At 45.9% G+C, this 57,671-nt stretch carries 51 protein-coding genes and 1 tRNA gene (2 of these 52 cut by a window edge); 40 read left to right on the top strand and 12 right to left on the bottom strand.

From position 1 onward, the window contains the following. Positions 1 to 365: the 3' end of a DUF1848 domain-containing protein gene (locus NXH67_RS14485; protein ID WP_272797837.1), read on the top strand. 568 nt of this gene lie to the left of the window's left edge; 365 of the gene's 933 nt are visible here — the last part of the coding sequence; its start codon lies off the left edge, out of view; its stop codon occupies positions 363 to 365. Positions 366 to 392: 27 nt separating this feature from the next. Continuing rightward, positions 393 to 1,658, top strand: coding sequence for an LppM family (lipo)protein (locus NXH67_RS14480; protein ID WP_272797836.1), 1,266 nt, complete (start codon positions 393 to 395; stop codon positions 1,656 to 1,658). A gap of 62 nt (positions 1,659 to 1,720) precedes the next feature. On the opposite strand, the gene NXH67_RS14475 is transcribed toward NXH67_RS14480, so the two are convergent. The 3 genes from NXH67_RS14475 to NXH67_RS14465 form a co-directional block, all read right to left on the bottom strand. Beyond that, a complete protein-coding gene (locus NXH67_RS14475) occupies positions 1,721 to 1,942 on the bottom strand; it encodes a DUF1858 domain-containing protein (RefSeq protein ID WP_035787974.1) in 222 nt (73 codons plus the stop codon). Positions 1,943 to 2,031: 89 nt separating this feature from the next. After that, positions 2,032 to 3,063, bottom strand: a complete 1,032-nt coding sequence (locus NXH67_RS14470; protein WP_272797835.1) for an aldo/keto reductase — start codon at positions 3,061 to 3,063, stop codon at positions 2,032 to 2,034. Then, the gene (locus NXH67_RS14465) at positions 3,060 to 4,016 is read right to left on the bottom strand and encodes a DMT family transporter (RefSeq protein ID WP_272797834.1); all 957 of its coding nucleotides are present in this window, start codon (positions 4,014 to 4,016) and stop codon (positions 3,060 to 3,062) included. Before NXH67_RS14465 ends, NXH67_RS14470 begins: the two co-directional genes overlap by 4 nt. 218 nt (positions 4,017 to 4,234) lie before the next feature. Between NXH67_RS14465 and NXH67_RS14460 the strand changes: the two genes are divergently transcribed. Together NXH67_RS14460 and NXH67_RS14455 are read left to right on the top strand one after the other, a co-directional pair. Next, positions 4,235 to 4,930: a DUF2975 domain-containing protein gene (locus tag NXH67_RS14460; protein ID WP_272797833.1), complete on the top strand. Its 696-nt coding sequence runs from the start codon at positions 4,235 to 4,237 to the stop codon at positions 4,928 to 4,930. A 13-nt stretch (positions 4,931 to 4,943) separates the two neighbouring features. Next, the gene (locus tag NXH67_RS14455; protein WP_272797832.1) at positions 4,944 to 5,168 is read left to right on the top strand and encodes a helix-turn-helix domain-containing protein; all 225 of its coding nucleotides are present in this window, start codon (positions 4,944 to 4,946) and stop codon (positions 5,166 to 5,168) included. 83 nt (positions 5,169 to 5,251) lie between these two features. On the opposite strand, the gene NXH67_RS14450 is transcribed toward NXH67_RS14455, so the two are convergent. The 4 genes from NXH67_RS14450 to NXH67_RS14435 form a co-directional block, all read right to left on the bottom strand. Next, entirely contained in the window at positions 5,252 to 5,563 is a 312-nt protein-coding gene (locus tag NXH67_RS14450; RefSeq protein WP_022777854.1) for a hypothetical protein, read from the bottom strand. Between the two features lie 118 nt (positions 5,564 to 5,681). After that, the gene (locus NXH67_RS14445) at positions 5,682 to 8,384 is read right to left on the bottom strand and encodes a translation factor GTPase family protein (RefSeq protein WP_272797831.1); all 2,703 of its coding nucleotides are present in this window, start codon (positions 8,382 to 8,384) and stop codon (positions 5,682 to 5,684) included. Between the two features lie 8 nt (positions 8,385 to 8,392). Next, positions 8,393 to 9,316, bottom strand: coding sequence for an ArsR/SmtB family transcription factor (locus NXH67_RS14440; RefSeq protein WP_272797830.1), 924 nt, complete (start codon positions 9,314 to 9,316; stop codon positions 8,393 to 8,395). 157 nt (positions 9,317 to 9,473) lie between these two features. After that, positions 9,474 to 11,189, bottom strand: coding sequence for a methyl-accepting chemotaxis protein (locus NXH67_RS14435; protein ID WP_272797829.1), 1,716 nt, complete (start codon positions 11,187 to 11,189; stop codon positions 9,474 to 9,476). Between the two features lie 245 nt (positions 11,190 to 11,434). On the opposite strand from NXH67_RS14435, the gene NXH67_RS14430 reads away from it, so the two are divergent. From NXH67_RS14430 to NXH67_RS14390, 9 genes are all read left to right on the top strand, one after another. Continuing rightward, entirely contained in the window at positions 11,435 to 12,733 is a 1,299-nt protein-coding gene (locus NXH67_RS14430) for an adenylosuccinate synthase (RefSeq protein ID WP_022777850.1), read from the top strand. Further along, positions 12,726 to 13,625 carry an HAD family hydrolase gene (locus NXH67_RS14425; RefSeq protein WP_022777849.1) on the top strand — a complete coding sequence of 300 codons (900 nt, stop codon included), beginning with the start codon at positions 12,726 to 12,728 and terminating at the stop codon, positions 13,623 to 13,625. Before NXH67_RS14430 ends, NXH67_RS14425 begins: the two co-directional genes overlap by 8 nt. A 50-nt stretch (positions 13,626 to 13,675) precedes the next feature. Then, the gene (locus NXH67_RS14420; RefSeq protein WP_272797828.1) at positions 13,676 to 14,218 is read left to right on the top strand and encodes a zinc ribbon domain-containing protein; all 543 of its coding nucleotides are present in this window, start codon (positions 13,676 to 13,678) and stop codon (positions 14,216 to 14,218) included. 173 nt (positions 14,219 to 14,391) lie between these two features. Beyond that, positions 14,392 to 14,880, top strand: a complete 489-nt coding sequence (locus NXH67_RS14415) for a hypothetical protein (RefSeq protein WP_022777847.1) — start codon at positions 14,392 to 14,394, stop codon at positions 14,878 to 14,880. 36 nt (positions 14,881 to 14,916) lie between these two features. Then, positions 14,917 to 15,513 carry a TetR/AcrR family transcriptional regulator gene (locus NXH67_RS14410; protein ID WP_272797827.1) on the top strand — a complete coding sequence of 199 codons (597 nt, stop codon included), beginning with the start codon at positions 14,917 to 14,919 and terminating at the stop codon, positions 15,511 to 15,513. Positions 15,514 to 15,599: 86 nt separating this feature from the next. Then, positions 15,600 to 19,406, top strand: a complete 3,807-nt coding sequence (locus NXH67_RS14405; RefSeq protein WP_022777845.1) for a phosphoribosylformylglycinamidine synthase — start codon at positions 15,600 to 15,602, stop codon at positions 19,404 to 19,406. 26 nt (positions 19,407 to 19,432) lie between these two features. Then, a complete protein-coding gene (locus NXH67_RS14400; protein WP_022777844.1) occupies positions 19,433 to 20,644 on the top strand; it encodes a carbamoyl phosphate synthase small subunit in 1,212 nt (403 codons plus the stop codon). Beyond that, a complete protein-coding gene (carB, locus tag NXH67_RS14395) occupies positions 20,644 to 23,931 on the top strand; it encodes a carbamoyl-phosphate synthase large subunit (RefSeq protein WP_022777843.1) in 3,288 nt (1,095 codons plus the stop codon). Before NXH67_RS14400 ends, carB begins: the two co-directional genes overlap by 1 nt. A 10-nt stretch (positions 23,932 to 23,941) precedes the next feature. After that, the gene (locus NXH67_RS14390; RefSeq protein WP_272797826.1) at positions 23,942 to 24,370 is read left to right on the top strand and encodes a type II 3-dehydroquinate dehydratase; all 429 of its coding nucleotides are present in this window, start codon (positions 23,942 to 23,944) and stop codon (positions 24,368 to 24,370) included. Here NXH67_RS14390 and NXH67_RS14385 read toward each other — a convergent pair. Then, positions 24,359 to 24,994 (bottom strand): cation transporter, encoded by a 636-nt coding sequence (locus NXH67_RS14385; protein ID WP_272797825.1) that lies wholly within the window; start codon positions 24,992 to 24,994, stop codon positions 24,359 to 24,361. The two genes, NXH67_RS14390 and NXH67_RS14385, sit on opposite strands and share 12 nt — an antisense overlap. Positions 24,995 to 24,999: 5 nt before the next feature. Next, positions 25,000 to 25,626, bottom strand: a complete 627-nt coding sequence (locus NXH67_RS14380) for a diacylglycerol/polyprenol kinase family protein (RefSeq protein WP_272797824.1) — start codon at positions 25,624 to 25,626, stop codon at positions 25,000 to 25,002. Positions 25,627 to 25,878: 252 nt separating this feature from the next. Here NXH67_RS14380 and NXH67_RS14375 point away from each other — a divergent pair, with 252 nt between their 5' ends. From NXH67_RS14375 to NXH67_RS14345, 7 genes are all read left to right on the top strand, one after another. Beyond that, positions 25,879 to 26,295, top strand: coding sequence for a diguanylate cyclase domain-containing protein (locus tag NXH67_RS14375; protein ID WP_272797823.1), 417 nt, complete (start codon positions 25,879 to 25,881; stop codon positions 26,293 to 26,295). 50 nt (positions 26,296 to 26,345) lie between these two features. Next, on the top strand, positions 26,346 to 27,257 hold the full coding sequence (locus NXH67_RS14370; RefSeq protein WP_272797822.1) for an EAL domain-containing protein: 912 nt from the start codon (positions 26,346 to 26,348) through the stop codon (positions 27,255 to 27,257). 369 nt (positions 27,258 to 27,626) lie between these two features. Continuing rightward, positions 27,627 to 29,360 carry an ABC transporter ATP-binding protein gene (locus NXH67_RS14365; RefSeq protein WP_022777838.1) on the top strand — a complete coding sequence of 578 codons (1,734 nt, stop codon included), beginning with the start codon at positions 27,627 to 27,629 and terminating at the stop codon, positions 29,358 to 29,360. Further along, entirely contained in the window at positions 29,360 to 31,141 is a 1,782-nt protein-coding gene (locus NXH67_RS14360; RefSeq protein ID WP_272797821.1) for an ABC transporter ATP-binding protein, read from the top strand. Before NXH67_RS14365 ends, NXH67_RS14360 begins: the two co-directional genes overlap by 1 nt. A 97-nt stretch (positions 31,142 to 31,238) precedes the next feature. Further along, positions 31,239 to 32,162: an AAA family ATPase gene (locus NXH67_RS14355; RefSeq protein ID WP_022777836.1), complete on the top strand. Its 924-nt coding sequence runs from the start codon at positions 31,239 to 31,241 to the stop codon at positions 32,160 to 32,162. After that, positions 32,159 to 33,226, top strand: coding sequence for a DUF58 domain-containing protein (locus NXH67_RS14350; RefSeq protein WP_272797820.1), 1,068 nt, complete (start codon positions 32,159 to 32,161; stop codon positions 33,224 to 33,226). The genes NXH67_RS14355 and NXH67_RS14350 overlap by 4 nt, the downstream gene beginning before the upstream one ends. After that, the gene (locus tag NXH67_RS14345; protein ID WP_272797819.1) at positions 33,156 to 35,471 is read left to right on the top strand and encodes a transglutaminase domain-containing protein; all 2,316 of its coding nucleotides are present in this window, start codon (positions 33,156 to 33,158) and stop codon (positions 35,469 to 35,471) included. The genes NXH67_RS14350 and NXH67_RS14345 overlap by 71 nt, the downstream gene beginning before the upstream one ends. Here the strand turns inward: NXH67_RS14345 and NXH67_RS14340 are convergent. After that, on the bottom strand, positions 35,464 to 37,509 hold the full coding sequence (locus NXH67_RS14340) for a HelD family protein (protein WP_272797818.1): 2,046 nt from the start codon (positions 37,507 to 37,509) through the stop codon (positions 35,464 to 35,466). The genes NXH67_RS14345 and NXH67_RS14340 overlap by 8 nt on opposite strands. A gap of 163 nt (positions 37,510 to 37,672) precedes the next feature. Here NXH67_RS14340 and NXH67_RS14335 point away from each other — a divergent pair, with 163 nt between their 5' ends. The 10 genes from NXH67_RS14335 (at position 37,673) to NXH67_RS14290 (ending at position 46,847) form a co-directional block, all read left to right on the top strand. Then, a complete protein-coding gene (locus NXH67_RS14335; protein WP_272797817.1) occupies positions 37,673 to 38,335 on the top strand; it encodes a DUF1961 family protein in 663 nt (220 codons plus the stop codon). A 41-nt stretch (positions 38,336 to 38,376) separates the two neighbouring features. Next, on the top strand, positions 38,377 to 39,114 hold the full coding sequence (locus NXH67_RS14330; protein ID WP_272797816.1) for a hypothetical protein: 738 nt from the start codon (positions 38,377 to 38,379) through the stop codon (positions 39,112 to 39,114). A 105-nt stretch (positions 39,115 to 39,219) separates the two neighbouring features. Next, positions 39,220 to 39,777, top strand: coding sequence for an elongation factor P (efp, locus tag NXH67_RS14325; RefSeq protein ID WP_022777830.1), 558 nt, complete (start codon positions 39,220 to 39,222; stop codon positions 39,775 to 39,777). A gap of 159 nt (positions 39,778 to 39,936) precedes the next feature. After that, the gene (locus tag NXH67_RS14320) at positions 39,937 to 40,827 is read left to right on the top strand and encodes a DUF5688 family protein (protein ID WP_272797815.1); all 891 of its coding nucleotides are present in this window, start codon (positions 39,937 to 39,939) and stop codon (positions 40,825 to 40,827) included. Positions 40,828 to 40,894: 67 nt separating this feature from the next. Further along, positions 40,895 to 40,966, top strand: a tRNA-Arg gene (locus NXH67_RS14315). A gap of 39 nt (positions 40,967 to 41,005) precedes the next feature. Continuing rightward, complete coding sequence (locus tag NXH67_RS14310) at positions 41,006 to 42,340, top strand: SH3 domain-containing protein (protein ID WP_272797814.1); 1,335 nt, start codon at positions 41,006 to 41,008, stop codon at positions 42,338 to 42,340. Between the two features lie 21 nt (positions 42,341 to 42,361). Next, the gene (locus NXH67_RS14305; protein ID WP_272797813.1) at positions 42,362 to 43,822 is read left to right on the top strand and encodes a cell wall hydrolase; all 1,461 of its coding nucleotides are present in this window, start codon (positions 42,362 to 42,364) and stop codon (positions 43,820 to 43,822) included. Positions 43,823 to 44,015: 193 nt separating this feature from the next. Continuing rightward, a complete protein-coding gene (gdhA, locus tag NXH67_RS14300; RefSeq protein WP_272797812.1) occupies positions 44,016 to 45,350 on the top strand; it encodes an NADP-specific glutamate dehydrogenase in 1,335 nt (444 codons plus the stop codon). 179 nt (positions 45,351 to 45,529) lie between these two features. Further along, positions 45,530 to 46,525 (top strand): hypothetical protein, encoded by a 996-nt coding sequence (locus NXH67_RS14295; RefSeq protein WP_272797811.1) that lies wholly within the window; start codon positions 45,530 to 45,532, stop codon positions 46,523 to 46,525. Positions 46,526 to 46,688: 163 nt separating this feature from the next. Next, entirely contained in the window at positions 46,689 to 46,847 is a 159-nt protein-coding gene (locus NXH67_RS14290) for a hypothetical protein (RefSeq protein ID WP_022777824.1), read from the top strand. Positions 46,848 to 46,932: 85 nt separating this feature from the next. Here the strand turns inward: NXH67_RS14290 and ptsP are convergent, their stop codons facing one another. After that, positions 46,933 to 48,708 (bottom strand): phosphoenolpyruvate--protein phosphotransferase, encoded by a 1,776-nt coding sequence (gene ptsP, locus NXH67_RS14285; RefSeq protein WP_272797810.1) that lies wholly within the window; start codon positions 48,706 to 48,708, stop codon positions 46,933 to 46,935. A gap of 42 nt (positions 48,709 to 48,750) precedes the next feature. Then, complete coding sequence (gene pfkB, locus NXH67_RS14280; protein ID WP_272797809.1) at positions 48,751 to 49,656, bottom strand: 1-phosphofructokinase; 906 nt, start codon at positions 49,654 to 49,656, stop codon at positions 48,751 to 48,753. Positions 49,657 to 49,861: 205 nt separating this feature from the next. Between pfkB and fliY the strand changes: the two genes are divergently transcribed. The 10 genes from fliY to NXH67_RS14230 all read left to right on the top strand — a co-directional run. Beyond that, positions 49,862 to 50,467, top strand: coding sequence for a flagellar motor switch phosphatase FliY (fliY, locus tag NXH67_RS14275; protein WP_022777821.1), 606 nt, complete (start codon positions 49,862 to 49,864; stop codon positions 50,465 to 50,467). Positions 50,468 to 50,476: 9 nt separating this feature from the next. Next, positions 50,477 to 51,613 (top strand): DUF4317 domain-containing protein, encoded by a 1,137-nt coding sequence (locus NXH67_RS14270; protein ID WP_022777820.1) that lies wholly within the window; start codon positions 50,477 to 50,479, stop codon positions 51,611 to 51,613. 765 nt (positions 51,614 to 52,378) lie between these two features. Further along, entirely contained in the window at positions 52,379 to 52,909 is a 531-nt protein-coding gene (locus NXH67_RS14265; RefSeq protein ID WP_272797808.1) for a TetR/AcrR family transcriptional regulator, read from the top strand. A 38-nt stretch (positions 52,910 to 52,947) separates the two neighbouring features. Further along, complete coding sequence (locus NXH67_RS14260) at positions 52,948 to 53,877, top strand: hypothetical protein (protein WP_272797807.1); 930 nt, start codon at positions 52,948 to 52,950, stop codon at positions 53,875 to 53,877. 30 nt (positions 53,878 to 53,907) lie between these two features. Beyond that, positions 53,908 to 54,753 carry an SDR family oxidoreductase gene (locus tag NXH67_RS14255; protein WP_272797806.1) on the top strand — a complete coding sequence of 282 codons (846 nt, stop codon included), beginning with the start codon at positions 53,908 to 53,910 and terminating at the stop codon, positions 54,751 to 54,753. A gap of 37 nt (positions 54,754 to 54,790) precedes the next feature. Beyond that, complete coding sequence (locus NXH67_RS14250) at positions 54,791 to 55,594, top strand: DUF1295 domain-containing protein (RefSeq protein WP_272797805.1); 804 nt, start codon at positions 54,791 to 54,793, stop codon at positions 55,592 to 55,594. Positions 55,595 to 55,614: 20 nt separating this feature from the next. Next, a complete protein-coding gene (locus NXH67_RS14245; protein ID WP_272797804.1) occupies positions 55,615 to 56,238 on the top strand; it encodes a hypothetical protein in 624 nt (207 codons plus the stop codon). A gap of 86 nt (positions 56,239 to 56,324) precedes the next feature. After that, positions 56,325 to 56,960, top strand: a complete 636-nt coding sequence (locus NXH67_RS14240; RefSeq protein ID WP_272797803.1) for an endonuclease III domain-containing protein — start codon at positions 56,325 to 56,327, stop codon at positions 56,958 to 56,960. A gap of 106 nt (positions 56,961 to 57,066) precedes the next feature. Continuing rightward, positions 57,067 to 57,279: a hypothetical protein gene (locus NXH67_RS14235; protein ID WP_022779395.1), complete on the top strand. Its 213-nt coding sequence runs from the start codon at positions 57,067 to 57,069 to the stop codon at positions 57,277 to 57,279. A 194-nt stretch (positions 57,280 to 57,473) separates the two neighbouring features. Further along, positions 57,474 to 57,671, top strand: the 5' portion of a protein-coding gene (locus NXH67_RS14230; RefSeq protein ID WP_022779394.1) for a hypothetical protein. The gene runs 99 nt beyond the window's last position; the window shows 198 of its 297 coding nt (coding positions 1–198); its start codon is at positions 57,474 to 57,476; its stop codon lies off the right edge, out of view.

Raw genomic sequence — 57,671 nt, 5'->3', positions numbered from 1 at the left:
GCATGACGCTAAGACCCTGCGGAGAGGGAAATGAGCTGGAGCAATTCGGAGCTGATTGCAGCGGCTGCATGACTCAGGAGATCTTTGAAAAAGCAGTACATAACACAATGGCTTTTCCGAAGAACAAAAACACCAGGGCTATCTGCGATTGTTTCCTTGGAAACGATATTGGAATGTATAACACCTGTCTTCATATGTGCAGATACTGTTATGCCAATTATGATGAGCAGACTGTGCGCAATAACAGGAAGAATCATGATCCGGAGTCGCCACTTTTGATAGGTAATATAAGGCCGGAGGATGAGATCCATCAGGCTGTGCAGGAGAGCTGGATCGATGGACAGCTTACATTTGATTTTCTATAGACAAAAATGATAACGGGGAGAACCGGGATGAAAAAAGTATTTTCGATGCTTATGATACTTATATGCGCTACATTTATGACCGGATGTATGCGATGCGCCACCACTGTTAAGATAGATAAAAGCGGTAAGGCGGATATTTCCATCGTTATGGCCTTCAGCGACGAATTTACCGGTGACTCGGGGGATCAGTATGATTCAACGCTCAGCGAAGATATGAAGGGGCTTGAAAAGGAAGGCTGGACCATAAGCGAATATTACGACGATGGGTATACCGGATATATTGCGACGCAGGAAGATGTTGACCTGGAGAAGATGGATTCCAGACAGGATGCACTGCAGATGAAGGTCAAAAGAAGCGGCAGTAAATATACAATAGACTGGACTCTTTTTGACGAAGATTATTATGAACAGCTTGTTGTTTACAAGGATTACATGGATGCATATGATGGTTATATTACAGCAGTTATAGAGCTTCCTGTTGCAGTGACTGAGTGCAATGCAACTGATATATCCGATGACGAAAGGACGCTTACCTGGGATCTTATGGAGCTCTCCGGCGGTCAGGCAATCCACGTTGAGTATGACCTTGGTGATGCGGAATCGGGTTCGGGATCTATAGGGGGCTTTGAAGTTAAGGATCTGTATCAGATGGCAGGCTACCTTTTTGCTATTCTTTTGGTGGTTGGCGGCGTTATTTTTTATCTTATAAATAATTCCAAGAAAAATAAAAGTATGCCCTATGGTCAGCCCATGGGAGCTTACGGGCAGCAGATGAATCAGCAGATGAGACAGCCGATGAATCAACCGATGGGACAGCCTATGAGTCAGCAGATGAATCAACCTATGAGTCAGCAGATGAGTCAACCTATGAGTCAGCCTATGAGTCAGCAGATGATGAACCAGCAGATGATGAATCAGCAGATGAATCAGCAGCAGATGAACCAGCAGGTGATGAATCAGCAGATGAATCAGCAGCAGATGAACCAGCAGGTGATGAATCAGCAGATGATGAACCAGCAGGTGATGAACCAACAAATGATGAATCAGCAACAGATGAATCAGCAGATGATGAATCAGCAGCAGATGAACCAACAGATGATGAATCAGCCAGTGATGAACCAGCCAGTGATGAATCAGCAGGTGGAACAGCCTATAAGTCAGCAGGTGGAACCACAGATGAACCAGAGTAATGAACCTACCGCTGCAGCACTGGTTTCTGTATGTCCGAAGTGCGGCGCAACAATTAAGGATGGTAATTCTTTCTGCGGAATCTGCGGTTTCAGGATAAGTTAATAGAATAGGATATGAACAATAAAAAGGAGCTGCCACGCAGCTCCTTTAATCATTAATACTTATTATGCATTGTGCTCGCTCAGATACTCGTTAAGTGCATCTGTGATCTCTTCGCTGTCGATGCCGTGTACCACGCAGGCTTCAGCCAGTGATTCCATCTGGGAAGCGGGGCAGTGGATGCATCCCATTCCGCACTCCATAAGGAACTGTGCTGCAAGAGGATGCTTGGTAATGATATCTCCCATAAGCATATCGGGAGTAATAAGATCTTTAACTTCTGACATTGTATTCTCCTCACTTTCTGTATCATTTCCAAAGAATAAATCTTTTAAATTCATCTTTTACACCTCGAAAAAGATTGTGCTAAATCATTTTAGCGCACACTAACTTCTCCTGCAAGAACTTTTTTGTAATCTTCATAATTCTTCTTAAGAAGCTCCGGAGTGTTTAGCTCGTAAGGGCATTTGGTGGTGCAGGCTCTGCAATTAAGGCAGCCTTCGATCTTTTTCATCTCTGTCTGCCAGGCGTCGGTAAGCCAGTTCTCTGAAGGAGCGCGCCTTAGCATCAAGGACATGCGGGCACAGTTGTTGATCTGGATTCCGGCGGGGCAGGGCATACAATAACCGCAGCCACGGCAGAAGTCGCCGGCAAGCTCTGCCTGCTCCTTTTCAATGAACTCCTTGATCTCACCTGTGAGCTCAGGAGTCTTGTCCATATATGAGAGCCATTCATCCAGCTCGGATTCTCTTTGTATTCCCCAGATAGGCATTACATTGTCATACTGAGTCATATAGGCCATTGCTGCATCGGAGCGGTTGATAAGTCCTCCGGCAAGTCCCTTCATGGCGATGAAACCGACATTTTTTTCTTTGCACAGATTAACAAGCTCAATCTCTTTTTGGGAGGAGAGATAGCTGAAGGGGAACTGCATGGTCTCATACAGACCGCTCTCTACGCACTCCATGGCTACCATGACCTTGTGGGCTGTGGCACCGATATGTCTGATCATGCCTTTTTCCTTGGCTTGTAGCATACATTCGTAGAGACCTGTGGAATCGCCTGGCTTAAAGCACTGCGGTACCATGTGGAACTGGTACAGGTCGATATAGTCGGTCTTAAGAAGCTTAAGTGAGGTCTCAAGATCCTTCCAGAAATCCTTGGGAGTCTTGGCGTGGGTCTTGGTTGCAATATAGATTTTCTCCCTGATGCCGCCGGAAAAAGCGTTGCCAAGCTTTTCCTCGCTGTCTGAATAGGCCCTTGCGGTATCGAAATAAGTGATTCCGCCTTCATAGGCCTTTCGCAGGATTCTGACTGAAGTGTCCATGTCATCCCTTTGGATGGGAAGAGCTCCAAAACCGTTCTGAGGGGCGGTGATACCGGTACTTCCTAGCGTTATATTTTTCATAAGTAATCTCCTTTCAATTTCTTCTTATCATTTTGCGGAAGGGGAACCTGGGCCAGGATTATTGCGGTAAAAATGAGGGCGCAGCCCAAAAGTTCCCTTGCAGTCATGGTCTGTCCCAGAATAAGCCAGCCAAACAACGTGGAAAAAACAGATTCCATACTCATAATAAGCGATGCCAAGGTGGGATTTAAGTCCCTCTGTCCCACAGCCTGAAGTGTGTAACCAACTGCACTTGAGAAGATTCCGGTGTACAGTATCGGTATCCATGCACTTGGAACTGACAAGGAGGCTGCCCAGCCTGAAGGATCCGTAATAACTTCTGTAAAAACAGCCATTAAGCAGGACAGTACGCCGCTTACGAAGAACTGCACGCAGGCCAGGGACACCGGGCTCATGGTGGGAGCGTAATGATCAATACCAAGAATCTGCACCGAAAAGAGAAATGCGCAAAGAAGAAGCATTAAATTGGCTCCCGACATGGATAACAGACCGTTTCTTGGAAAAGACTGAAAACAAAGAAGATATAGCCCTGCCAGAGTGATACCTACTGCGATCCATACGATACCGGAGCATTTTCTTCCAAGGAATATTCCGATAACAGGCACAAGTACTATATAGCAGGCTGTAAGAAACCCTGCTTCTCCGGCTTCTGCACCCATGGCGATTCCTGCCTGCTGGGCTGTTGAAGCCAGGAAAAGGGCAGTGCCGCACAGTACTCCTCCCAGGAGCTTTTCACGGGATATGGAGGTGATCTTTGTTCCCTGTTTGCGTATAAAGGGAAGGAGACATATTCCTCCGATAATGAAACGAATACCGTTGAAGGTAAAGGTACCTATGCTATCTCCGGCAACGGACTGAGCCACGAAGGCTGCGCCCCATACAATTGCCGCCAGAAGCAGCAATAATGAGCTTTTCAGCTGTTTGAGACTTACGTTTGTTTTGGATGTACTCATAATTAAAATTAAAAAATATCTCCTTTAAATAAAATATTAAATGAAAAACATTAAAAAGTAGTTGACAAAAGATAAAAGACATTATAATATTGATTTATCGATAAACATTAAAACTTAAATGTTTTAAGTTAAACGCGCGTGGGGCATATAAAACCCGGTTCAAACAATAATTTAACAGACAACAACTCATTATTCAATTACAACAATAGGAGGTTATCATGAACAAAGAAAACGCTATCAGCAAGATCAATCAGATTGGTAAGACAGGAAGAGTACTCAGCATAATATGCATTGTTTGCACATGGATAGGACTTGTATGTGCTATCCTCGGAATAATAGCACTTCTCATCATCCCCAAGGATCTGTTCGCAATAAAACTTGACGGAACAGCAGTAATAGAAGTCAGAAATGAAGATATTTCCCAGATCTCTGCGAAGGATTTTGAAGAGAATGGATTCACATCCGAAGGCTCCTGGACTATCAATGGTGATAACTATGTACCTTCAGATACTACAGTTTCCGGTGATACCATATCTTTTTCATATGTTAAGGAGCCTGCAAGAGTTACTTCAAGCAGAATTATATTTGTTTTGATCACCGCGATTGTTTACATAGCAGTATGCCTGGTTCTTTTAACCTTTGTTAAGAAGCTGTGCAAGGCATTGGAGACAACTGCATCACCCTTTGAAGAGTCAATTATTTTCGGAATAAAGAGATGTGCATGGGCACTTATTCCCTGGGCAATCGTCGGCGGATTTTTAAGAAGTGCCGTAACCTCAGTTTTTTCTTCAAGAATGAACTCGGGTTTTGACTTTAATCTGGCAACAGTACTTGTAATTGTGCTTTTATTTGGACTTGCACATATATTCCAGTACGGCGCAATGCTTCAGACTGAGTCTGATGAGACATTATAAGGAGGGACGGACTATGGGAAAAATCATACTTAGACTGGACCGTGTTATGGCTGACCGCAAGATGAGTCTCAATGAACTCTCAGAGAAAGTGGGAGTCAGCAACGTGAATCTGTCGAAGATCAAGACCGGCAAGATAAGCGCCGTAAGATTTTCAACACTGGAAGCAATCTGTGAAGCACTTGACTGCCAGCCCGGAGATATTCTGGAATATGACAAGAATGCAGGACACGAAGAATAATATGATCCGAATGAAAAAATCGGAACAAGAAAAGATGGGCCTTCATTATGAAGACCCATCTTCGCTTAGTAAGAAAACCGCAATCAGTTGCCGTAACCGGTTACCTTTGAAGGTTCGTTACTGGCGATTCGGACATACATATAAATTGTTACCGTTACGGTAATAATCATGAGAAATGTCCAAAGGATGATACTGATTCCGCCCCAGACTATGGTGTTGTCAATACTCATAATGATTCCCCTTAAACCACAGTGAAGCGGAGCACTCTGACCTAACATGCTGTTATCTCCGTAGTGGTAAAACCAGGCAAAGTGCTTGAGCATCAGTACCGCTGGGATGATAGTAGCAACTAGCAAAAACATATAAGTAATAAGCACTATTATCCTTTTCTTCATAACGTCTTTCCTTTCTCCCTCACGTCCAAAATAATAACATATTGCGTAACATTTTTGTAAAAAATCTGACGAATGACACTTGAAATCGGACGAATGACACTTTTTTCAGGAAAAAAGGTCAAAATTTGCTCATTTTTTCTTTGATCTGTTCCTCTGTATGTTTTATCTCAAGTAAAAAATCTCTGGCAGAAAGTCTCAGGGCACCGCTGCTCATAACAATAACCTGTTCAATGTTATCGGAGGTGGCTACGGTTACTTTGTATTTTTTGCCAATTTCGTGGGCTGCTTTTTCTATGTACTGGTCAGCGGTCTCGGCCTCCTTGGTGTAGATGACGGTGAGATCGTGGTGCTTTACTATGTGCTCGGTACCTCCCGGAACCTTGTAGGCATCAAAGACAAGGATGACTATTTCCCTGCGAAAACCTGCGAAATTTACCAGCAGGTCAATGAGAGCGTCTCTGGCAGCCTTAAGGTCTGTCTGAGCAAGGCTTGACAGCTCCGGTGACGCATAGATCACATTGTAACCGTCAACCAAAAGATATTCTTTGGGGCGTTCGATGAGAGCGCTCTTGGCCTCGAGGCCCGCAGCTTTTTTCTTACTAAGAGATACCTCGGGAGCGGGGCCCTCGCTTGCAAGGGGAGTGTCCTTGGTGCGGCGTCGCTCCTCATAGTTCTCAACATATCGTGGCTTGATCTGGCCGTAGGTTCTCTCGAATATGGCCATCAGCTCATTGTTGGTGGCTCTTATCTCTCTGTCTATTTCCGCAAAAGAGCGGTTATCTTCAGTATCCTTCCTTTTATGGGCCTGGAGCTTTTTAAGGGCCTCCATGTCGATACTGTCAGTGAGGTCAGTCTTTTTCTCAAAGCCGGTTTCGGGATTCCAGCCGGTATCAAGGTGCATGTAACTACGTACCTCATTCCAGGGAATAAGTGTTCCTGCGCCGTGGGAGCAAAAGACAGAAGAGGAAGGATTGTCCTGATCAGCCTCCGGGTCGTAAGCAAAGGATGCAATGACCTCCTCCGGGTTGTGACAGGGAGCATAGCCGCTTAAGGTGGTGGTTATATAGCCCTCGCCGTGGGTGTAGGAGGTAAGCTCCGATGCGTAGTCCCCAAGGCAGGCTGCAGGAATGGTGCCTGTCAGCACGGATTTGCCGCCTTCCATGTCAGGGAGTCCTACAGTGCCGTTCATTCTCTGTATGTCGTTAAGGGCTCTGCCAACCGATTCCTGAGGCAGAACCATCCTATAATTAAACATGGGTTCCAAAAGGACTGAATCGCTCTCCATAAGTCCCTGGCGCACAGCCCTGTAGGTGGCCTGTCTGAAGTCTCCTCCCTCGGTATGCTTCTCATGGGCTCTGCCGGTCAAAAGAGTGATCTTGATATCCGTTATCTCTGAGCCTGTAAGGACACCCTTGTGGGCCTTCTCCTGCAGATGGGTGAGGATGAGCCTTTGCCAGTTAAGGGCAAGGACGTCGGTGCTGCAGATGTTATCAAGTATGATGCCGCTTCCGGGCTCTGCCGGTTCCAGAAGAAGGTGAACCTCTGCGTAGTGCCTTAGGGGCTCAAAGTGTCCTACGCCTTCCACAGCAGATGCTATTGTCTCCTTGTAAACGATGTGGCCCGGTCCGAAGGAAATATCCGTATCGAAACGCTCTTTGATAAGGTGATGCAGGATCTCTTTTTGGACTTCGCCCATTACCTGAGCTTCAATCTGCTTTTCTGAGGTTCCGGGAAGTTCCTTTAGGGAGATACGAAGCATGGGTTCCTCTTCCTGCAGTATCATGAGCTTTTTGTAAAAAGATAAGGTGTCAGTCTCTTCGGGAAGTATGAGAGAGCAGGAGATGATGGGCTGGATCAGTTCTGCCTCAGAGGCTTTTTTCTCGCAGCCAAGCCCTTCTCCGGCCTTTGTTGAGGACAGACCTGTCACGGCGCAGATTGTGCCGGGGCCTGCTTCCTTGACGGCTTCGAATTTCTCACCGTTGTAGATCCTGATCTGGTCTATCTTTTCTTCACCGATAAGGTCCCTTACCTTAATAACCCCGCCGGTGACCTTGAGGTGAGTCAGTCTGTTGCCCTGGTTGTCGCGGCTTATCTTGTATACTCTTGCGCCAAAAGCGCCTGATCCATCCTCTGCGGAGGGAGACAGGTGAGTTGTGATAAGATTAAGAAGCTCCTCTACGCCCTGCATCTTAAGGGCGCTTCCGAAGATTACAGGGAAGCTCTTTCTGTCGCAGATAAGACCGGTTATATCGGAATCAGAGACCTCTTTTCCCTCAAGAAATGCAGATAAAAGGCTGTCATCACATACCGCCAGTTCTTCCTGAGTATCGGGTGAGGCTGTCCCATCGGAGAAATCGATAACATTGCTTCCCAGCTCCTTTTTCAGGTGCTCCAAAATAGCAGCCTTGTCTGAGCCTGCCTGATCCATTTTGTTGACGAAAATGAAGGTGGGAACCTGATAGTGAGACAGGAGCTTCCAGAGAAGACGCACCTGACTTGTGACACCGTCTGCGGCGCTGATGATCAGAACCGCACCGTCCAGAACCTGAAGAGTTCTCTCCATTTCGGGAGAAAAGTCCGAGTGGCCGGGGGTGTCAAGAAGAGTAAAGCTATTGTTTTTCCAGTCGAAAAGAGCCTGCTTGGAGAAGATAGTAATCCCGCGGGCTCTTTCTAGTTCATAGGTGTCAAGGAAGGCGTCCTTGTGATCGACCCTTCCGAGTTTTCTTATGGTGCCGGAGAGATAGAGCATCCCTTCGGACAATGTGGTTTTGCCGGCATCCACGTGTGCCAGGATGCCAAGTGTTATCTTTTTAGTATTCATAAAAGCTATTATATGTTCTCAAGGGGGCTGTAGGCAATCTTAACATTAATATCCTGATTGTAATTGCCAAAGCCGTGCCCGAAAATAGTAAGTCCGCCTACGTGTTCGGCATTCTCGGGAACCTCAAGACGAAACTTGAGAGCGCTTCTGGAGTTCAATGTGAAGCTGTCTATCGTAACATCGGAGATCTTGATTCCATCGATGAAGGAACCCTTGTGGTTAACCACCAGTGTTTTGAGCATGCCGTACTGATTCCAGCCTGAGAACCACCAGTCGGGGGTGAAGATTCCCTTGACATCTCCGAAATCGCCGGGGGACACCCAGGTGCCAAGAAGAGTGTCGTTAAGGTAAAAATAGATATCGGAGGGCCAGACGTTGTTGACGCCCGGGGCCTCAGAGCTCAGTTCCGCGCAGATGCAGATCTCATCAATTTTCTGCCCCGCAGGAATGAAATTGGGAATCGCATAGTCCACATATCCCTTGGTAAACCAGAGAATATCAGCCTCATAGCGGTCAGGATGGGCAAAATATCTGGTGTCGTCAACCTCACCGATAAGTCTCTTGGAGGAAGCCAGGCCGCAGGTGGGATACACTTCATAATTGGTAAAATGTCCAACCTTGATATCGGAGGTATATACGTTGGTGTTACGAGGAGCGTTCTGAAGTTCGATCAGGATCTTGTCCAGACGAACCGAGCATACCTTCTCATTGCCGTGGCCGGTGCCTTCCGAGGAAACCGTAACAATGCCGCATTCCTCGAGCTTTCTAATATGGCTGGTGAGTGCACCGTTGGTTATCTTGAGGCGACTTGCCAGCTCGTTCATATTCATGCCCGTTTCGTTTAAAAGGATCTTGATGATCTCAACTCTGATATCTGAGCCGAGAGCCTTAAAGAGGTCAAGGCCTTCATCGAGGGATTTGATGTGTAACATAGCGTGTTACCTCTCTGTATATTTTGAATTTATCTCATAGTTTAAAAGAATATAAAATATTTCACTGAAAATTATAGTAAAGAACAGCCTGTTTTGCAACAAAATAAAAGCCCCCCACGCAGGAACAAGCCATACGCAAAAGGCTTTATTAACAATGTTACTCGTTGATCGTGAATTGTCCGATGAGTCTGTTAAGGCTTTCCGACTGCTCCGACAGCTCCTGGGAAACCGCGCTGGATTCTTCTGCAGTGGCGGAGTTGTTCTGAACGACGTTGGAGATCATCTCAATTCCCTTGTCTATTTCGTCCATGCTCTGGGCCTGTTGCTCTGCCAGATCTCCGGTTTGGACGATCATCTCTGTGATCTCTTCCACACTGTGCTGCATTGCGTCCAGAGCCTCGGTGGTTTCTGTAACTACGGCATTACCGTTACTGATCTCATCCATTGTATCGGCGATGAGCTGATGGGTATTCTTGGCGGCTTCACTGGACTGGTCTGCCAGCTTGCCGATCTGATCTGCTACTACTGCGAAGCCTTTTCCTGTCTCGCCTGCTCTTGCGGCCTCGATGGAAGCGTTAAGGGCAAGGAGTGAAGTCTGCTTGGCGATTGCTTCGATTGAATTGGTAACCTGCTCGATCTCCGCGGAAGCTTCGGTGATTCTCGTCATGGCATCTGTAACAAGATGCATCTTGCGGGCACTGGTCTCGGCGTTATCTCTTACAGAGGCTGCCATGTTTTTACTTCTTTCGGCAACTTCTGCGAGCTGCTTGGTCTGCTCTGTTACTGAATTTACAGAAGCGGTAAGTTCTTCAACAGCAGCGGCCTGGTCTGTGGCACCTTCAGCAAGATCGCTGGCACCCTGTGACATATTTGTGGCACCCTGTGATACCTGTGAGGAAGAATTCATAACCTCTGAGAGTGTGCTGGACAGGTTGTCTGAAATGTCTGTAAGTGCAGCTCTGATGGCCTGATAATCTCCTATGTAGAGCTTTTCGTTCCTGGAACCGGAGGAGAAATCACCTGCTGACATTCTCTTAAGGGTTTCATTAATATCTTTTACAATGTTTTCTATAACATTGGTGGATGCTGTAATATCATCGGCAAGTTTGCCAAGTTCGTCCTGCGAATCTGTATTGACCTTGACCTCCAGTTTACCTTTGGCCATGTCATCCGCTGCATTGGAGATTGCTTCGATGGGACCAAGGATACTGTTTGTGATGGCAATTCTTGCCTTGTTCGAAGAAATGATCGCATATATTACAACCAAAAGAGATATCGCAGTCATAATAATGACAGAGGTAATAGCAATTGTGTAAGCAGACTTGGCCTGCTCCTTGGCGGAGATTCCTATTTCTTTAAAATCCTTAACGACAACTTTGATGGCTTCGTTTACAGTACCTACATAATAATTGTAGATTTCCTCCTTGGAAGAGCCGGAGGCGGTCATATTTGTCAGTTCATCATCACAGTTATCGATATCCTTTACATGCTGGTAGGCTGCAGTAAGATCACCCTTATAATACTTGGAAAGACTGTCCAGACCATCATTAAGCTCCTGGAGCTTCTCCTGAACTCCTGCCAGTTGTTCCTCGCGGTCGTCAGCCTCTATGGCGCTCATGGACCACAGATAGTATTTGGCCAGAGCCTGAATGGTTATTCTGATCTCACCCTGCTGACTGTTCTGCTCATAATAAACCGCATAGATGCTATGCAGATTGAAAAGAGAAAGTACGTCAATAAGAATGACCACAATAAAAATAATGATAAGATTATTTGTTAAACGGTTAAAGACTTTTTTGAATTTATCGGAAATTTTTAAGTTTTTAAAAATGTCCTGTTTGGAATCATTACCACGTTTGTCGTTTTCAGCCATGATAGAGCCTCCTTATCATCATTTTAATCATCGGAATATGGTTGCAATTGCGACATCTTATATCTAATATTCTATGCGTTTTGACGGATTATTGTAATAAAAATGTATAAAATAATATAAAAAATTGGAAAATTAAAATTTTGCTTTTACTTATTAGGATAATGAGTGTACTATAGTGTAGGCGATTAATGGACAAAAAAAGGGTTTTGGACCGTTTGTCTTAGAACCGATAGGAGGATATGTAGATGGTAAAAGCAGTAGTTGGTGCCAATTGGGGTGATGAAGGAAAAGGTAAGATCACAGATACTCTCGCAGACCAGGCGGATGTGGTAATCCGTTTCCAGGGCGGAGCAAATGCAGGGCATACCATTGTCAATCAGTATGGTAAGTTCGCACTGCACACAATGCCTTCGGGAGTATTTCATCAGAATATAATGAATATCATAGGTAACGGCGTTGCCTTTGATATCACCAAGTTCATGAATGAGCTTAAAGAGGTAACCTCCAAGGGGGTTCCGGCACCTCAGATCATGATCTCTGACAGGGTACAGGTAATGATGCCCTATCATGTACTTTTCGATACATTGGAGGAGGCAAGACTTGCAGGTAAGAGCTTTGGTTCAACCAAGTCAGGTATTGCACCTTTTTATTCAGATAAATATGCCAAGATCGGCTGGCAGATCAATGAGTTTTTCCAGGATGATGATGTAATTAAGGAAAAGATCGCAAGAATCGCTGAGATCAAGGACGTTCTTCTTGTTAACCTCTATCATTCAGATCCTATTGATCAGGAAGCACTCTTTAACCAGATCGTTGATTGGAGAGAGCAGGTAAGAGATTATGTTGGAAACGTATCCCTTTACCTTGACAAGGCTATCAAGGAAGGTAAGACAATCCTCCTTGAAGGACAGCTCGGAACCATGAAGGATCCCGACCATGGAATCTATCCCATGGTTACATCTTCCTCACCTCTTGCAGCTTATGGCGCAATCGGCGCAGGAATCCCTCCTTATGAGATCAAGCAGATCGTTACAGTATCCAAGGCATATTCTTCAGCTGTAGGAGCAGGTGCATTTGTGTCCGAGCTCTTTGGTGATGAGGCAGAGGAACTCAGAAGACGCGGAGGCGACGGCGGTGAGTACGGCGCTACCACAGGAAGACCCAGAAGAGTTGGCTGGTATGACTGCGTTGCAAGTAAGTACGGCTGCAGACTTCAGGGCACAACCGATGTAGCCTTCACTGTACTTGATGTTCTGGGATATCTTGATGAGATCCCTGTATGTGTAGGCTATGACATTGACGGAGAGGTTACTACAGAGTTCCCTGTAACACACCTTCTTGACAAGGCTAAGCCCGTATTCAAGACTCTTCCCGGTTGGAAGTGCGACATCAGAGGCATCAAGAACTATGAGGAGCTTCCGGAGAACTGCCGTAATTACATCGAGTTCATCGAGAAGGAGATCGGCTATCCCATCACTATGGTTAGTAACGGACCTGCCAGAACAGATATTATTTACAGAAAGAGCAATTTAAAAAATGACTGATAACAATAAGGAAAAGACTCCTACCTATAAAAGAGTACTGGCACTTGCCGGAATAGTACTTCTTGTGGGAATGTATGTGGCACTGTTCGTGCTGGCCCTTGTAGGGTCTCCCGCCACCTTCAATCTGTTTGTCGGATGCGTGGCCGCTACTGTGGCAATTCCCATTATGCTGTGGTTACTCATCTGGGTAATAGGAGCTATGACCGGAAGACATACCATTGCATCCCTGGATGCCATGACCAGCAACAAGCAGCATGACAAGTACGGCAATGTTATCCCGGAGGGCAAGATTGATACTGTTGTCTTTGATATAGGCAATGTACTTGGCACCTTTGTATGGCGAGAATTTATCAAAAACAAGGGCTATGATGAGCAGATGACAGATCGCATCGCCAAGGCTTCCGTACTTAGTGAAGACTGGGTGGAGTTCGATAAGGGCAATCTTACTACAAGACAGATTGCAGAGAAGTTTGCGGAGAATGACCCTGAGATAGCCGGTGATCTTCTTGGTATCTTCACGGATCTTAATGACATTATTGAGAAAAGAGAAGAGACCGTGCCTTGGATCAGATCCCTTAAGGCAGCAGGTTATCGCGTGTACTACCTTTCCAATTTTTCCAAGGAAGCTCTTGAAGGGAATGAGGAGCCCATGGCATTTATTTCCGAGTGCGACGGCGGAATCTTAAGCTACAGAGAGCACGTGGTTAAGCCTGATCCGGCAATCTACAATCTCCTTGCAAGCCGCTACGATCTTGTACCGGAGAAGACAGTATTTATTGACGATACCAAGGTCAATATCGATGCAGCCAGGTCTCTTGGCTGGAACGGTATCGTATACGAATCATACGAGCAGGTTGTAAAAGACTTGCACAATCTGGGAGTCAGATATTAAGATAGTTAAGTAGTTTTTAGTGTAGATTTTTATTTACGGAGGAAGAAAAAATGTTTTGTCCAAATTGCGGGGCTGAGATACCTGATAACAGTGTGTTCTGTTCAAATTGCGGTGCATCCATTTCATCACAGAATGCTCAGCCACAGATGAACGGTCAGTTTTCCAATACACAGAGCGCTCCCTACCAGGAGCCTCAGATTAAGGGCTTTGACCCTGACAGTGCTTTTTCACAGCAGCCCTCGCCGACTCCTGCGGCACCTCAGCCATATCAGGGACAGCAGGGTTATCAGAACGGCACCTACAGCCAGTACAACCAGTATACACAGTACAATCAGTATGGCCAGTCCTATCACAAGGATGATACTCTTGATACAGTCATCAAGGTGTTCATGATCCTTTCCTGCGTGGTTGGTGCCTGTGCCTGCTTTATTCCTTTGGCATGGATGATTCCCATGACGGTTATTACTTTCAAGAAGATCGACAAGGGTGAGCTGTTTGATACCGGCTTAAAGGTATGCACACTTCTCTTTGTTGGTATTATCCCCGGAATTCTGATGTTTGTATCCGATTCCGAGAAACAGAAACTCATGTAATTCAGATTAAAAACCTGCACACTTTTGTGGCAGGTTTTTTCTTTATAATAGTGACATTTTTATCTGTACAATTAGGCGACCCCTTGTTATAATGTTTTCGGACTATGACTTGTGTTTTTTGTTGCCCTGATTGTTCGTGAATTGGCTGTAAGCCAGATAAGGAGCGGTTTCTAATGAGCATGGAAAATGACAACAATGTCAATGAAAACAGTGTCGAGGATATCGTTTCAAGATATCGCCCTCAGCTTGAGAAGATTCTTCCATACCTCAGATGGCTGAAGGACAACGCTTCCAATGTTGATGTATCTCACAGTTACAGCAGCAACGATCTTAAGTCTATACCTTTTCCGGTATATGACGCGAATCTGCTTGCTTTTGTCAAGGCGTGCCAGACCACTGAACTTTTGGATCGCAATTATGTCTACGTCTACAGCAGAAATCATTTAAACAGTCCTAAGGACGAGCTTATGTTCATTCAGGATGCCCAGATTACGGACATCGATGATCTGGCTGGCATTCTTTCCAAGTATATTTTATCCGGAATGACCAAGGGCAGCGTATGGAGCGAAGGGGTTCGCAACGGCGTTCTGTACAAGGTTGTTGAGAAGATGGATGAGCTTGTAAGGTTTTGGGGACATGAGGATTCCAAGCCTCTTGCGTAATATTCACCAAGCATAAAACTTTGTTGTGGAGGAGAGATGGGAGAGAAATCCGCACAGAAGAGGAAATACATCCTTGATAAGGCAAGGGTTGTTTTCTCCGAAAAAGGTTATAAGAATGTTACAATGAAGGACATTGTTGACGCCTGCGACATCAGCCGCGGGGGTCTTTATCTCTATTTTTCCAGTACACAGGAATTATTCCTGGCAGTTCTTGCAGATGAAGTTGATGAGGATGACGAAGAGGCAGTTGTGGCAGCTCTTTCCGGAGATGCCTCCGCAGGCGATATGCTTGCTATCTTCCTTAAGGAACAGAAGAAAGCAATCCTCAGAAAAAAGAACAATCTCACTGTCGCGACTTATGAATATTTTTCCGTTCATAAAGTGTCGGCAAAAGATAATCCATTGAAGAATCAGTTTGATACAGCTGTACGCATCGTTGAGAAACTTATCGAAAACGGCGTGGAGACCGGCGAATTCTATTGCGAGAACCCTGTTGGCTGTGCTCGCAATCTTATGTACGTGGTGGAAGGTCTCAAGATCTCATCCAAGACCATCGGCGTTTCCGAGGAAGCAATCGACAGAGAATTAATGTACGTATTGGAAGGCTTAGTGCCCGATGATATAAATAGTTAGTTATTAATTAAAGTGCTTATTATTCTGGATAAGCACTTTTTCTTTAATAAAATGTACCAAGAAATATAAAGGAATGAGGAGATTTTATGAGCACTGTAAGAAGAATCTATGTTGAAAAAAAGGCCCCATTTGCAGGAAAGGCAAGGGAACTGCGCCACGAGATTTCCGGTTATCTGGGGATTAAGAGCGTCAAGGAAGTAAGACAGTTCATCCGCTATGACGTGGAGAATGTTTCCGATGAGGTTTTTGAGAAGGCTTGCAGAACAGTATTCTCAGAGCCCCCTGTAGATGTGCTTTACAGAGAGAATATTGAGATTCCGGAGGGAGCTAAGGTATTCAGCATCGAGGCGCTTCCCGGACAGTTTGACCAGAGAGCGGATTCCGCAGAGCAGTGCGTGCGCTTTATTAAGGGCGATGAGGAGCCTGTCATCAGAACAGCCGTTACCTATATGCTGATCGGCGATGTATCTGATGAAGAGCTTAAGAAGATTCAGGAATACACCATGAACCCGGTTGACAGCAGAATTGCGTCAGACAGTAAGCCCGAAACTCTTGTTGAACACTACGATGAGCCCGAGGATGTCAAGGTCTTCGACGGCTTCAAGGATATGGATGAGAAGAGCCTTAAGGACCTCTATGAGTCCCTGGGCCTTGCCATGACCTTCAATGATTTCAAGTGGATTCAGCAGTACTTTGCAGGTGAGGAGCACAGAGATCCCACTATGACAGAGATCAGGGTTCTTGATACTTACTGGTCAGATCATTGCCGCCACACCACCTTCGGAACAGAGCTTAAGAATATTGAATTTGAAGACGGCTTCTACAAAACTCCCATTGAGAAGTCCTATGAGGATTATCTTGCTGCAAGAGATGATCTCTACAAGACTGAGGAGAAGAAGCAGGAGAAATTCATCTCCCTTATGGATATCGCCCTCATGGGCATGAAGAAACTCAAGGCCGATGGCAAGCTCACGGATATGGAAGTATCTGAGGAGAACAATGCCTGCACAGTTGTTGTACCTGTTGAAGTTGACTACGGCAAGGGACCTGAGACTGAGAACTGGCTTGTGTTCTTCAAGAATGAGACCCACAACCATCCCACAGAGATTGAGCCTTTCGGTGGCGCTGCCACCTGCCTTGGCGGAGCTATCAGAGATCCGCTGTCAGGAAGAGGCTATGTATATCAGGCTATGCGTGTAACTGGCGCAGCCGATCCTACAGTTCCCGTATCTGAGACCATGAAGGGCAAGCTCTCACAGAAAAAGCTGGTTAGAGGCGCTGCTGCAGGTTATTCCTCCTACGGTAACCAGATCGGTCTTGCTACAGGTTATGTCAAGGAAGTATACCATCCCGGCTACGTTGCCAAGAGAATGGAGATCGGTGCTGTCATGGGCGCAGCTCCTCAGGAACACGTTATCAGAGAGAGTGCAGATCCCGGTGATATCATTATCCTTCTGGGCGGAAGAACAGGACGCGATGGCTGCGGCGGAGCAACAGGTTCCTCCAAGGCTCATGATTCCAAGTCTCTTACAAGCTGCGGAGCTGAGGTTCAGAAGGGTAACGCACCCACAGAGAGAAAGCTTCAGAGGCTCTTCAGAAGACCTGAGGTTTCAGAACTTATCAAGAAATGTAACGACTTTGGTGCCGGCGGTGTATCCGTAGCAATCGGTGAGCTGGCTCCCGGTCTTGATATTAACCTTGACCTTGTACCCAAGAAGTATGCCGGTCTTGACGGAACAGAGCTTGCAATCTCCGAGTCACAGGAGAGAATGGCAGTAGTAGTTGCACCCAAGGATGCTGAGCAGTTCCTTGCATATGCTGCAGAGGAGAACCTGGAGGCTGTTAAGGTAGCGGTTGTTACTGAGGAGCCAAGACTTGTCCTTAACTGGAGAGGCAAGAAAATCGTAGATATTAAGAGAGCTTTCCTTGATACCAACGGAGCTCATCAGGAGACTCAGGTCAAGGTTGAGATCCCTGATAGGAAAGACAACTATTTTGACAAGATCGCATCAGAGAGCGCTGCCAAGGCACTGGCTGACGGTGATGCCAAGGCTGCATGGCTGGGTGAACTTGAGGACCTTAACGTATGCTCACAGAAGGGCCTTGTTGAGATGTTCGACTCCTCTATCGGTGCAGGCACAGTTGTTATGCCTTACGGTGGTAAGTACCAGCTTACAGAGACCCAGACAATGATCGCCAAGCTCCCTGTTTTATCAGGTAAGACAGATACAGTTACAATGATGAGCTACGGCTTTGATCCTTATCTTTCAAGCTGGAGCCCATACCATGGTGCAGCCTTCGCAGTAACAGAGTCTGTAGCAAGAATCGTTGCGGCAGGCGGAGATTACAGGAAGCTTCACTTCACCTTCCAGGAGTACTTTAAGAGAATGACTGAGGATCCCACACGTTGGAGTCAGCCTTTCACCGCACTTCTCGGTGCTTTCGATGCTCAGATGAAGTTCGGTATCGCATCCATCGGCGGTAAGGATTCAATGTCCGGGTCCTTCAATGAGATAAATGTTCCTCCTACACTTGTATCTTTTGCTGTAGATGTGGCAAGCCTCAAGGATGTTGTTACACCTGAGCTTAAGAAGGCAGGTAACAAGCTGGTTCAGTTCAAGATTGCCAAGGACGAGTTCGACCTTCCCGATTATGAGAAGATCATGAAGCTCTACGGAGAGATCCACGAGCTTATGGCAAAGGGAGTTATCGTATCAGCTTATGCTGAGGATGCCTACGGAATCGCTGCTGCAGTCAGCAAGATGGCCTTCGGTAACGGCCTTGGAGTTAAGATCGCTGATTCTATCAAGGCTGAGGAACTCTTTACCAACGATATGGCAGACATCATCGCTGAGGTTCCTGCAGATAAGCTGGCAGAGGTTCTTAAGACCACCGGCAGCAGAGAAATCGGTGAGGTTACAGATAAGGCTGCATTCGAGGCAGCAGGCATGACACTTACCATGGAAGAAGCTCTTGCAAGCTGGAAGGGCAAGCTTGAGAAGGTATTCCATTCAACGGTTAATGCAGAGAAGACTCCTGTCGAGAGCGGTCTCTACAAGGCAGACAGCATCTATGTATGTAAGAACAAGGTTGCCAAGCCTACAGTATTTATCCCGGTATTCCCGGGATCTAACTGTGAGTACGACAGTGCACAGGCCTTCCAGAGGGCAGGAGCCAACGTAAATATCAAGATCTTCAGAAACAGAAATGCTCAGGATATTACAGAGTCTGTAGCTGAGTTTAAGAAGGCTATAAATGATGCCCAGATCATCATGTTCCCCGGCGGATTCTCCGCAGGTGATGAGCCTGACGGAAGTGCCAAGTTCTTCGCAACCGCCTTCCAGAACGAGGAGATCAAAGGTGCCGTCGAAGACCTTCTTCATAACAGAGATGGTCTTGCCCTGGGTATCTGCAACGGCTTCCAGGCTATGATCAAGCTGGGCCTTGTACCTAACGGACAGATTACGGGTCAGGATGAGAATTCACCTACCCTTACCTATAACACCATCGGAAGACATATCTCTAAGATGGCATACATCAAGGTTGTATCCAACAATTCACCCTGGCTTGCAGGTGCACAGCTTGGCGGAGTATACACCAATCCCGCATCCCACGGTGAGGGAAGATTCGTTGCCCCGGAAGATGTTCTTAAGAAGCTCTTTGCAAATGGCCAGATCGCAACCCAGTACTGCGACCTTGAGGGCAATGTAACAATGGATGATGAGTGGAATATCAACGGCTCCTACATGGCAGTTGAGGGTATCCTTTCTCCTGACGGAAGATGCCTTGGTAAAATGGCACACTCAGAGCGTCGCGGCGACGGCGTAGCAGTTAACATCTTCGGAGAACAGGACCTTAAGATCTTCGAGTCAGGTGTTAAGTACTTCAAGTAATTAAGATTACGTAACGGAGGAGATTTATGAAAGCATTTTTGATATTGGAGGATGGAACGATCTTCGAGGGTAAGCATATCGGTGCTGACAAGGATATTGTCAGCGAGATCGTTTTTAATACCTCCATGGCCGGATACACAGAAGTGTTTACAGACCCGTCCTATGCGGGACAGGCGGTATGTATGACATATCCTCTTATAGGAAATTACGGTGTTTGTTTAGATGACATGGAATCAGAGAGACCCTGGGTTGATGGCATTATTGTCAGGGAGCTGTCACATGTTGCATCCAATTTCCGCTGCGATATGACACTTCAGGAATTCCTTGAGAAGTACGAGGTTCCGGGAATTGCAGGAATCGATACAAGAAAACTTGTAAGACTTCTTCGTGAAAAGGGCACCATGAACGGCATGATCACCACCAATGAGAACCTTAAGTTCGAGGATGTTAAGGACAAGCTCCATGCCTACACGACAGGTGATGTTGTCAGCAAGGTTACCTGCAAGGAAAAGAAGTTCCTTAAAGGGACGCAGGATCTTGAGGAGAACGGACCTTTATCAGGCAGCGCCTCTTTTAACAAAGAGGATTATGAAGCATGCCTTGCAGGCGATAAGACTAAGAGAGAGAAGAGACCTTCCATCGTTAAGAGCCTTAACGGCAAAGGACTTAAGGTAGCTCTTCTTGATCTTGGAGCCAAGAAGAACATTGCTGATTCTCTTGCCGCAAGAGGCTGCGATGTGACTATATACCCTGCGAATACTACAGCAGAGGAGATCCTTGCGGATGCTCCCGACGGAATCATGCTTTCCAATGGCCCCGGCGACCCCAAGGACTGCCCCGGTGTTATCAGGGAGATCAAGAAGCTCTACGACAGCGACACCACCATTTTTGCAATCTGCCTTGGACATCAGCTGATGGCCCTGGCTACAGGAGCTGACACCTACAAGATGAAGTATGGCCACAGGGGAGGAAACCACCCGGTTAAGGATCTTCAGACCGGCAGAGTATATATCTCCTCACAGAACCACGGCTATGTGGTAAATATGGAGAAGCTGGACAAAACAATAGCTGAGCCTGCATTTATAAATGTCAACGACGGAACCAACGAGGGACTTTCTTATGTGGGAAAGAACATTTTCACCGTTCAGTTCCATCCCGAGGCATGCCCCGGACCTCAGGATTCCAGCTACTTATTTGACAGATTCATAGATATGATTAAAAAGGGAGGTAAGAACTGATGCCAAAGAATAAGGATGTAAAAAAGGTTCTGGTTATCGGTTCCGGACCTATCGTAATCGGACAGGCTGCAGAGTTTGACTATGCGGGAACCCAGGCCTGCCGTTCACTTAAGGAAGAGGGGATAGAGGTAGTTCTTGTTAACTCCAACCCCGCTACCATCATGACAGATAAGGACATCGCTGATGAGGTTTATATCGAGCCTCTTACAGTCAAGGTCCTTGAGCAGATAATTGAAAAAGAAAAGCCCGACTCAATCCTTCCAACCCTGGGAGGTCAGGCCGGACTTAACCTTGGTATGGAGCTGGATGAATCAGGCTTTTTGAAGAGCCATAATGTAAGGCTCCTTGGAACCACAGCTGAGACCATCAGAAAGGCTGAGGACAGACAGGAATTCAAGGACACCATGGAGAAGATCGGTGAGCCCTGCGCAGCATCACTGGTAGTGCATAACGTTCAGGACGGTGTTGCTTTTGCTCAGAAGATCGGCTACCCTGTGGTACTTCGTCCCGCCTTTACACTGGGAGGCTCCGGCGGCGGTATCGCGCACAATCAGGCTGAGTGTGAGGAGATTCTTGAGAATGGACTCAGACTTTCCCGTGCCAACGAGGTTCTTGTTGAGCGCTGCATCGCAGGCTGGAAGGAAATCGAGTATGAGGTAATGAGAGACTCTGCAGGTAACTGCATCACAGTCTGCAACATGGAGAATATCGACCCTGTTGGTGTTCATACAGGTGACTCCATCGTTGTGGCTCCTTCACAGACTCTTTCTGACAAAGAATATCAGATGCTTCGTAGCGCAGCCCTTAACATCATCGATGAGCTGCAGATCACCGGCGGCTGTAACGTACAGTTTGCCCTGCATCCCACAAGCTTTGAGTACTGCGTTATCGAGGTTAACCCAAGAGTTAGCCGTTCATCGGCCCTTGCTTCCAAGGCTACGGGATATCCCATTGCCAAGGTTGCAGCCAAGATTGCTCTTGGATATACATTGGACGAGATCAAGAATGCAATTACAGGCAAGACCTACGCAAGCTTTGAGCCTACATTGGACTACTGCGTAGTTAAGTTCCCTCGTCTTCCTTTTGATAAATTCATTACCGCTAAGAGAACCCTTACAACACAGATGAAGGCCACCGGCGAAGTAATGAGTATCTGCACCAATTTCGAAGGTGCGATGATGAAGGCTATTCGCTCACTGGAGCAGCATGTGGACTGCCTTACAAGCTATGATTTCTCAGAACTTGATGATGAAGAGCTGTCAGCAAGACTTAAGGTAGTTGACGATCAGAGAATCTGGGTAATTGCTGAGGCCCTGAGAAGAGGCATGAGCCATGAGGAGATCCATGACATCACCATGATAGATCTCTGGTTCATCGACAAGATCCACTCACTGGTTAAGATGGAACTCAAACTCTTAAGACTTGGCGAAAAGAGCACCATCGCCCGTCATAAGGTATCTGAGGAGAACGTATCAGAGTACGATGAAGCCAAGAAAATCATCAGTTTCGAAACACTTCTTGCTGCCAAGAAGCTTGAGTATCCCGATAAGGTAATCAGCAGACTTACCAGATTTTCTGTGGAGACCATCAAGGCACTCAGAGATTTCTATGGAATAAAGGCAGCTTACAAGCTGGTTGATACCTGCGCTGCAGAGTTTGAAGCCGAAACTCCTTACTACTATTCCGTATACGGAGATGAGAATGAGGAGGATGAAGCAGGACTTAAGGCAGGCAGTGATAAGAAGAAAATCCTGGTTCTTGGATCCGGCCCCATCCGCATCGGACAGGGTATCGAATTCGACTATTGCTCGGTTCACGCAACCTGGGCATTTAAGAAAGCCGGTTTTGAGACCATTATCATCAATAACAACCCCGAGACTGTAAGTACAGACTTTGACATTGCGGACAAGCTCTATTTTGAGCCTCTTACTCCCGAGGATGTTGAGAACATCGTAAGACTTGAGAAGCCCGACGGAGCTGTTGTTCAGTTCGGTGGTCAGACAGCCATCAAGCTCACTCAGGATCTCATGAAGATGGGCGTTAAGATTTACGGAACCGATGCCAAGGATGTAGACGCAGCTGAGGACAGAGAGATCTTTGACCAGATCCTCGAACAGACTCAGATAAAGCGTGCTCAGGGTGCTACGGTTTATACTGCAGAGGAAGCCAAGGAAGTTGCTAATCGCCTGGGCTATCCCGTACTTGTAAGACCTTCCTATGTTCTTGGAGGACAGGGTATGCAGATTGCCCTTTCTGACGAAGAGATAGAAGAGTTCATGAATATCATCAACAGAATTGCTCAGGATCACCCTATCCTTGTAGATAAGTATCTTCAGGGAATCGAGACTGAGGTTGATGCGGTTTGTGACGGCGAGGACATCGTAATTCCAGGTATCATGGAGCATATCGAGAGATCAGGAATCCACTCCGGCGACTCCATCTCCGTATATCCTGCCCAGTCCCTTTCCGACAAGGTAAAGGAGACCATCGCCGAGTATACAAAGAGACTAGCCAAGGCTCTTCATGTAATCGGACTTATCAACGTACAGTTCATCGCAGTGGGCGATGAGGTATATATCATCGAGGCCAATCCCAGATCCTCAAGAACCGTTCCTTATATCAGCAAGGTAACCGGTATTCCTATCGTTGATCTGGCAGCAGAGGTTATGATGGGCAAGAAACTTAAGGACCTTGGCTACACACCCGGACTTCAGCCTGAGGCAGGGTATGTTGCTATCAAGATGCCTGTATTCTCCTTCGAGAAGATCAGAGGCGCTGAGATCAGCCTCGGACCTGAGATGAAGAGTACCGGTGAGTGTCTTGGGATCAGCAAGAGCTTCAATGAGGCTCTCTACAAGGCTTTCCTTGGCGCAGGTATCAACCTTCCCAAGTACAAGCAGATGATCATTACCGTAAAAGATTCCGACAAGGGCGAGATCATCGACATCGCCCGCAGATTCGAGAAGCTGGGATACATCATCTATGCCACAAGATCTACCTGTGACACTCTTACAGACAACGGTGTCAAGGCTCGTAAGATCAACCGTATCAGCCAGGAATCACCTACGGTCATCGACCTTATCCTGGGACATAAGATAGACCTTGTTATCGACACTCCTACTCAGGGTCGTGACAAGAGCCGTGACGGTTTCCTTATCCGCCGTACAGCCATTGAGACCGGGGTTAATGTTATCACAGCCCTTGATACAGCAAGAGCACTGGTAACCAGCCTTGAGAATGAGAGTACTGAGGAGACACTGCAGCTTGTAGACATCGCAAGAATTTGAGGAAGAATTCATGAAGATTTTAGTGATAAACGGTCCTAACTTAAACTTTCTTGGCATTAGAGAGAAGGCTGTATATGGCAATCAGGACTATGATTACCTTTGCAATATGATCAAAGAAAAGGCAGAGAAGGACGGCGATGAAGTTGAGCTCTATCAGTCCAATCATGAGGGCGCCATCATCGACAGGCTTCAGGCTGCCTACAGCGACGGCACAGAGGGGATTGTCATCAATCCCGGTGCCTACACCCACTACAGCTATGCTATCCATGATGCGCTTAAGAGCCTTGAGGATATCACCAAGGTGGAGATCCATATATCCGACATCCAGTCCAGGGAGGACTTCCGCAAGGTGTCTGTAACAGCCCCGGCCTGCGACAAGCAGATTTACGGTCACGGCCTTAACGGATATCTGGAGGCTATGGATTACTTACATTTTTAGTTGCTGCCTCACCGTTTTTCCCCCGCTCCACAGCATATATAGGGAAACAAGAACCGATCCGAAGATGTCGAAATATCTGGAAACGGCAGACCCCGGTAGCGCAGCTACGACCAAAAGGCTGAGAGTGACGCAGATATCAACCACCGACTTGGCGCCATAGAGCCTTCCCTGAACGCCGAGGATAGTATTTCCGTTTCTCTTATAGAGAGTTGTGTATCTCCACCAGAAAATGGAATTGGCTATAACTCCTGATAAAGCAATCACCATGGCAGGAACGACATTTCCTTTGTCTTCACTGCCGGTGGTGAGGGCCAGTATCAGCATGCTGAGTACACTGATGCACATGATCACACCCACAAAAGTATTGCTGCCGCGGGCAAGGCTTGCCTTCTTTTTGTCATCATAATCCTTATGCTTATCGATGATACAGAACACGACGAAGGATGAAATTATAGCCAGTAGTTCCGCAGTTCTTCTGACAAAATCGGAGATCTGCGTTGAGCTCCTGCCAACGGTAAGGCCCAGTCCCAGGATCAATGGCCCCGGTGAACTTAGTAGCACCGATGTCAAAAGGGTTCGATATCCACTTTCTTTTTTTCTTGAACGTTCCAAATCTTTTTCCATAAGCATCACATATTTAGATATCTGAACATAAGTTCAAAAGGGACTAATACTGCCATGGCAGCCACAGGGCAGAAGAAAGTGTCGAAGCCGCTAAGGACCTTAAGCTCGGTGATGGCAGTTACAATTGCAGTTAACAGGGATATGAATAACACCCAGGGTAGCGGGTATTTACCATAGAAACACAGAGCAATCAGAACACCGAGTAAAGAAAAAATGAACATTGCCATAGTGCCTTCAAGGGATTTCGTTTTCTTTCTACCAATCTTGTGCTTACCGTATTTTTTACCGATAAGCGCAGCTGCGGCATCTCCGGGACCCCAGGCTAATACGCAGGCCAAAACCAGCATCCTTTCTCCGATAAGGCCCCAGCAGATCGTTGCTACCACTGTGTACATTATCACAAACACCAGATAGCTCAGACTAAACTCTCCCTGTTTTCTGGCATTAAAAAAGCTTGTCATTCCGGGGATTTTTGATGCCAGAAATAGTAATGGGCATACAATGACAGCTGCAATTACAAAATAAGATACCGACGTTTTCCAGTCGTCGTATATATACAACCAGACGATGAAAAGCGCTATCGCAACGCTGTGCAGTATTTTTCTAAAGACCTCTTTCGAATAATTTCCCATATTACAAATATACAGGATGGCAATTGATTTGAAAGGAACTTTATCTATAAATAATCAATTGTTTATCTGTATTTTATACTAAAATGTTACAATTTATAATGAGATATTGTACGGGGGTGCAGGTAAATTGGCACCTATAGCGAGAGGATGATAGTTCACTTGAAAACAATGGCATGTATAAACTGCATATTGAGGACAGAATCCTTTGGGGCAACGGATTTTATAAGGAATGATAGAATTCTGCATATTGGCTTGTTCATAATAATTGTACTTCTTGTTGTGATCATCGTAAGGCAGCATAAATACCACCTCAATCAGATAGCAAAATTCCGTAAGATGCAGTACCACGACAATCTTACCGGAGTATACAACTACAAGGGGTTTGTTAATCGTGTGGAAGAACTTATCAGGGAACATCCCGATATCCCTTATATGATGTCTTTTAACAACATCATGGATTTTAAGTACATAAATGACAGCCAGGGAAGAAACTCCGCCAATGAACTTCTTAAGTTCTGGGTGGACAAATCCCTTGAGGTTATGTCAGATGTGGAGGCCATAGGAAGACTTGAGGGAGACCATCTGGCCCTGCTTCTTAGAATAGGCGGCCTTGATAAGATGCAAAAAGAGGAACAGCAGGTCTTTCAACCGGTTCAGGACTTTTCGTAAACAGAGGTAAGAACCTGAAAGTTCGAATTGTCAGCGGAATCTATGTGCTTATGCCGGAAGACTATGAAAATATCGATGTGGACAGAATGATCGACCTGGCAAGAAGCGCTGAGAGAAAGCTTCATGAGAACAAAAAGGACGGCTATGAATTCTATAATCCCAAACAGTGGGAGAAGGGAATGCGTGTTGTTCATATCGTTGGGCGTTTTCCGCTGGCTCTGAAATCCAAGGAGCTAAGGGTCTGGTATCAGCCCCAGATTGACTACGACAGCGGCAAGATCATCGGAGCGGAAGCGTTGTGCAGATGGAATAACCCTGACCTTGGCTTTATTCCGCCCTCAGAGTTCATTCCGGCGCTGGAGGATGCGGGAATTATCTATGACCTTGATTGTTATATCTGGAAGATGGTATGCCATGATCTGGCCGGGTGGAACAAAGAGGGAAAACACAGATGCATATCCGTTAATGTATCAAGACTTGATATTCAAAAGAACAGAGAGCTTCCGGAGTATTTCTGTGATCTTGTGCAGGAATATGATCTGACTCCGGACCAGCTTCACATAGAGATCACGGAAACCGCCTATGTGGAGGATGCGGAGCTTTTGATTAATACCACCTCCAAGCTCAGGGAATACGGTTTTCAGGTTGAAATGGATGATTTCGGAAGCGGTTATTCTTCTCTTAATATGCTTAAGGAGGTTCCTGTCGACAGGATCAAGCTGGATCTTCGCTTCCTCACAGGATCCGGTAACCGCAGGATGGGACAGACGATCCTAAAGCATGTGATCATGATGGCGAGGGATCTTAATACCGGCATAATCGCCGAGGGTGTAGAAGAAAAAGAACAGGCTGATTTTCTTCATGAGCTTGGCTGCCATGCTATGCAGGGATATCTTTTCCATAAGCCGATGCCGGTGGAAGAATTCGAGGAACTGATGGAAAAAATGGATTCTATATCATGATAATTATTAATTGTAAATATAAATTTTTGGAAACTGTGTTGACAATGATGCATGGATAGAGCATAATAAACCTGTCGGTTTTGCTACGAGCCGATAAATACTAAGAAAGCGAGGTAAGGAATTATGATGAATGTGGCAAGAAAATATGACAACCATAATATTTCTAGGACTTTACCTCGGGAAACTGTATTTGGAATGGAATGAACATGAGAATGGGATTCCATATCTGAATATTTTGTTGTGATAGTTTTACCCCGGTTAAGTCTGAGAATAGACATAACCGGGGTTTTTTTGTGCTTTCACACATCCCGGGGAAACATCTGTATACCTGAAGTAAGGTATGCGACAAGCAGTTAATTAGGAGGAACAATGAAGACACTTACAAGTTATGTGCGTAAGCACTGGGCAACCTACACCATGGCCGTGATATTCATGCTCTTTGCCATTGCACTGGACATGCTATATCCGAAAATAACTGAGATTATTGTTAATGAAACCATAGTGAGCAGGGATTTTCACAGATTTGGCCTGTTGCTTTTCCTTATCATTCTTATCGGAATCGGACGAAGCATCTTTGGCTATTTCAAGGAATTTACTTTTGACAAAAACTGTATAACCATAGGCACGGAGATGAGGAAGGACCTGTTTAATCATATTCAGGGGCTGTCTCTTGACTATTTTGACGACACCAACACAGGCGAACTTATGGCCCGTGTCAAGGACGATATAGACAAGGTATTCCAGATGGTTGGAATGGAAGCCATGATGGGAATGGAAGTTCTGCTGAACGTGGTTCTTGTGCTGTATTTCATGGTTAAGATCGATCCGCTTCTGACCATCGTTCCTGTGGTTGCAATGACTATCTGCGGAACAATAGCCATTGTGATGGAAAAGGAATTGGACAAGGTATACGACGAGATCAGTGAGGAAAACGCAACCCTCACCACCATCGCAGAGGAGAACCTGGCAGGGGTAAGAACTGTTAAGGCTTTTTCCAGGGAAAAGATGGAAATAGAGAAGTTCATGAAGCACAACAGGAACTACTACGACCTCAACATGAAGGAGGCCAGGGCTGATGCCAAGTATTATCCCATATTTCAGCTTTCTGCTATGCTTCTTCCCGTTATCTGTGCGGTTCTTGGCGGAATCGCAGTTGTTAACGGCAAGATGACACTGGGAAGCCTCACTGCTTACATCATCTACAGCCGCAGCTGTACCTGGCCCATGGAGGAGATTGGCTGGATAGTAAACGGCTTCACCAGCTCTTTTGCCTCTCTTAAGAAAATTAAAAAGATCTATGAGAAGCACTCCACACTGGCTAATAGCGATGCGCCTGTAACACTTCCCGCAATCGATGGAAGCGTTGAATTTGATCATGTTTCCTTATCCTTTGGAGATAAAGAGGTTCTTAAGGACGTGAGCTTTAGCCTTCCCTGCGGCAAGACCCTGGGAATTATGGGCGAGACCGGCTCAGGCAAGTCCACGATAATCAATCTTCTTCAGAGATTCTACGATCCCACCGAGGGCGATATCAGGATCGACGGAGTGAAGATTAAGGACATGGACCTTGGACAGGTCAGAAGCGCCTCAGCAGTAGTTATGCAGGATTCATTCCTCTTCTCGGATTCCATTGTTGAGAACATCAAGATGGGAAGAAGAGATGAGATGACAGAAACAGAAATAGAAAGTGCCGCTAAAATGGCTCAGGCCAGCGACTTTATCGAGAAGCTGGAGAACTCCTACGAAACAGTAATAGGAGAAAGAGGAGTGGGCCTTTCAGGTGGACAAAAGCAGCGTATCAGTATTGCCAGAGCTATTTCCAAAAAGGCTCCCATACTGGTTCTTGACGATTCAACCTCAGCCCTTGATATGGAGACTGAGGCAGAGATACAGAAAACTCTTGATACCATCACAGGAGTCACCCGCGTGATCGTAGCCCACAGAATATCAGCAGTCAGAAATGCGGATGAGATTCTTTTCCTTAAGGATGGACAGATCGCAGAGAGAGGAACCCATGACCAGCTGATGGCAAGAAGAGGCTTGTATTACGACACCTACGTGGCACAGTACGGACAACTTGAAGAAAGGAAGGTGAGTGCGTAATGGCAGCTAATTCATTTCGCGAAGACGAGACCATTAAGAACACGGACATGAAGAAGGTCTTCGTCAGAATGATGGGCTATCTTAAGGCGCATATAGCAGAGATAATACCGGTATTGATATCACTTGTGGTTTGTGTGCTTATCAATCTGGTGAGCCCGCTTTTTATGGAATATGCAATAGATGTTCATGTGGCGAACAGAAATGTGACGGGGCTACTCTTAACAGCGGGAGCCATCGTCCTTCTGGGTCTTGTATATGCAGGCTTTGTTAAGCTTCGTATTTACTTCATGAGCAGGATCGGAAACAAAATATTATTGGACATCAGACAGGAGCTCTATGAACATGTCCAGACCTTGTCACTGACATTTTTTGACTCAAGACCAACAGGTAAGATCCTGTCCAGGATCATCGGTGATGTTAACTCCCTGAAGGAGGTCATGAACAATACCATCACCAATCTGATCCCCAACTTTGTGACGGTCTTTGGCGTAGTTGTGATAATGATGGTCAAGGACTGGAAACTGGCCCTTGGTACTCTGTGCTCCATGCCATTAATGATGGCCGCTATCTTCTGGATCAGAGGAAAAAACCACAAGGGCTGGCAGGATGTGAGAAAGAAATCCTCCAACTTAAGTGCCTATATCCATGAGGATATCGCCGGAATCTCCGTGGTTCAGAGCTTTAGTGCGGAAAATGAGACCAAGAGTACCTTCAGAGACCTGGCCAATGAGCACAGGGATGCTTATATCAAGGCCTGCATGTATTCTGATCTCTTCGGACCTGCAATCGATATGAGCTGGGCTGTCAGCAGCATGGTGATGTATCTGGTGGCAGTGGTATTTCTTGGATATACAGAGGCTAGTGTGGGCATGATCGTTGCCTTTGCAACCTATGCAAATATGTTCTGGAGACCAATCATGGGGCTTTCCGGATATTATAACCAGCTGGTGACAAATATGTCTGCGGCAGAGAGAGTATTTGATCTTCTCGACACTGAGGCTGAGATCGTGGATAAGGAAGGCGCTACGGAGCTTCCTGAGATAAAGGGTGAGGTTTCCTTCGAGAACGTTGGCTTTACCTATGATGAGGGGACTAAAGAGGAGACCAAGGTCCTTGAGAATGTCAGCTTCACTGCAAAGCCCGGTGAGACCATCGCTCTTGTTGGCCCCACAGGCGCAGGTAAGACTACAATTGTTAACCTTATCAGCAGGTTCTATGACATTCAGAAGGGCCGCATCCTTATTGACGGTCATGACCTTACTGATGTGACAATAGAGAGCCTTCGTCGTCAGATGGGTGTCATGACCCAGGATAACTTCATCTTCAGCGGAACCGTAAGGGAGAACATTCTCTACGGAAGGCCCGATGCCACTGAGGAGGAGATGATCGCCGCAGCTAAGGCTGTAAATGCACATGATTTTATCACCAAGCTTGAAAAGGGCTATGATACCGAGCTTAAGGAGAGAGGCGCAGGTCTTTCCATCGGACAGAGGCAGCTTATTGCCTTTGCAAGGACCATGATATCCATGCCCAAGATCCTTATCCTGGACGAAGCCACCAGCAGCATTGACACTCACACCGAGATGCTGGTGCAGAAGGGCATTCAGGCTCTTTTGTCAGGAAGGACCAGCTTTGTTATCGCTCACCGTTTATCAACCATCAAGAATGCCGACAGGATCTTCGTGATTAATAACGGAGGCATCTTGGAGAGCGGTAATCATGACCAGCTTATTCAAAAAAAGGGTGCATATTATGACCTTTACATGGCACAGTTTGCCTAATGGTAGTATAATTTAATAATAATTGTCGGATTTATCAGACAATTTAGATTAAATATTCGGCCAATAGTTTTGGCCTGACCAGATTTGGGGGCAGCGTATGAATGAGAAAGTAGCTAAGCTAAGGGGAAGCATGCAGCAGAGAATAGTAGGAAAGGAGCAGGTGATAGACAGGCTCATCGTTTCACTGCTAGCCGGCGGGCATGTTCTCCTGGAAGATGTGCCGGGCGTTGGTAAGACGTCCCTGGCCAAGGCACTTTCAGATTCGCTGTCCCTGTCTTTTTCCAGAATTCAGTGTACACCGGATACAACCCCCTCCGACATAACGGGCTTCTCCGTATATGATCAGGGGACTTCTTCCTTCAAGGTCCTTCCGGGTCCCATAGTTAACAATATAGTTCTTGCGGATGAGCTCAACAGAACATCGCCCAAGACCCAGTCTGCCCTTTTGGAGGTAATGGAGGAGCACAGGGTTACTATTGACGGCAATCAGATTCCCGTTCCGGAGCCCTTTATGGTAATAGCAACCCAGAACCCATCCGAAATGGCTGGAACCTATCCGATACCGGAGTCCCAGATGGACAGATTCATGATGAAGCTCTCTGTGGGCTATCCCGACACCCAGGCCAGCGTGGATATGGCAGGGCGTTTCCTGGAGGGGCAGCTTCATGGTAAAATTGAGCCTGTTCTTACAGCCGCTGATATCCTAGGCATGAGAAAAGAGTCTGAGAAAGTCACTGTCAACGACACATTGAGACTCTACGCTGTTAACATTGTGGAAGCCACCAGAAAGAGTGCGGATATTGCCTGCGGCGCCTCACCCAGAGCACTTCTTGCAATGCTTCGCTGCAGTCAGGCCATCGCCTACATGGACGACAGAGATTATTGCGTGCCGGAGGACATTGCTAAGGCAGCATCCCTGTCACTCCCTCACAGGCTGGTACTTACAACAGAGGCCAAGATGAACCGCGTTACCAGAGATCATCTTGTGACACTGATCATAGAGAGGACAAAAGTCTCATGAGGATCACTTTCAGCAAAAAAGGAGTACTGTATTATCTGGTATTTCTGGCGGGGAGCCTGGTGCTTGCCTCTTTTTACGGCGGACCGGTGCCCTTTGTGATGTTCTACGGCCTTCTGCTGATACTTCCGCTGTCCCTTGCGTACATTTTTATCAACATCGTTCGTCTGTCCCTGTACCAGGAGATTGAGGTTCACAAGCTCTCCAAGGGCGATACCCATGACTACAGGATAATGCTGGAGAACACAGGATTTCTTCCGGTTCACAAGATGTCGTTTGGCCTGTACAAGGACCGATGCGATATGGGGAATCTTAGCGAAGAAGACCGGGTGTCTATTGGTATCTTTGGTAAAAAAGAGATCACTTCCGGAATCAGCTGCAAATACGCAGGGGCCTATAACGTAGGCGTCGAGCATGTTTTTTTTCAGGATCCCTTCAAGATAATGAAGGTAAAGTATCCGGTAAAGTATTCCTTCAGAGCCATCGTAAGTCCCAGAATAACGGATATTGCCGACAGCTCCCTTGACCTTGAGAATCTCATCAACAGCAGCGGCCTTAAGAGCAAAAGGCTATACGAAGAGATTCCGGGCAGCGACATGAGAGCCTACAGAAACGGAGACAGCCTTTCATCAATTAACTGGAAGGTGTCAGCCAGACTTTCTGAGCTGATGGTAAGAGTTCCGGACAAAATGGAGAAGAGGACAGTGACGCTGGTTCTTGGAGCGGTCAACGTTCCCGAGAGAGATCAGGACACCGAGTACCTGAGGAAAAGAGATTATTTCCTGGAGTTTGTTGTGTCAGCAGCCTGGCATTTCGGGCAGCAGGGGATACCGGTAAGACTTATATATCCTGCGGGAGTTATTAAGGAGTCCGTGGTGGATTCCCATGACTCATTTTTGGAATTCTATAATATCGTTGCCGATGGGATCTTCTACGGCGCCGATGAGGAGTATGAGAAGATGCAGGAGTTTGTAAAGAACGGGGGTAACAAGAGGGATGACATGGATATCTGGCTTCTCATCAGAGAGGACATGGAGCCGGGAGAAGATTACTGCGTTAGTTTCTGATGAGCTTAAGATCTGCATGTTCATATTTTCTCTGACAGGGGTGTGCCTTAGAGGGATGTTCCTTATTAGGAGTGATCTGGGGGAGTTCTGTGGCAGTTCCTTTTTATTTGCAGTGCTCATTTTCTTTTTGTTCTATACAGGGCTGTCACGTCTCTTTGAAGTCTTTGCGGGAAGAGTCTCCGCATCTTTGGTGGCGGTTCTTCCGGCCTTCGTGCTGTTTTTTCTTGTGAGAGATATCGATAGCATGCCTTATCTGCAGATGGCGGTAATCACGGCGGCAGTTTTGAGGCTATTAATGAATTTTGTTCCCTTCAGGGAAAAAGTGGTGCTGGTAGGGACTTTACTTCTGACGGTGGCAGCGGTGGCGCTTCGTTTTGGGTTCGGACCTTTTTATGAGGATTCAAGAGGTGAAACGGCGCTGTTTGTATGTCTGTTTGTGCTGATGCTGTCGGGGCTTCAGTATCTTATCCCGGAGAGATCCGGCGAACCCTTTCCCTTTTCATTTTTTGCTGTGATGGCTATTATCATAATACTGATTCCTGCCAGAGAGGCTCCGATCAACTGGAAACCCGTGCTGGAGGTGGGAGAGAGGATCGCAAACGGCGTGGAGGTTGCCTGCAGCAATGTATACTATTTGACCTCCGGCGTTTTTGGCAAAAATAAATATGTCGCAGGCTACAGCAGTCTTAAGGAGTCCGGCGGAAGTATCACAGGCAGGTCCAAGACCGAGCTTATCCTAAGGCCTAAGAGCCAGACCTATGTCCTGTACAAGGATAAGGAGACTCTTCAGCTTATGAAGAGAAGGAAAGCGGTATACCTCACCGGCGGAAAAGGTATTGATAAGGAAAGAGCGGTTGAGTTTCTTACGCTACTGTACAGGGCGGAAGTCACCGATGAGATGGCCAAGACCTTTTCCCAGAAGGTGGGCCTTGACATAGAATACGCCTATGTAAGGACCAAGGATGAGATCACACCTGTTTTTGCCATAGACCTTACGACCAACGGAAGAAATCTTAAATCCGGCAGGAGCGATACTGATCACAAAAAGGGATATACCATCAATTCGGTTTATCTTGACGTGGACTATGCAAGTCCCTATTTCATCGCGCTGGTTAAAAATGCAGACTCTGCGCCAAAGAGTAATATTTCATATGAGGAACTCTGCGACTATGCAAGAAGAATGTACAGCTTCAATCTGGCTGCGGTGGTGACAAAAGAAGAGTATGAGAAACTGGCTGATTCTGACCAAGTCTATGGCGCTAACTGCGAGGAGTATCTGGATACCACCGGTTACAGCGACAGGCTCCGGGAGTTGGCTAAGACTCTGACAGAAGGTCTTGATAACGATTATGACAAGTGCAGGGTGATAGAGGAGTATCTGAGACAGTACCCCTACAGTACTCAGCTGACGGATTCCGAGCCTCAGGATATGAATACAGCAGAAGGAATGAGCACCCTGGCTGAGGACTTCTTGTTCCATGCCGGTAAGGGCTACTGCGTGCACTATGCCTCATCGATGGTGATGCTGCTAAGGCTCTCTGGAATCCCGGCAAGGTGTGATGCGGGCTACAACTACCTGTATCCCTTTGAGGAACAGGAGGAGTTTGAGGTGTCAGGGACAAGGGCTCATACCTGGCCCGAGGCATTTATTAAGGATGCGGGCTGGATCCCTTTTGAACCCACTAGCGCATATACCTCCTATCAGGACAGAGCCTGGAATATGGAGATGAAACAGCCACAGAGCGATAAGGGAATGACCTATGAAGAAGATTATGACAGCCTGTCTGTGCCGGATATTGTAGAACTGGTGCCGGATCTTGCAGAGGAAGTTGTTGAGGAAGACGACAACAAGGAGATATTCACGCTTGTAAGGATAGCGGTGATTGTGGTGCTCAGCGTCCTGCTTTTGTATGTTCTGGTTCTTGTGGGTACAGCGCTGGTAAAAGATGCTGTGTACAGGAAATCCTCCTATGGAGGGAAACTTCGCACAGATGTTGAACTTATCAAGAAGGATATCAGGAAACATTCCGATGAGTTCTTTGACAGGGGCTTTTTGTCGGATTATGCAGACAGAGCACCGCAGGAATTCAGAGAATCTGTAAGTGAGATCTTCGGACTGTATTACAAAATAGAATACGGCAAAAATAAAGAGGCTGCCCTAACCGAACAAGACAGCCTCCATGTCAGAGACGTTAGAAAACAGCTCCATGAGAGCTATAGGAAAAACAAAAAGAAGGTCAGCTGATAATATCGGCAAGTTTACCCTTGGACAGAACAGCCAGGTGCTGTGTAGCACGGGACATAGCCGTATACAGGCAGTGTCTTCCCAGCTCGTCTGCGGGGTAAGCGTCATTTCCCGCATCGGGTAGAATGACGTGGTCAAATTCAAGACCTTTGGCATATCGCAGCTCAATAAGGAATGCTCCGCTCTTTGGAAGAGAGCAGTTCTCAGAGATGATCGCGGGAGATCTGTCACCTAATCTTTCGCTGATTCTCTCAAGGCTTCCTTCATTTCTGCAGATAATGGCGGTGAGACCGCTCTTTTTGCTGTATTCGTCCATGAGATTGATAAGCTCTTTGGTGAGTTCTTCGTCTGACTCGCAGGCCTTAACTAAAGTCTTTTCACCGGGGCGTTTCACAGAGGATACCATGAGCTTTTTTTCCTCAGGAAGGATGGATGCGAACATCTCGGTTACTTCCGGTGAGCTTCTGTAGCTGGTAAGAAGGGGAAGCTCTGCATAGGTCTTGCCGCCTTCACTGAACAGCTCCCTTATTCCGGAGAAGGTTGCGGTACCCTCACGGATTGCCTGGTATTCATCTCCCAGCAGCATGAAGCGGGCACCCGGGAAGTATTTCCTAAGCACCATGAGCTGAGCCATTGTATAATCCTGAACTTCATCTATCATGACATAACGCATATTTCGGTCACAGATTCCCGTGAGCTCCATCTTGGTGTAGAGCCACTCAGCGGCTGTGATCTTTTTAGTATCAAGGAGCCTTTGTGCCACGTGAAGGACGTTGACGAAGCCGCAGTGTCTTATCTGGCTCAGGGCGCCGCCAAAGTCATTTTCAATTCTGTTATCTTCTGCAGAGCAGGATTTGGCGGAGCCTTCCGATTCCTCGTCATTGTCACTATCCATGTTGTGAAGCTTATTCTTGGCCATGGCTTCAAGCTCATCCATTACAGTCTGCACAAGTCTTACGCCCATCGGGAATTTGGCAAAACGTTTGATGACTTGGAACACCTCTTTTTTGGAGAGAATCAGTCTGTCCTTCTGGAAGATGTCTGTAAAGTCGTCGATTTCCGGTGACAGTGCTGAGAGAGTCTCGTGAATCCTTACAAGGCTCTCATCCTCTGTGTAGTCATATTCGCTGTAGGCCACAGGAACATTTACGTGGTCCAGGAATTCCTTCCAGGTAAGAGTCACGGGATTGGTCTCGCCAAGATCCGGAAGGACGTTATCGATATAGTCCCTGAAGATCGGATTGGGGGTTATGAGGCACACCTGATCCGGGCGAAGGGACTTTCTCTTCTGATAAAAAAGGTAAGCTATACGCTGGAGAAGTACCGAAGTCTTGCCACTTCCTGCGATGCCGTTAACCAGAAGCACCGGCACATCGGGGTAACGAATAACAGCGTTCTGCTCCTTCTGGATGGTTGCGGTAATTGCTGTCATCTTATCGGAGCGGGTCTGGGACAGAGACTGAAGAAGCAGCGGATCCTCTATGGCGATGGTGGTGTCAAAGAAGGAGATGAGCTTGTTCTTTTCTATCTCGAACTGCCTTCGAAGCTTAAGGTCCACGGGGATCTCCCTGTCTTCTACGGTGTAGCTGGTGCGGCCGTTATCCTGATTGTAGTACACCTCCGCCACGGGAGAGCGCCAGTCAACAACCAGCTGATCGTATCCGTTCTCAGAAATTGCGGCTCTTCCTATATAATAGTCCTCAGTCTGGTCCTCGCCCTCGAACTGAAGAGATATTTTGGCAAAATAGGGAGACTGAAGGAGCTTCTCTACGGTATCAAGGCGCTTGCCAAGAGAAGAGCTCTCTACATTGTAGGTGTCGATATAACGGTTCCATACCTCAATCTCGGCCAGAGTTTCCATGGTGGTCTCGATATCTGCGTAGTCGAAACGGATATTGTCGCGGATATCGTTTTTGTCCTCCACTGCCTTCTCATTCAGGGAGGATATCTGTGATTTCAAGTCTTTTTCTATATTAAGAAGTTTGTTGTAGGTCTTGGTGAGATGAGCCTGTTCCTGCTCAAGTATATCTTTTTCCATAAAATTACTCCTTTTACGTAAGGGCATATTGCGGTTACGAAAAACAGGATAGTTTCCTGTGTCTTATCAGTATATCATGGCGGTAGATAATTGCATAGCGCCGCATATTCCTATAAAATGAAATGAGGGGATTTAATACTTGGTGCATTGGGGGTATCAGGTAATGCCAAAAATAATCTGTAACAATCCACTTTCCTGTGAAGATGATATAAAAGATTTTGTGCTGGAGGGAGAGGTTGACATCAGCTTTTCCGGCGGCGCTATGAGACTTGCAAGTAAGAGGCCTTCCTCAGAGGGGCAGAAGGCGAATTTCGTTCTGTGGTGTCCCAAGGTTTTTCCTGCGGATATCATGATCGAGTGGGAGTTTCGGCCGATCAGAGAGCCCGGCCTTGCCATGCTGTTTTTTGCAGCCAAGCCAAAGAACGGTCCCGGAAGCATCTTCGACGGAGCTCTTTTAAGGAGAACCGGAGAGTACGAGCAGTATCACAGCGGGGATCTTAACACCTATCATCTTTCCTATTTCAGGAGAAAAGAGCCTTCTGAGAGAGGCTTTCATACCTGCAATCTCAGAAAGAGCTACGGCGGCTTTCTGGTCAGTCAGGGTGCGGATCCTATCCCGGATGCTTCGGAGAACGCCGACTGGTACAACATGAGAGTGGTCAAAAGAGGTTCTAAAGTTTCTTTTTATATAAATGATCTTCAGATATTTGATTTTTATGATGACGGTATGACCTTCGGAGATCTGCTGACGGGAGGAAACATAGGTTTTCGCCAGCTCTCTCCCATGGTGGCGGAGTACAGGAATCTTAAGGTTACCTGGATCTGATAACTTGTAGTTGCTGTTTGTAGGTTACGGGGGGTATCAAAATGGCATTTCGTATTAGCGAGCTGACAAGTGCGGTCAATTCATATCTCAATTCCATTTCAAGTGTAAATAGTCGGGGCAGCAGTATCGGTGAGGACCTTAAGGGAATATTCCAGAAATATTTCAGCAAGGCCGTCAATGATACCAAGGTCGAGGCTCCCAATATCAGAGATGAGATCAAAAACAATATCGACAGCCATAATTTTGCAACAAAGACAACAGCGGAGGCTACGAAGGAAACTGCTAAGACTGCAGGTTCCGGGGCAGGTGAGGTTTCGGGCTCGGCAAGTAATGCGGCTGCAAGTAATACGACTGCAAGTAATACGACTGCGAATAATGCCACCAATCTGGCAAGTCTTATAACGGCCTCAAGACTTGGCGGCAATCTGGGCATTGCAGATGCCCTTGAGACTATCATGAAGGCTAACAGTCAGAACGCGGAGAATGCCGATGTGTATAAGGGAATCCTTAGCGATAAGGCACTCAGAGACCTGTCGGATTCGTCATATTTTTATACAAATATGGTTCAGAGTTCTCTTTTTAAGACCTCGGATGAGGATGAGGATGTGACCGGCAGCACTACCACCAATTCGATAGAAGGTCAGACCCTTGAGAAATTAAATGAGAATTCTCTTCTTAATGCAACCCTCGGAACATCGGATTATTCGTACTATCAGTCACTTTTACAGGCCTATAAGAGCACTCCGACGGAGTCGGTTTTCGGCGATTATTTGTTGTGATACAAGGCTTTAATATAACATGACAAAAAAATAGTTGAAAAATCATCTATGATAGTTTAAAATGTGATAGTTGTTTGATGTGAAGTAATTAGGAGGATTTTTTTTATGATTTCTGCAAGTGATTTCAGAAATGGTGTTACCATCGAGATCGATGGCAATGTATGTCAGATTATTGAATTCCAGCATGTTAAGCCCGGTAAAGGCGCTGCTTTCGTAAGAACCAAGCTCAAGGATATCATCAACGGCGGTGTTAAGGAGACAACCTTCCGTCCTACAGAGAAGTTCCCTGCAGCAAGAATCGACAAGAAGGATATGCAGTATCTCTATCAGGATGGCGATATTTATAACTTTATGGATACTGAGACTTATGAGCAGATCGGTCTTACATCAGATCAGATCGGTGATTCTCTTAAGTTTGTTAAGGAGAACGAGACATGTAAGATCATGTCTTACAACGGCAACGTATTCGCAGTTGAGCCTCCTATGTTCGTAGAGCTTACAATCACAGAGACAGAGCCCGGCTTCAAGGGTGATACAGCTACAGGTGCTACCAAGCCCGCAACTGTTGAGACAGGTGCTAACGTAGCAGTTCCTCTTTTCGTTAACGAGGGTGACGTTATCAAGATTGATACCAGAACAGGCGAGTATCTCTCAAGAGTATAATTTGTAACATTTCATTTACCATATCTGACACAAGTTTTCATAAATTTTTATAGAAACTGTTTTAGAAGTATTTATAAGAAACTGTAAGACAATAAAGAAACCGGACAAGGCTTCTTTATTGTCTTTTTTTGTCACTAAAACTATTTTTCGGAGGAAGATATGGATATAATTAATTTTGGAAATATATTATTGCAGAATGTGGAGAACAATCTCGGAGACGGCGCCTGTGTTAAGTTTCAGGAGATTGTCAAGAATAACGGAGTTGTTTATCATGCTTTGGTCATAAGAGAAGAAGGCAGCAATATTTCTCCTTCTATTTATATTGATGATTTCTTTAACATGTACAAGGCAGGAGAATCCTTTGACAGTATCACCGATATGGTGGTAAGCCTCTACAGGGAGAGCTCTGCCGGGCTTGGCCTGGATATGGATTTTTTCAGGAACTTTGACGAAGTTAAGGGGCATCTTAGCTACAAGCTGGCAATGGCGGGCCCTAACATGGACAGGCTTCGCAGTGTCCCTGTCAGAGCATTTGCGGATCTGGTGATGATCCCCATCTGTATCCTTAACATCAAGGACAAGGAGCAGGGCAGTATCATGATCACCACAGAGCACCTTGATATGTGGGGGATTTCCAAGGAAGAGCTATGGGACAGCGTTATGAGGAATACAGTTAAGACGTTTCCTGCCAGTGTTAAGAGCATCAACGAATACTTGGAACCGGACATGTTTGATAGTCCCGAGCTTCTTAAGAATATTTATGTTGTGACTACGCAGTCCGGATATCAGGGAGCGGGAGCTGTTCTTTATCCGGGAGTTCTGGATGAACTTGCCTGTATAAATGACAGCGATCTGTATATCATACCTGCATCTGTTCATGAGATGCTTGTGGTTCCTGCGGGGAGCTGCAGTATTCCTCCCAGATATTTAAGGAGTATGATTGGTGAAGTGAATTCGTCGGTGGTAAGAGATGAAGAGGTGCTTAGCCACAGTCTTTATAGCTATTCATATCCTGAAGGTGAGCTTAAAATCTGTGACTGCGGGAATTGACTTTCCTCAAGGACTCATTAACATAGACATTATAGGGGCTATATGGTATTATATTCGGGTATGTGATGCACCCGTAGTCTAATGGATAGAACGTAGGCCTCCGACGCCTTTAATGCAGGTTCGAGTCCTGTCGGGTGCATTTCACTTGAATATGTTTGGATTTAGAGGTTTGTTTTAAATGAGAAATAAGAAGAATACATCCACTTCCTGGAGGAATAATAGAAGATCTATTAATGCTATTTTAGGCGATAACAAGAAGTTTTTGATGCCTATTTTCTTTGTACTTGCAGTGGTAGCTACAGTGGGAATTGCTCTCAGTGCCAACCACAGAGCACAGGAAGAATCCCAGGAGCCTTCCGGTGCTGAGCTTGCGGCAACCTATGAGGTGCCCGAGGTAGAGATGGAAGAGAATGCTCATCCCGAGGTCAATGCCCTTATAGACAAGTACTATCAGGCCTGCGCAGAGGGAGATTCCGAGACTATCTCACAGATCTACAAGGGACTCGAAGATACCGAGCTTCTTAAGGCTGTGGCAGCAGCGGATTATATCGAAGCCTATGAGAATATCACTGTATATACCAAGCCCGGTCCTCTTGTTGGCAGCTATGTTGCCTATGTTTACAATGAGGTCAAGCTCTATAATTATGATAAGGCCGTTCCGGGACTTGAGACTCTCTATATTTGTACCGATGACAGCGGCAATCTCTATATTAACGGAGATATTGTAGAGGGTAATGAAATTGAGTATCTGAGACAGATCAATGTTCAGACCGACGTTATAGACCTTAATAACAAGGTCGCTGTTAAATATAATGAGATGGTAAGCTCCGATGAGGTACTTGCAGAGCTCCTTACACAGATGAGATCAGGTCTTCAGGTTTCCGTAGGAGAAGCGCTCGCCAGCTCCGAAGCCAGCAACAATGAGGCAGCTGCGGCAGAAGGTTCTTCTGCTAAAGAGGATGCTTCTGAGGAATCTGCATCCGATGTTCAGGTTGTTACCACTCATACCATCAGAGCCACAGATGTCATCAATATCAGAAGCTCTGATTCCGAGACAGCAGATGTTATTGCCAAGACCAGCAAGGGTCAGGAGTTTACACAGGTTGAGGCTCTTGCCAACGGCTGGAGTAAGATTGAATACAACAACGGCTATGCCTTTGTTAAGACAGAGTTCTTTGAGGTTGTGGGTGAAGAGACAGTTGAGGTTGCAGGTGATAATGGCGACGCTGCTGAGACTAATACCGAAACAGCCAATAATAACGATAATAAGACAGAGAACAAAACAGAGAATAAGACAGAGACTGAGTCCAAGCCCGCTGCTACAGCCAAGACCGGCAAGATGAAGGTTACGGAATCCGTAAGACTTCGTAAGAGTGAGAGCACCGATTCCGACATCCTTGCAACACTTTATGCCGGAACAGAGGTCAATGTTAAACAGCAGTATGCCAACGGCTGGTCCAAAGTGGAATACAACGGACAGACAGGATACATGAAGTCCGAATTTCTTGAGTAACAGCGTATACATGGGGAGTATATGAAAAAGAGGATTGTTATCTGGTTACTTCTTTTTAGCTTAATAATGGGGGAAACAGCTCTTTGCTGCCGCGCCGAAGAGGATGAGGGCAATACAGATATCTCTCAGACCATCGATGGTATGAGGCAGCAGGAGCAGGAGACCCAGAATGCAATCTCGGACCTTGAGAAACAGACCAAGGAGACCAAGGATGCAATAAGTGCTCTTCAGGGTGAGAAAGAGAAGACCCAGAGCAACGTAAGTAATCTTCAGAACCAGAGTTCACAGCTGCAATCCACCATCAACGGCTATTCAGCCAAGCTTGATTCCTTAAGTGCAGAGATAACAGAGGCGGAGAACGCAATGGCGGAGGTGTCTTCCGAGATCGTTGAGCTGGACAAACAGCTTCAGCAGGCAAGAGACGAAGAACATAAGCGCTATGAGCTACTTAAAAAAAGAATTCAATCTACCTATGAGAGCGGTGGCAACACAGGGCTTGCACGCCTTCTTTTAGAGTCCGGGTCAATGCAGGAATTTCTGACCAAATATGAATATCTCACTGCGATAATAGAATACGATAAGAAAAAGATTGCCGAGTACAAGGCTCTTCAGGCAGATATTGAGGCCAAGTCCGCAGTCGTTCACGAGAAGGAAGAGGAACTTGATCAGTATCAGACTCAGCTTGATGAGAAGCATGAGGAACTCTCGGGACTTACAGCTGAGGTTAAGGGCAAGCTCTCAAGTACCCAGAATACACTTTCCTCAGAGAAGAACAAGCTGGCTGACTATGATAACAAGTTGGCTGAGCTTGATAAGAAAATGAAATCACTTCAGGCCAAGACCGCTGCCGCCCAGGCAGAGCTGGCTAAGCAGATCGCTGAGCGCCTTGCTCTTATGAAGGAAGATACATCCGGAGCTTACTCGGCATCAGAATCAGAGCTTGTATGGCTGGCGGCCACGATACAGGCGGAAGCCGACGGAGAGTCCTATACCGGCAAATTGGCAGTTGGATCTGTTATCATGAACAGAGTTAAGAGTTCTGCTTTTCCCGGAGATGTTGTTTCCGTCATCACTCAGAATATGCAGTTTGCTTCCTACAGGTCAGGTAAGGTCGAGCTTATCATGTCCGTAGGACCTAATTCCACCTGCCTTAGGGCTGCGCAGGAGGTTCTGGACGGAGCCAGAGTGGGAGATTATTTGTTCTTTATGACCAAGTATTATGCTGATTATTACAGGATCAGTGAATATACCATGATCGGTAACCATGCATTCTTTTACAAATGGTCTACGCTTCCTGAGCCGGAGCCTGCCGTTTACGATGGCGGAGAGCAGCAGGAACAGCCCCAGGAGCCGGAAGAGCCTGCGCAGGAATCAGAGGGCGAAGGCCAGGAACAGTCCGAAGATAGCGGTGATGAAGGCGGGGATTCCGAGGAAAATGATGATGAACAGCCATCTGAAGGTGGCGACGAGGGTGGAGAATAATTTTTTGATTTAATGTAATAAAGTCTCTTGCGCTTTAAAACATCAAAGTGTATAATACCATTCAGACAGTGATGTCTGCGCAACGGGGCGTAGAGACCGATAGTTTCTTACGCCCTTTTTTTATACTTAAAAATAAGACAATCGGTCTGTAAAAAAGTTTTTATGTGCCATGCACAGGAAGGAGAAAGAAAAAATGTCTTACGTTGATGAGATCTACAACTATGTTGTGGACAAAAACCCTGCTCAGCCTGAATTCCATCAGGCAGTTAAGGAAGTGCTTGAGTCACTTCGTGTTGTAATCGAGGCTAATGAGGAAGAATACCGCAAGGATGCTCTTCTTGAGAGACTTGTAACTCCCGAGAGACAGATCCTTTTCAGAGTACCTTGGGTTGATGATAAGGGACAGGTTCAGGTTAACAACGGTTTCCGTGTACAGTTCAATTCAGCAATCGGACCTTACAAGGGAGGACTTCGTTTCCATCCTTCAGTAAACCTTGGTATCATCAAGTTCCTTGGTTTCGAGCAGATCTTCAAGAACTCACTTACAAGCCTTCCTATCGGCGGTGGTAAGGGTGGTTCAGACTTCGATCCTAAGGGCAAGTCTGACAGAGAGGTTATGGCATTCTGCCAGAGCTTCATGACAGAGCTCTACAGACATATCGGAGCTGACACAGACGTTCCTGCCGGTGATATCGGTGTTGGCGGACGTGAGATCGGATTCATGTATGGTCAGTACAAGAGAATCAGAGACGTATACGAGGGAGTTCTTACAGGTAAGGGTCTTACCTATGGCGGATCTCTTGCACGTACACAGGCTACAGGTTATGGTCTTCTTTACCTTACAGAGGAGCTGCTTAAGTGCAACGGCCACGACATCAGCGGCAAGACTGTAGTTGTATCAGGTGCAGGTAACGTTGCTATCTATGCTATCGAGAAGGCTCAGCAGCTCGGTGCTAAGGTTGTTACATGTTCAGATTCAACAGGCTGGATCTATGATCCCGAAGGAATCGATGTAGAACTTCTTAAGGAAGTTAAGGAAGTTAAGAGAGCACGTCTTACAGATTACGCTGCTGCAAGAAAGTCAGCAGAGTATCATGAGGGCAGAGGCGTATGGTCAATCAAGTGTGATGTTGCTCTTCCTTGCGCTACTCAGAACGAGCTCCTCATCGATGATGCTAAGCAGCTTGTTGCTAACGGATGTATCGCAGTTTGCGAGGGTGCTAACATGCCTACAACAATCGAGGCTACAGAGTACCTTCAGAAGAACGGTGTACTCTTTGTTTGCGGTAAGGCTTCTAACGCAGGCGGTGTTGCTACATCAGCTCTTGAGATGAGCCAGAACTCCGAGAGACTGTCATGGACCTTCGAAGAGGTTGATGCTAAGCTTAAGCAGATCATGGTTAACATCTACCACAACATTGACGATGCTGCCAAGAAGTACGGCATGGAAGGCAACTACGTAGCAGGTGCCAACATTGCAGGCTTCCTTAAGGTTGCAGATGCTATGAAGGCTCAGGGTATTGTTTAATACTTACAGTATATGATCATTGCTGCCGCGGCTTTTATGCTGCGGCAGTTTTTTTATGGCCTTATGTGTGCTTACAGTTCATACAATATTGTGAGATTTGTTGACATTGTGGTGTGAATCCAATATGATGAATAAACGCGCCATTGATAATGTTTTGGTGCTTATGGGAGGAAAAAAGTATGGGATATGTCAGTGCATTGGATTCGTCTAAACTTGTCTTTTTGCAAAAGTTTAACAGCATCGGATTCAGAACAGACAGTGATTCGATATCAACTATCGGCTTTATGGACGGATATCGGTTCACGATATCAATGGAAGGCTTTGATTATTTGATCAGTACTTCAGTCAGAAGTGGGGGACTTCTTCCTGAGGACAGATTTTTGGAAAATATTGTTGGCAGTATTTCAACTATTAAGACTGCGGCATTTCAGAATAACAGAATTACTTTTAAGTTAAAGAAACGATTTGTGGCTAAGAAGCTGGTGGATGACATTATAAGTACTATGCATTCATTGGCAGCGATTTTCAGACAAAGCGGTTATATCAATGTCTGTGAGATCTGCGGAGAACCGGTGGAGGGCATTGAGTCCTATGATATCAACGGAAGAGTGTTTGACCTGTGCGATAACTGCCATGAGTCCTGCAATTCCTATGTGGAAGCCCGCAGATGCCTTGATGACTCAATCAGGGAGAATTTTGCCAAGGGAATAGGATTAAGCTTGCTATATGGTATTTTTGCGGCAGCCTTAATTGTATTACTTATGAAATATGGAGTGGTTTCTCCGTATACCGGTGCGATGGTTGGCTTCCTTCTGATCTGCGGTTATGAACAGGGGAGCGGCAAGATGTCCAAATTCGGACTTATCTATTGTAGCGCTGCAGCGGCCGTTTTGACATACCTTTCCTGCAGAATCGGCTATTCATTGGCTTTTGTCAGTGATTTCGCGGAAATGGGAGAGAAGGTCAGCTTCGCAGACATTTTTACCGGCCTTGAAGGAGTGCTTCGAAGATATAATCTTACCAAGGATTTTTATGAGATCTTCATATATTACTTTTTGGTCAGCATGGTATTTATCGGTATTGACATTATATTTATGGTCAATAAGAGGAAGATCAAGAAGATGGATGTTATCATCGAGGTACCCGAAGAAGACCGTTTTTACAGTGCCGGCTAAAGGCTACAGGTTAAAAAGCGCATAATAATGAGGTGTTTGGTAAACATAAAACAAGAAGACACAGAGTTTTCACATTTTTTTGGCGGTTTTGTTATTGATTAATCTGCTCCGAACATATATGATTAAGGCGCTACAGTGTTAAGGCTAGATAAGGAGAGAAAATATGGGAGAGTGGAAGCAGGCTTTTGACAGAATAATGGATCAGCTTTACAATCATCCGGAAGAGATGAGAGCCAGATTGCTTAATAAGTATGAGAACAATACTACAGAGCCTGAGGCTCGTCCGATGACAGCAATTGAGATGCTAAGAAGCTTACACTGATCGAATTATTTTGTTTGATTTTATGTATATGTTAATATGAGAAACCCTTGCGGATTGTGTTCGCAAGGGTTTCTTTTGTTTTCATTTATTCAGTTTCGTCTAATTCTCTCTGCTCAGATTTGATTTTCTCATGTACCAGGTCATTACGGAGTTGTTCACCGAAGAGCTTTATTAATATTTCCTCCGCTGTCTCCAGATTCATTGTATCGTCTTCTACGTAGTGGGATGCGTGAATACCCCACTTACTGATCATGGCGCGGGTAGGAAGTACCTTCGAGGGGCTTACGCTAAACTCATCAATTCCGAAGGACAATAAAAGAGGTATCAAATTGGGATTCCAGGCTGCCTCTCCGCATATTCCCACCGGAATACCTGCAGCTTTACCACATCTTGCAATTTGTCTTATGCTGCGAAGAACGGCAGGTTGGAAATAGGAGCCCAGATTGGATACGGAGTTATTTCCTCTGTCAGCACACATGATGTACTGGGTCAGGTCGTTGGTGCCTATTGAGAAAAAGTCCGATTCCTTGGCAAGGATATCCGCAATTAGAGCAGCAGCGGGTGTTTCTATCATGCAGCCTATCGGAAGCTCTTTGTTATAGGCAACTCCGATTTCATCATATTCTTTTTGTATGGCATGAACCATCTCTTTGACGCTTCGAACCTCCTCAACGCAGGTTACAAGAGGAATCATCAATTTGATATTTCCATAGGCACTTGCTCTTATTATTGCTCTTAGCTGTCTGTTATAGAGGCCGTTATTTTTAAGACAGTATCTTATGGCGCGAAGGCCCAGGAAGGGATTGGCTTCCTTTTCCAGATCAAGATAAGGAATCTCTTTGTCTCCGCCAATATCAAGAGTTCGGATGATTACAGGCTTGCCCTTCATGGCAACAGCTATTTCCTTATAAGCTTCAAACTGCTCATCTTCGCAGGGCTCACATTGTCTGTTCATGAAGAGGAATTCTGTTCTGAACAGTCCTATTCCTTCGCCGGTTTCTTTAATGACAGAGGCTACCTCTGCGGGAGTTCCTATGTTGCAGAGAAGTTGTATCCTCTCGCCGCCAAGGGTCTTGGTCTTTTTGCGTCGAAAAGATTTAAGTTCCGCTTTGTGTTCCAGTTCCTTTCTGAGAGATTCCTGATATTCTGCCAGAGTAGTTTCATCAGGGCTAAGCTCTGCTATGCCTGTTTTTCCGTTCATTACGGCAGGTTCCCCATCCTTTACAATGGAGAGGGCTTCGGGAACAGATGATATAAGAGGGATCTCCATGGCTTTGGCGATGATTGCAAGGTGCGAGGTGGCGGTTCCGACTTCTGTTATGATGCCTGCAATATTTTTCTTTTTGAATTTGGAAGTCATGGAAGGGGCGATATCTCTGGCTACAAGTATGGTGTTTGGTGGGAGGCTTCCCAGGTCTGTATCCTTGATGCCAAGTAGGAGTTTAAGAAGTTCGTCCCTTACGTCCTTGATGTCCGCAGCACGCTGGCGCATCAGGTCATCCTCCATACCTGAGAACATGTCGATGAATGCATTGCAGGCTCCGTCAACTGCTGCTTCAGCCCTTGATCCACCCTCGATCATTTCAAGGATCTGTCCTGTCATGGACTCGTCGGTCGCAAGAAGGAGATGTCCTTCAAGAATCTCAGCCTCCTTATCTCCGGCGCTGTTTCTTAGCTTTTTTGCTTCAGATTCTGCTTTTTTTGCAAAGCTTTTGAGGGCTTTGTTGAATCGCTTTTTTTCGGCGTCGATATCTTCTGCCGGTGACTTGTCATAGTTAAGGTCGGCTTCTTTGATGACAAGAATGTTTCCTATTCCTATTCCGTCTGAGGCGCCGATGCCTTTAAGCTTATTTGATGACATTGTATTTTCCTTCCCCAATATTCTTAAATAATCTTTTATAGATCAAAGCGTTTTATATAATTTCATGATCTCTTCACCACTTGCCAGATCGTCGGAAAAAGCTGTGGCGGATCCTGCGGCTGAGCCCATTTTTAGCGCTTCTTCGTAATCTCCGTTCTTACTGTAACCTGCAATGAAACCTGCTACCATGGAGTCTCCGGCGCCTACGGAGTTCCTAAGCTGACCTTTTGGAGCCGCGGCCCTAAGGGTTCTGCCGTCTTCGGTTACAAGGAATGCGCCGTCCGCTCCCATGGATACAAGGACATTTTCAGCACCCATATCACGGAGCTTTTTGGCGTGTGCTTCAAGCTCTTCGAAGGTATCGAGCTTTTTGTCGAACATCTCTCCGAGCTCATAATTGTTGGGCTTTATCAAAAAAGGATGATATGGAAGAACGTTCTTAAGAAGATCTCCGGTGGCATCCACCACGACGTTTATGTCTTTGCCTTCGGTGAGGGCAATCATTTTTTCATATATATCATTTGGAAGAGATGATGGGATGCTGCCTGCCAGGATGAGAGTGTCGCCGCCGCGAAGGGCCTTAATTTTGGTGAAGAGTTCATTTAGGCAGCTCTCAGGAATCATCGGCCCCTGTCCGTTGATCTCAGTTTCTTCAAGGCCTTTTATCTTGACGTTGATTCGCGTAAGGCCCTGCGGTAGAGTGATGAAGTTCTCTGAGATGCCCTTACTTCTTACGCTGTCCTTAATGGCTGCGCCTGTGAAGCCTGCGACAAATCCGAGAGCGGTGCTGTCTATTCCAAGGTTTCTCAGAACCGTTGACACATTGATTCCTTTTCCTCCGAAATAAACCTCCTCGGATTGGCTTCGGTTGGTCATTCCGGGAAGGAGTTCCTCCTTCATGCGGACAACATAATCAATGGCGGGATTGAAAGTGACTGTATAGATCATTTTGACTCCTTCAAAATTGTGTTCATTACAGTATATTAGCACTGTAATCAGTCAAAACCAACGAATTTCATACAAAAACTGAAATATTCTTAAAAAAGAATAAAACTATGGCGTAATTGCGTAAATTAAACTAAAATATTTAATATAGGCAAAGAGCCTGTAAATTTTTGCTGCCATATAAACAAAACCGTTAAGGAGGCTTATCGTGGAAGATTTTATCCTGAGCAACGAAAAAATAGATATTTTGGGCGAAATCGCCAATATCAGTATGGGAAACTCGGCCACCACTCTAAGTATGATGGTCAATAAAAAGGTTGATATCACGACTCCTAATGTTAAAGTAATAAAAAGAAGCGAAGCTCTTGATGATTATGAAAAGACCTGTATTTTCGTGCAGATCCATTATGTTAAGGGACTTCAGGGCAACAATGTGCTTGTTCTTAAGGAACATGATGTGAAGGTCATGACCGATCTTATGATGGGCGGCGATGGCACAAATACTGCCGGAGAGATCACCGAACTTCATCTGTCCGCTGCTTCGGAAGCTATGAATCAGATGATGGGAACCAGTGCCACATCTCTTTCTTCCATGCTTGGCGTTGCCACCGACATCAGTACTCCTATTGTTAACCAGATTGATGTGGATAGCATAAAAGTTTTTGAAAAAATGTTTGATACTACTTACGATAAATTTGTTAAAATAGCATTTAGGATGACGATAGCTGACCTTATCGATTCCGTTATGGTACAATTATATCCGACGCAGTTCGCAGAGGACATGTGCCAAAAATTTATGAATAAAGGAAAATGATGATAACAAATGAATAAGGCAGAAACACTAGAAATCAAGAAACAGTTTACACCTGACAGATGCACCATTGACCACATTTGCGCATGCCTTGTGGATCATGAGAAGAACAAAAGGCTGGTTTTCAAGAAGGCCTTCAGATCACTGCCGGACGAGCAGATGTACAAGTATTTGGATATTTTCCAGCACACCCTTGCAGGAACATTTGGCAAGAACCTTATTAGTCTTGAGTTTCCTCTTGACCAGGAACAGCCGGGAGGTACTCAGGACTTTCTTTTGACATTAAGGGATTCCCACTTGGAAGAGGATGAGATAATTGACGAGTTCTACGATAAGATAATAGCCAACTATTTAAACGGCGAGAACTATCTTATCCTGCTTGTTCATGCCATTTATGACATCCCCGGCGTATCCACCGACGGAATGACAATGGAGGATGCTTCCGAGAAGATCTATGATTACATTCTCTGCAGCATCTGCCCTGTTAAGCTTTCCAAGGCAGGACTGGGTTACAATGAGAGCAAAAACGACATTGAGGAGAGATTCAGGGATTGGATAGTTGAGGGACCCACCAAGGGATTCCTTTTCCCGGCCTTCATTGAGAGAGACATGGATATCCACAACATGCTCTATTTCACCAAGAAGCCCGATGATCTCCAGCCTGAGTTCGTAGAGGCAATGTTCGGCGGAGTAGCTCCCATGCCTGCTCCCGAACAGAAGAATATCTTCGATGCCCTGGTTCAGGACAGCATCGGTGAGGATGCAGACTATGACATCATGAGAAATATTCATGATAATCTCAATGACATGATAGAGGATCACGAGGGAGATCCGGAGCCTTTGGAGCTTACCAAGAAGGATGTTAAGCAACTTCTTCAGGACAGCGGAGTTCCTTCAGAGAGACTCGATTATTTTGAACAGAATTATGAGAGGACTGTGGGAGAGGAGGACATTCACCTTCTTGCCACCAACATAGCCAACACCAAGAAGTTCGATATCGAAACTCCCGATGTTGTGATCAAGGTTAAGCCCGACCGTGCTGACCTGGTTGAGTCCAAGATCATCGACGGCAGACAGTGTCTGGTAATTGCCGTGGATGACCATATTGAGGTTAATGGAATCAATGTAAAGACATTTATGAACAAATAAAAAGAGGCTGCCGTGCTTTATGTCGCGGCAGTTTTTTTAGTGGATATGAAAAATATGTAGTTGTCACAGTATAACACGGAAATAGTTTAGACTTCTGCAGCCGGACGCACACCCTTGACAGCACAAAGAATAATTGCTGCGGCGTCCCCACCGACGGCGAGGAACTCAGGAACAATCTATTTTTTCTCCGTCAAGGACAGCATTGTAGCAATTATTCTTTGCGCTATCAAGGGCAAGCCGCTTACGCGGTGGCTGTTTTCTTACCTTGGGCTCAGAATCTTGGAACAATCTGGCAGGTCAAATATAGCGAAAACACGCAATATTGCCCTCAATCGAAACTGGCGTGCTTAGAAAATCAGAAGCTAACACGCAGGATCAAACAGTCCTTTTCCCTGCGTGCTCCCAGAGGCCTAAAGTGGTCAAATAAGCATACTAACTGGTGCAATAATGTAGCTTTCGTATGCCACACACCTGATTCAAATCCGCTTGATTAGCCCCTAACGCCCTGAATATTGATGTCAAGGGGACCGTGGAATACCGCAGCCGCTTTTGGGCGAGGATATGCCGCGAAAGCCCCTTGATATCAATATCCAGGGGGGTTCTATACTTTCAGCGGATTTGAATCTATCGGGTATCACAACTACATATTTTTCATATTACTTTTTTCTTTAAGAAAAGTTCTTCAAATCCCATGGTTGACAAATCTCTGGTAATTGTTAATATTTAAATGAACACGTTCATAAAAACGAGACAGGAATTTTTATCATGCCAAAAATCATCGAAAATTTACGGGAACAGATAGTAGAAGAGGCCAAAAAACAGCTGATGGAAGTCGGCTACGGCAAGACCACCATCAGGAGCGTAGCTTCTGCCTGTGGTATCGGCGTAGGCACGGTGTACAACTACTTCAAATCCAAGGAGCTGATGATCTCAGCGTTTATGCTGGATGATTGGTATAAATGCACCATCAGGATGAGCGAACTTGATCCCGGAAACACCGATGATTTCTTCAGGGGAGTGCTGTCTGCACTCAGAGATTTCATAGACAAGTATAGATTTTTGTTCGAAGACAAGGAGGCGGAGACAGCTCTGTCTTCGGCCTTTACCGAGAGGCACAGACAGCTTCGCAGTATGCTGGCAAGACTTGTGGAGCCTGCCTGCAGGAAGCAGAAGGAAGGCTATGCAGATGATACTTTCCTTCCGGAATATATAGCGGAATCAATTCTGTATTTCAGTATGTCAAATACCTCAGTTGAGGATCAGTTAAAAGCAATCGGTCTGCTTCTTAACAGATAAAGAGCTGACCGTGAATAATGATAAAAAAGGAGAAGTATATGAGCAGCTTTGAAAATCTTCGTATCGTTGATAACTTCTATCAGACATCGCTGTTTTTCCCAATGCCTACTGTAGTTATCAGCACCCTCTGTGAGGACGGAGCCACTAACCTTGGCCCTTACTCACTGATTCAGCCCTACTATGTGGCAGGAAAGGATTACTACGCAATGCTCCTTAATTGCCGCAATTCCTCCAACACCGCCCAGAATATCTTAAGAACAGGCAAGTGTGCCATCAACTTTATAGATGACAACCCCAAGACCTTCAAGGAAGCTGTTAAGCTGTCCTGGCCCGGCGACAAGCCCTCTGAGAAGATGCCCAAGTGCAATTTCAGATTGGAAAAGAGTCTTATTGAGGAGGAGAACCCTTCCGACAAGCGCCCCATGGTCATGACAGATGCCATCGAAGTAATTGAGTGTACCTGGATGAGAGAGCTTGACGGCGCAGACAAGGATCAGCCGGGATGCCTTGAAGGCTACGAGGGCCCCTATCATGATTTCAACGGAATCACCAGCAAATTCGGAGCACATTTCATCTTAAGGATAGACAAGATCCTTATGAAAAAGAAGTATTCCGATGCCATCATTAACGGCGTAAAGGCCTCAGACTTTCCGCCTCTTCCCGTTGACTACGGCTACAGGGATTCCAAGAACTTCTGGTTCCACAGGAAAAAGCGCATGAGAGCAGAGCTTTTGCAGGTTAGAGAAGCTTCACTTGCTTCCGTAAGATACGCAGCAGACAGAGCTGATGACAAGATCAAATTCACCGATGACGCCCTTAAATGTCTTCTCGGAGTGCCGAGAGTATTCCTTCCGGCAGCTCTTAAGGGATGCGTAGAGTGGGCAAGAGAGAACGGCGTAGAACTTGTTACCGAAGAGCATATGAAGATAATCAACGACAAGCGCGCTCAGGAAAAGAATAAGAAATAAAAATATTTTGTACATAAAAGGAGATAGTTTATGAAAGTAGTACTTGCAGGAGCCTATGGTAACCTTGGCGCAGACGTATTCAGATCACTTATCAAAGAGGGACATGAAGTAGTGGCCCTTGATATGGCACAGAGAGATATCGGAATTGACAGCGGCTTTACCTTTAAGAAGGTCAACGTAACTGACCCGGAGACCCTGAAGGGAACCTGCGACGGAGCAGATGTAGTTATCACAACAGTAGGTCTCACCAAGGGATCACCTACAGTTACCAACTATGATATCGATTATCAGGGCAACCTCAATCTTTTGAATGAGGCCAAAAAAGCAGGAGTTAAGCATTTTACCTATATTTCCGTAATCAAGGCTGATATGGCTCCCGATGTGCCCATGCTTCATGCCAAGTATTTATTCGAGGAAGAGCTTAAAAAGAGCGGCATGACCTATGTCATCCACCGCCCCACAGGCTACTTCTACGATATCATCAAAGTATTCCGTCCCATGATCGAGAAGGGACAGGTTACACTTCTTGGAAATAAGCCTGTTCATGCCAATGTTATTTCTACAGAGGACTTTGGCGAGTTCATCGTAAAGAGCATGATGGATGAGAACAAGGTCTACAACGTAGGCGGCAAGGAGACTTATTCCTACGAGGAGATCGCCAACATGTGCTTTGAGGCAGCAGGCAAGACCCCTGTGATCAAGCGTGCTCCCGCATGGCTTTTCGATGTCCTTGCATTTGTTAACAAGCTCAAAAAGAACGGAAAGGAAGCAATTCTTAAGTTCTCCAAGTGGACTCTTTCCGAGGAAATGGTTGGAGATACCACCTACGGAGAAATGAGCTTCAAGCAGTACATCAAGGACAGCTTCAAGGCCTGATCTCTACAAATCTGATACGGAAAAGAGGATATCTATTATGTTTTGGAACTATTTACTTATAATCTGCATTGTATGCGCGGTCCTTTGCGCAGTGGGATTTATCAAATATGTTTATTTCTTATCCATAGGTTATGGTTTCGCCATCGCAGGAGGCGGCATCACATCGCTTATTATTGCACTTAAGAATGGCTGGACAGAAAGCGTATTGTGGCTGGCAGTTTTGCAGGCAGTTCTTTTTGTTATCTACGGAGCGAGACTTTCTGGCTTCCTTCTCGTGAGGGAGTTTAAGAATGCAGGCTTTCAGAAGGCTGCTAAGACCGAGATCGAGGGCTTTAAGAAGCTCCCTGTCTTTGTCAGTATTCCAATCTGGCTCTGCGTTTCAGTTCTCTATACAGCCCAGGTAAGCCCTATGTTCTACAGATATGCCAACGGATCCTCCGATTATTTTGTTCCTGTGATCGGAATTGTGATCTCAGTATGCGGCCTCATTCTTGAATCAATGGCTGATAAGCAGAAGACCCAGCAGAAGAAAGCCAACCCCAAGATGGTTGCCACACAGGGGCTGTACAAGATGGTTAGATGCCCCAACTACCTGGGAGAGATCATCTTCTGGACCGGAGTATTTATCAGCGGACTTACAACCTACAGCGGGATCGGACAGTGGCTTATGGCAGTCATTGCCTATATCTCAATTGTTTATATCATGTTCAACGGCGCTCAGAGACTTGAAAAGAGACAGATGGCCCGCTACGGCAATGACAAAGAGTATAACGATTATGCAGATAAGACACCTATCATCATTCCTTTTTTACCTATTTATCATTTAAATAAAAAAGCGTAAGAAATCGGAGGGTACATGAAATGAAGGAATTTTCCGTTCCAATGGCCGTTGTGGATTTCATTCCGGTAGTTCTGTTTGCGACGGCAGCGATAATGCTCCAGAGAGACCTCTACAGCAAGATGAGTAAGGGCGCCTTTGCTCTTTTTGCAACAGGAACCATAGATATTATTTTTGCCGGATCTCTTAAGGCTTTGTACAAACTTCTTTATGCTATGGGAGTGTGCGATTTTCAGCCACTTTCACATTTGTTTTTCCCGGTTCAGTCCATTGGTTTTCTCTTGGCGGGGCTTGGGCTTATTGCCATGGTGGTGCACAGACAGAGTGAAGGATCAGCCCTGTGCGTGGCGCCGCCCCTGTTCAGCGGAACCATGATCTTTGTCAGCTGCATGGTTATTGGCCTGGCACTTATGTATATTGTGCTGTCAGTCATTGCCATCAGACTTAAGAAACCTTTTTTGATCCTTGTGTTCGTCGCATCATTTTTGTGCTCGGTTGCCATGGGATATCTTTCCACCAGGGACTTCAGCCAGGCATATATAAACTGGATCGCGCAGGGAATCAATATCCTGGGACAGGGACTTCTTGTTATCGGGGTTATTCTTCTTAGGAAACACGGTATGCTGGAACTGATCCTGGGTAAATGATCCGGGGCTATAATACACAGTATTAAAACAACACTTCTGATATACGGAGGTGTTGTTTTTTGTTATGCTATAAGAAGGAGGCGCATATGACCAAGAAAAAGTTAGCTCTTGAAGTTATAGATAGATTGAAAAAAGAATATCCGGATGCGGTCTGCACTCTGGACTACGCCCAGGCCTGGCAGCTGCTTATCAGCGTAAGGCTGGCGGCTCAGTGCACCGATGCAAGGGTTGATCTGACAACTCCCAAGCTCTATGCCAAATTTCCTACGGTGGAGGCGCTGGCAGAGGCAGAGGTATCAGAGATAGAAGAGATAATAAGACCCTGCGGCCTGGGCAACTCCAAGGCAAGGGATATCTCAGCCTGCATGAAGGTGATTCATGAGAAATACAATGATAATGTCCCTGACAATATGGAAGAGCTTCTGAAACTTCCCGGAGTAGGCAGAAAGAGCGCCAATCTCATAATGGGAGATGTATTCGGCAAGCCTGCCATAGTAACCGATACTCACTGCATCAGACTCTGTAATCTCATAGGCCTTGTGGATGATGAGAAGGACCCGGCCAAGGTTGAGAAGGCTCTTTGGAAGATCATTCCTCCCGAGGAGGGAAACAGCCTGTGCCACAGGTTCGTAACCCATGGCAGAGCAGTGTGCGTTGCCAGAAGACCTAAGTGCACTGAATGCTGCCTTAAGGATATTTGCAAAACAGGCCGATATATATAATAGATTAGAAAGTTTATAAAAACGTTATTTGACGTAATTTATCATTCTAATTAAAATATCAAAATAGAATGAGAGTGAATTTATTCCTATAAAAGAGGATAATGAGATGGATGCTAACGGACTTAGTGCAGAGCAGCAGGCTCTATTGGCAAGTATAATGGGTAAATCTCCTCAGGCAGGCGGTGGCGGAGGCTTTTCGGCAGCCAGTGCAGCAGGCAGCGCCCCGGCGGCACCTTCAGCTGCGCCGGCAGCAGCGGATCCGGGCAAGATGCTGAGCCAGGCTGAGATCGATGCTTTGATCGCTTCCATGGGGAATTGATATATCCGAATAAGTGAAATGTAAGGAAACGTACTTAATCAGTGCGTTTCTTTTTTGTGTAACATAATAAAAAAAGCATTAAAAGAGTATTAAAACGGGCATTTGCGGTTGTCACAATATAGTAAAAGTATTATCATTATATTGTTGAATATGATTGAACAATTCCAAAAATAGCGTCAGAAAGAGGTGAAGTGATGTATATTGCCATGCAGTGCGCTGACAGCAATGGAACACTTAATACGGAGATCTGCACCTTTTATGGGATTAAATATGATTCCAGATACAGATCTGCTCTGATCTCGACGGAACATTTGAATCATGACTACGTTGTTCCAATGGATGCCAAGGATTATGAGGCAGCGGTAAAACAGATAATGGCTGCAATGACCGCC

Origin of the sequence: Butyrivibrio sp. DSM 10294, from assembly GCF_028539135.1 — a bacterium.
Taxonomy (GTDB): Bacteria; Bacillota; Clostridia; order Lachnospirales; family Lachnospiraceae; genus Butyrivibrio.
The sequence above is the reverse complement of the archived record's forward strand: the minus strand, read 5'-3'. Positions and strand labels throughout refer to the sequence as shown.

Bases quoted from the DNA above. Each gene is read 5' to 3' on its own strand.
- NXH67_RS14465 (WP_272797834.1), bottom strand. From the start codon at position 4,016: ATGAGTACATCCAAAACAAACGTAAGTCTCAAACAGCTGAAAAGCTCA.
- NXH67_RS14400 (WP_022777844.1), top strand. From the start codon at position 19,433: ATGAAAGCATTTTTGATATTGGAGGATGGAACGATCTTCGAGGGTAAG.
- NXH67_RS14350 (WP_272797820.1), top strand. From the start codon at position 32,159: ATGAGGATCACTTTCAGCAAAAAAGGAGTACTGTATTATCTGGTATTT.
- NXH67_RS14295 (WP_272797811.1), top strand. From the start codon at position 45,530: ATGGGATATGTCAGTGCATTGGATTCGTCTAAACTTGTCTTTTTGCAA.
- ptsP (WP_272797810.1), bottom strand. From the start codon at position 48,708: ATGTCATCAAATAAGCTTAAAGGCATCGGCGCCTCAGACGGAATAGGA.
- NXH67_RS14345 (WP_272797819.1), top strand. From the start codon at position 33,156: ATGACATGGATATCTGGCTTCTCATCAGAGAGGACATGGAGCCGGGAG.
- NXH67_RS14235 (WP_022779395.1), top strand. From the start codon at position 57,067: ATGGATGCTAACGGACTTAGTGCAGAGCAGCAGGCTCTATTGGCAAGT.
- NXH67_RS14420 (WP_272797828.1), top strand. From the start codon at position 13,676: ATGTTTTGTCCAAATTGCGGGGCTGAGATACCTGATAACAGTGTGTTC.
- gdhA (WP_272797812.1), top strand. From the start codon at position 44,016: ATGTCTTACGTTGATGAGATCTACAACTATGTTGTGGACAAAAACCCT.
- NXH67_RS14270 (WP_022777820.1), top strand. From the start codon at position 50,477: ATGAATAAGGCAGAAACACTAGAAATCAAGAAACAGTTTACACCTGAC.
- NXH67_RS14370 (WP_272797822.1), top strand. From the start codon at position 26,346: ATGCCGGAAGACTATGAAAATATCGATGTGGACAGAATGATCGACCTG.
- NXH67_RS14435 (WP_272797829.1), bottom strand. From the start codon at position 11,189: ATGGCTGAAAACGACAAACGTGGTAATGATTCCAAACAGGACATTTTT.
- NXH67_RS14265 (WP_272797808.1), top strand. From the start codon at position 52,379: ATGCCAAAAATCATCGAAAATTTACGGGAACAGATAGTAGAAGAGGCC.
- NXH67_RS14385 (WP_272797825.1), bottom strand. From the start codon at position 24,994: ATGGAAAAAGATTTGGAACGTTCAAGAAAAAAAGAAAGTGGATATCGA.
- NXH67_RS14460 (WP_272797833.1), top strand. From the start codon at position 4,235: ATGAACAAAGAAAACGCTATCAGCAAGATCAATCAGATTGGTAAGACA.
- NXH67_RS14470 (WP_272797835.1), bottom strand. From the start codon at position 3,063: ATGAAAAATATAACGCTAGGAAGTACCGGTATCACCGCCCCTCAGAAC.
- efp (WP_022777830.1), top strand. From the start codon at position 39,220: ATGATTTCTGCAAGTGATTTCAGAAATGGTGTTACCATCGAGATCGAT.
- NXH67_RS14290 (WP_022777824.1), top strand. From the start codon at position 46,689: ATGGGAGAGTGGAAGCAGGCTTTTGACAGAATAATGGATCAGCTTTAC.
- NXH67_RS14415 (WP_022777847.1), top strand. From the start codon at position 14,392: ATGAGCATGGAAAATGACAACAATGTCAATGAAAACAGTGTCGAGGAT.
- NXH67_RS14340 (WP_272797818.1), bottom strand. From the start codon at position 37,509: ATGGAAAAAGATATACTTGAGCAGGAACAGGCTCATCTCACCAAGACC.
- NXH67_RS14355 (WP_022777836.1), top strand. From the start codon at position 31,239: ATGAATGAGAAAGTAGCTAAGCTAAGGGGAAGCATGCAGCAGAGAATA.
- NXH67_RS14405 (WP_022777845.1), top strand. From the start codon at position 15,600: ATGAGCACTGTAAGAAGAATCTATGTTGAAAAAAAGGCCCCATTTGCA.
- NXH67_RS14245 (WP_272797804.1), top strand. From the start codon at position 55,615: ATGAAGGAATTTTCCGTTCCAATGGCCGTTGTGGATTTCATTCCGGTA.
- NXH67_RS14390 (WP_272797826.1), top strand. From the start codon at position 23,942: ATGAAGATTTTAGTGATAAACGGTCCTAACTTAAACTTTCTTGGCATT.
- NXH67_RS14335 (WP_272797817.1), top strand. From the start codon at position 37,673: ATGCCAAAAATAATCTGTAACAATCCACTTTCCTGTGAAGATGATATA.
- NXH67_RS14475 (WP_035787974.1), bottom strand. From the start codon at position 1,942: ATGTCAGAAGTTAAAGATCTTATTACTCCCGATATGCTTATGGGAGAT.
- NXH67_RS14380 (WP_272797824.1), bottom strand. From the start codon at position 25,626: ATGGGAAATTATTCGAAAGAGGTCTTTAGAAAAATACTGCACAGCGTT.
- NXH67_RS14445 (WP_272797831.1), bottom strand. From the start codon at position 8,384: ATGAATACTAAAAAGATAACACTTGGCATCCTGGCACACGTGGATGCC.
- NXH67_RS14320 (WP_272797815.1), top strand. From the start codon at position 39,937: ATGGATATAATTAATTTTGGAAATATATTATTGCAGAATGTGGAGAAC.
- NXH67_RS14255 (WP_272797806.1), top strand. From the start codon at position 53,908: ATGAAAGTAGTACTTGCAGGAGCCTATGGTAACCTTGGCGCAGACGTA.
- NXH67_RS14310 (WP_272797814.1), top strand. From the start codon at position 41,006: ATGAGAAATAAGAAGAATACATCCACTTCCTGGAGGAATAATAGAAGA.
- NXH67_RS14450 (WP_022777854.1), bottom strand. From the start codon at position 5,563: ATGAAGAAAAGGATAATAGTGCTTATTACTTATATGTTTTTGCTAGTT.
- NXH67_RS14330 (WP_272797816.1), top strand. From the start codon at position 38,377: ATGGCATTTCGTATTAGCGAGCTGACAAGTGCGGTCAATTCATATCTC.
- NXH67_RS14480 (WP_272797836.1), top strand. From the start codon at position 393: ATGAAAAAAGTATTTTCGATGCTTATGATACTTATATGCGCTACATTT.
- NXH67_RS14305 (WP_272797813.1), top strand. From the start codon at position 42,362: ATGAAAAAGAGGATTGTTATCTGGTTACTTCTTTTTAGCTTAATAATG.
- NXH67_RS14260 (WP_272797807.1), top strand. From the start codon at position 52,948: ATGAGCAGCTTTGAAAATCTTCGTATCGTTGATAACTTCTATCAGACA.
- NXH67_RS14250 (WP_272797805.1), top strand. From the start codon at position 54,791: ATGTTTTGGAACTATTTACTTATAATCTGCATTGTATGCGCGGTCCTT.
- pfkB (WP_272797809.1), bottom strand. From the start codon at position 49,656: ATGATCTATACAGTCACTTTCAATCCCGCCATTGATTATGTTGTCCGC.
- NXH67_RS14240 (WP_272797803.1), top strand. From the start codon at position 56,325: ATGACCAAGAAAAAGTTAGCTCTTGAAGTTATAGATAGATTGAAAAAA.
- NXH67_RS14440 (WP_272797830.1), bottom strand. From the start codon at position 9,316: ATGTTACACATCAAATCCCTCGATGAAGGCCTTGACCTCTTTAAGGCT.
- NXH67_RS14425 (WP_022777849.1), top strand. From the start codon at position 12,726: ATGACTGATAACAATAAGGAAAAGACTCCTACCTATAAAAGAGTACTG.
- NXH67_RS14360 (WP_272797821.1), top strand. From the start codon at position 29,360: ATGGCAGCTAATTCATTTCGCGAAGACGAGACCATTAAGAACACGGAC.
- NXH67_RS14365 (WP_022777838.1), top strand. From the start codon at position 27,627: ATGAAGACACTTACAAGTTATGTGCGTAAGCACTGGGCAACCTACACC.
- carB (WP_022777843.1), top strand. From the start codon at position 20,644: ATGCCAAAGAATAAGGATGTAAAAAAGGTTCTGGTTATCGGTTCCGGA.
- NXH67_RS14430 (WP_022777850.1), top strand. From the start codon at position 11,435: ATGGTAAAAGCAGTAGTTGGTGCCAATTGGGGTGATGAAGGAAAAGGT.
- NXH67_RS14410 (WP_272797827.1), top strand. From the start codon at position 14,917: ATGGGAGAGAAATCCGCACAGAAGAGGAAATACATCCTTGATAAGGCA.
- NXH67_RS14455 (WP_272797832.1), top strand. From the start codon at position 4,944: ATGGGAAAAATCATACTTAGACTGGACCGTGTTATGGCTGACCGCAAG.